Raw genomic sequence first — 57671 nt, 5'->3', positions numbered from 1 at the left:
GTAGGTACCATGCTCACGCAATGACGTCTCCTGGAGTGGTTGTGGTGGAATATGCAGCCGCTCGAAGGTCAGCAGCCAGCGCCCGGTCCGGCGCAAGGCCACCACGGGCTCGGTTGTTGGTGTGAGCACCTCTCCCAATAGATGCTTGAGCAGGGTCCGCTGCTGGCTTTCCTGTAGAGGGATCGCGATATCGACACTGCGACAACTGAGCGATGGATACTCCTGAGCAATGATGCGTGAAGGACCAATGATCGTGGCCTTTTCGGGACAGGTTGTCTCCTGACCCGTCACATCCTGAAGCTCATTCGAGACCGCGATAATCTGACAGGGGTCCTCCAGATTTACTTCACCCAACGCCTGGGCCAGCGCCATAAGACAATAGAAACCTCTCTCCATAACGTGCTCCAGCCGGATTTCCCGGGAGAGCTCTGTCAGCGGCTCAGTAATCGTCCAGCCATGGATAATACGTTGTGGTGGCTGCTCCAGCTTTTTAAGCAGTCGGGTATAGTCTGCTCGCTCAGCCGGGCGTACCGTAAATGACGTGGGTGAATGTTGTGCAAACGCCGCACCTGGAACAACGGTAATCACCTGATGTTGACGTGCCACCAGCAGGGTGGCCAGTTGCTTGACTATGCCGCGTTCATCCAGCAAGAGGAGCCAGCAGATAGGCTGCTCCGGATTCTCCGCGAAAACTTCGGGCAACTGCGGACCGGCATGTTTCCAGCCTGGTAGATAGAACCAATCATCTAGCTTCTCTTTTTTCAGACTGGACAGGATCGCAGCCGGGGCCAGCACCTGTTGCTGATTTTGCCTGTTTGAGGCAATCGCACGGGCTGAAGATGATCCACCATCGATCCAGTAGCGCTGACGCTCAAAGGGATACGTAGGAAGGATGACGCGCTGACGCTTCTCGTTGCGATAATAGTCGGTCCAGTCTGGCACCACCCCGGTTAGCCAGAGTTTGCCGAGCGTTGAGAGCAGAAACGCGTGTGGATCCTGTTTTTGTTTGCCATGTGGCGCTGGTAGGGTCGGCAGGACCAGATCGCGTCGGGTCGGTGTACAGGCTGGATGTTGTTTGGCGAAGAAGCTCAAGGCCTGACCTGGTCCAACTTCTAGCAAGAGGCAATCTGTCTCGGTCAACAAACAGCCCACACCATCTGCGAAGCGCACTGTCTGGCACATATGCTGCGCCCAATAGCCGGGATCGGTGGCCTGCTCATCGGTAATCCAGGTGCCTGTCACATTTGAAATGTAGGGAATCGTGGGTGTGTGCAGCGTGACCGTACCTGCCAACTCCGTGACTTTATCCATCAGTGGACTCAGCATCTGTGAATGGAAGGCGTGAGTTGTCTCAACACGTCGGCAGGCGATATCATTTTTAAGCAAACGCGTGGCTAGCTGTTCAATTGCCGTAACCGGACCCGCCAGGACACAGGCCGTGGGGCTATTGTGAATGGCCAGATTGATCTGTGCGTCCAGATAGGGTTTGATCTCAGCCTCTGATAACATCACGGCCAGCATGGCCCCGGTTTCTATTTCTTCAATTAACTGGGCGCGACCAGCCACCAGGCGCAAGGCATCCTTCAATGAGAGCACCCCGGCAAGACAAGCCACCACATATTCACCCAGGCTATAGCCAAGCATGGCCTGTGGCGAGATGCCCCATTGTAGCAGCAGTTGTGCCAGCGCATACTCGACCACAAAGACGGTCGGCTGCATCTCCGCCGTGCGGGTAGGTTCCGCTGACTTTGTGGCCTGTCCATTGCGGCCCAGCAAGCTTTGCATCGACAGCTTCCCATTTGTAGCCGCTTCTACGCGCGTCTCCGTGGGCATCTGATCTAGCTCCAGAATCCTGTGTAGATCGAGTCCATAGTTTGTGTTTAAGAAACTATGGCAGGTATCGATGGCGCTGCGGAACGTTTCTTCGGCATGATAGAGTGCCTGCGTAACGTCTATGTAGCGCTCACCTACGCCTGGAAGCAGGAAGGCCACCTGGCGATCGGTCCGGGATTCCTGGCCTGTGAATACCTGAGCCTGTGGGCCTGGAGGTGTATCCAGCGCTTTCAAGGCCTCCTCGGTAGTGCGGCAGAGGACCACACGGCGATGATCCATTAGCTTACGGCCAACCTGTAAGGTATAGGCAACATCCGCCAGTGGAACAGTCGAGTCTGCCAGTAAATGCTCCCTGAGTCGCTGCGTACTCTGGGCCAGCGCTCCGGAGGTACGAGCTGAGAGCATAAGCAGTTGCCAGGGGCGTGATGGACCAGAGGCGGGCCGTACAGGGGCCTCCTCCACGATGACATGGGCATTAGTACCGCCCAGGCCCAGCGAGTTAATGCCAGCGCGGCGCGGCTCCCCATTGGTTTCCCAGGACGAAAGGTCTTTATTGACATAGAAAGGACTCTGTTCAAAATCAATCTCAGGATTCGACTCCTGGAAATGCAGATTGGCCGGTATCTCGTGATGTTTGAGGGCCAACACCGTCTTGATCAATCCACTCACGCCAGCCGCCCGATCCAGGTGACCAACATTTGTTTTGACTGAACCAATCGCGCAGTAGCCAGTCTGGTCAGTATATGCCCGGTAGGCCTTTGTCAATGAGGCCACCTCAATCGGATCACCCAGCTCAGTGGCCGTACCATGCGCCTCAATATAGCTGATGCTTTCAGGCGAGACGCCCGCTGCTTCCAGTGCCATCGTCACCACTTCAGACTGACCAACAATGCTTGGAGCTGTATAACTGACTTTGAGCGAGCCATCATTATTGACCGCAGAGCCTTTAATGACAGCATGAATAATATCGCCATCGGCCACCGCTTCACTCAGGCGTTTCAGGACCACCACGCCAACTCCATCTCCGAACATACTGCCTTTGGCTTGCGCATCGAAGGTGCGGCAGTGGCCGTCGGGCGACTCCATACCGCCTTCCTCATAGAGGTGACCTGCCTTCATCGGCACACGAATCGAGACGCCACCGGCCAGTGCCAGATCACACTCCCCATGTAAGAGGCTCTGGCAGGCCAGGTGGGTCGCCACCAGCGACGTGGAGCAGAAGGTTTGAACGGCGAAGCTCGGGCCTTTCAGATTCAACTTATACGAGACACTGGTGGTTAACGAATCTTTATCATTCCCAATCACCATCTGATAGTCATCCCCAAGGGCTGCATCAGGATTATTTAGCATACTCATCATATAGGTACTAATATTTGAGCCGCCGAAGACCCCGATCAGTCCAGTGTAGGTGGATGGATCATAGCCAGCTACTTCCAGGGCTTCCCAGGAGCTTTCAAGGAAGAGCCGATGTTGTGGATCGGTTAATTCGGCCTCACGTGGACTATAGCCAAAGAACAAGGCATCAAAGTTTTCCACTGCTTCCGTTGGGAGCGTTGGCCGCATTTTGACATAGGCCGCATTGCGGACCTGCAAGGGATCGCAGCCTGCCTCGATCAACTCCTCTTCAGTAAAAGAGTTAATCGACTCCACGCCATTGCGCAGGTTTTCCCAGAAGGCATCGACGGTAGGCGCGCCTGGGAAATGGCCGGTCATGCCAATAATCGCAATCTCTTCCTGGACCGTGGATTGGCGGGCCTGATTGCGCCGCTCTTTCAGCAGGTCAGGGGCCTCTTCAACGTCATCTTCATTACCCGCAGGCAAGAGATACTGTGCCAGAGCGCTGACCGTAGGTGCCTCATACAGAGCCACGGCCGGAATGGACCTATTCAAGGTTTTTTTGAGCTTCGAAATGACTTGCAGTCCGATCAGCGAATTACCACCCAGATCAAAGAAGTTGTCATACAGGCCGATCTCCGACAATCCCAGGACCTGTTGCCAGATTTCGACCATGCTCTGTGTATACGCCTTGATTGATAGCGGGACCGCCTTCTCTGTTCCTTTTTTGTGCGCTAGTTGTTCATCGGCATCGTCGGTCGCCAGGAGTGATGCCAGATTGACCCACTCATCGATACGTGCTTGCAGGTCGCCAGTCGAGATCGCCACATGGGGGATACGCCGGGCCAGGACGCGTGTGAGCACGGCACAGGCCTCCTCGGGATCCATGCTATACTCAGCCACAGTGGCGCCAATCGCACCATGCATGTTCTCTTTGACTTTCCAGGTATCCCAGTCGATACTGAGCCAGGGGAAGGTGCTTGTCTGCTGACGTGCTTGCGCAAAGGCATCCAGAAACACATTGCCAGCCACATAGGCTGAAAAGGTAATGCCACCCAGTACGACCGAGATAGAGGAGAAGAGTAGACAAAAATCTACTGGATATTCAGTCAGTGTCTTTTCCAGGGCATAAAGGCCGTCTACTTTGGGACGTACTTGCAGCGCATAATCAGCGGGCGTGATCGTCTGTGTCGACTTAAACGAGAGGGCATTGGTCACGCCTGCGGCATGGAGCACTCCGTGTAACGCACCGAAGCGTGTATGGATCTGCTGCAGTATCTGCCGCAGCTGGTCAACATCACCGACATCACACTGCATCAGGACAAAGCGGCCGCCCCCTGCCTCCATGGCAAGTAGGTGTTTCAGCTTGATACTTAGATCATCATTCTCATCATGCTCGTCGAGCCATTGCTGCCATTGTTCGCGTGGTAGGAGCGAAGCGCGACTCAGTAATATCACCGTGGCTTGATAGGTTTTGCCAAGATGCTCAGCCAGGAGAGGGCCAACGCTACCGAGTCCGCCGGTGATCAGATAGACGCCTCCCTGACGGAACGGGGGCTGCTGCGCCTCCGGTATGGTCATTGGCTCGTATGTCTGAGCCAGGCGTTCCAGATCCCGATAGGCTAGCGGACTATTCCCGGAATCGTCGGCAAAGTATTCCTGCACAAGCTGTGCCAGCACGGGAGTCGTCGGCGAAATGGGCTCCTCTGGCAAGACCACATCGATAGTATGGCAGCGCATGCCCAGGTTTTCCTGTGGAATGACCTTACAGGCACCAATGAGGGTCGATTTTTCTGGAATGAGGGTATCCTGCTGCTGTACCTGATAGAGTCCGTTGGCAACGGCGAGCACACGCACCTGTTTATTGCCGAGGATTGTGTTTAAGGCCTGGATCAGTGCCATCAGGCTATGGAAGCCCGATACCTGCAGGGTTTGAAACGTGTCGAGCCCGCTATCTAGCTTCTGTGTAGACACACTCCAGAGATGGAAGATGGTCTCGGGAATAAGCTGTTCTTTTTGGAGCATCTTACACAGTGTCTTATAATCCTCGGCATTGCCTGGACGCAGCTGGAACAGGTCTGGTTGCACTCTTATGAATGTATCGCCTGCTTGGATGCGCACCACGCGCTGTCCCATGGTGTTCAGACGACCAGCCAACTGCTCACCCAGGCCCGCCAGATCCTCGAAGACCCATAGGCAGCGTTGCGGTGAACTGGCAGTCGTGGCAGGGAGCGCTGCCGGTTTCCAGACAGGCTGATAAAACCAGCGAGCCAGATCGGGCTCTTTTTTGTGTACTTGTGGCGCAGCCAGCGCTTTATCCTCAATCCAAAAGCGCTTATGCTCAAAGGGATAGGTAGGGAGTGAGACGCGTCGACGCTGTTCATCGGTATATCCTTGTGACCATTCGATGGAGACGCCGGACAGCCACAAATAACCCAGTACATTGAGCAGTTGTGCCCGACCAACTGGACCTGTGTTTGATTGCCAGGGAATCACCCGTTCCGCATAGGCAGGCAGATACGTGGGAGCGCTCTTGATCTGAGCGACAAGTTGATCATCGCCCAGGGTGACAAGGACATTTTCTGGTCCGCTTAGTAACTGGCAGAGATGGCCCGGGAGGCGAGATGCGAACTGGTTATCGTGAAGCCAGACCGCTGCCGACGCCTCCTGCTGTTTGCTCAATGTAGTACCAGTGGCTTGTGAGAGATAAGGGATATCGCCCGTCTGCCAGTGGAGTTGTTGGATCAGCGCAGAGAGCGCCTCGGCTGGCAGTGCGCCGGCATCGATCTTTGCGCGGGTGATCGTTAACTGGACTGCATCCTCAAGTGATAGTTGACCAGCCAGGGCTGCCGCTGCATCCAGACCGTATGCTGTACCACTGACCGCTGTGAGCGTCATTCCCCATTTGAGGAGTAATTGCACTTGTGAACAGGCCAGCACAAGGGCCGCCACTGCCATTTCCTGCCGGGTCTGTGGAGAAGAAAAGCTATACTCGGCGCAGTCTGGAAGCTGATGAATGCGTTGATAGTATCCGTCGACCGTGGCGCGAAACAGGACATCCTCCTGATACCAGCTCTGTGCGCTTGTGGCCTCAAAGTGTGCTGTCGCAGGGAACAATAACGTCAGGGCACGATTGCGGACCGTCTGGTGGAGTGAAGGGAGCGTACTGCTCTGCGTTGAGAGCTGTGTCAGGGCATCGGCACGATCACGGCAGAGCAGGAAGCGGCGATGGTTGAACATGGTGCGTCCAACCTGGAGGGTATAGGCTATGTTGGCCAGGTTTGCCTCGGGTTCTGTCTGGATCGCGTGGAGTAATCTTTGTTGCACATTGTCGAGGGCCGTCGCCGTTTTCGCGGAAAGGACCAGGAGTTGCCATGGTTGAGCGGGCATAGAGGCAGGGAGGAGTGGGGCCTCTTCGATCACGACATGAGCATTGGTGCCGCCCAGACCAAACGAACTCACACCCGCACGACGTGGATTGTCTGGTGACGCTTGCCAGTCTGCCAGACTGGTATTCACATAGAAAGGACTATTGGCCAGATCTATATCCGGACTGGTTTTCTCAAAATTCAGGCTGGGTGGTAGCTCTTGATGTTTTAATGCTAGCGCCGTTTTGATCAGGCCAGAGACGCCCGATGCCCGATCCAGGTGTCCGACATTTGGTTTAAGTGAGCCGAGCGCACAAAAATGTTTTTTCTGTGTACGGAGTGCGAACGCCTTTTTTAAGGCCGCAAGCTCAATCTGATCTCCTAGCATGGTCGCGGTTCCATGCGCTTCAATGTATGAAATAGTTTCAATATCGACGCCAGCATTACTGATCGCCTGCGCAATCACCGCGCTCTGACCCTCCAGGCCCGGAGCAGTATAGCTTACCCTACGGCTCCCATCATTATTGATATGGGTGCCTAGAATCACTGAGTAGATCTGATCTCCATCCTCGATAGCTTCTTCTAGCCGTTTTAAGACTACCACCGCCGCTCCGTTGCCCATCACGCTGCCAGCGCCATTGGCGTCAAATGTGCGACACTCACCATCAGGAGAAAGGATTCCGCCTTCTTCATAGAGATAGCCATTGATTTGTGGCATGGCAATCGCTACACCGCCAGCCAATGCTATATCGCAATCATAGTTTAACAGGCTCTGGCAGGCCAGATGGACAGCGACAAGAGAAGTTGAGCAGAACGTCTGTATTCCCAGGCTGGGACCGCGTAGGTTCAATTTATACGAGATCGCGCTGGCTAGAGAATCACGTTCATTGCCGACGGAAATCTGGACGAGATTAGCCTCATCAAAAGGCTGATTCCCGGTGAGGCCGCGCACAAAATACGGACTTAGCGCCGATCCACCAAAGACACTGATCAGCCCCGGATAGGTTTCTATATCATAGGCCGCATCTTGTAATGCCTCATAGGTACATTCTAAGAAGACGCGGTGTTGAGGATCAGTCAACTCGGCCTCACGCGGCGTATAGCCGAAGAAGTCCGCATCAAAATATTCCGCTCCTTCAAGGATGGCGCCTGCTCGGACATAGTTGGGCAACTTGAGCATTTCAGGATCGACGCCTGCCGCCAGAAGTTCCTGTTCAGAAAAATGTTGAATCGACTTGGTGCCAGTGCGCAAATTCTGCCAGAAGCCATGAATCGTATTTGCCCCTGGGAAACGCCCGGCCATGCCAACGATGGCTAGAGCTGTATCATACGAAATACTTTTTTTCACTATGGTCAGTTCTCCTCTCGCTCTCTTTACTTGCTTTTCTCATGCATCCGTTTTTTCAGGAGTGATTGACGTTTAGAACTTCGCTCCTCAAGAGCATTGAGTGTGACGCCTGAGTGGTTCTGGGTTAGATACTGGGTGAAGGCCTCAATGCAAGGGGCTTCATATAAGCTATAAGCCGGGAGTCGTTCCAGATTGAATGTTTTCCGCACCTGTAGCAACAGACTCACCCCGAGCAGTGAGTTTCCACCCAGATCAAAGAAGTTGTCGTAGATACCAATACCATCAATGGCCAGGACGCGTTCCCAGATCTGTGTCATTGCGCGTTCATGCTCATCACGGGGAGCGGTATATGAGTTATTCAAAGGTGGTCGTGTATGAAACATAATGTTTGGCAAGGATTGCTGGTCCTCGCCTAGCTGGTGGCTATGATAAAGCGTCTGACTCCCATGAATCAGGTCCTGGAGGTCCTGGGTCGAAACAATGACCTGTGGGCGAGGGAAAGCCAGGAGCCGTTCTAGTGCGGCCGCTCCCTCTTCAAAAGAGATACCGAAGGTACGTCGATTGTCCTCGAAAAAAGAGCGCATGGCATTGCTATAACCGGCCAGTCCAGCGGACCAGGCATTCCATTGCCACTCGCCCCAATCAACGGCCATCACTGGATAGCTACTTTGATCATGGCTGTGGGCATAGGCATCTAGAAAGGCGTTCGCGGCGCTATAATCTCCCTGGCCATGTCCACCGATAAGGGTGGTGATAGATGAGAAAAGAAGCAAGAAATCCAGCGGAATATCCTGTAGGAGACGATGCAAAATCAGTGTTCCCTGTACCTTGGGTGCCAGAACCGCTGCCGCCGCCTCATGTGTCTTGAGTTGGAGCAGACCTACACCTGGAACTCCAGCCAGGTGGAATACGCCATGCAGTTCTCCAAAGGTGCCAAGGGTCTGCTCAATGACGTGTTGCATCTGAAGCTCTTCCGTGACATCGGCCGCCAGGATGAGCACTTCAGCGCCTAGTTGTTCCAGCGCCTGGATCGTTGTAATCTGCTGCCGGATGGTGCTCGCTTCCTGTTCGGTTTGCAGCAAACCTGACCAGGCGTCTCTTGCTGGCAAACCCTGCCGTGACGTGAGTACCAGTCGGGCGTGATATTTGGCCAGATGTGTTGCGAGCGCCAGGCCGATACCACCCAGACCCCCTAACAGGAGATACACGCCGCGCTGACGTAACATCGCCGGAGAGAGTGGTTCAGGAAGTTGGAGCACTTCAAGGTTGGGAAGCCAGCGATAGCGTCCACGCAGCGCAACCAGTATTGCCGTTGGCTCTCCTGTCAGCTCGTGAATTAACTGCTCCAGTAGCCGCTCCTGTGAGTCAGAGGTGTCTGGATCTGGCAACTCAAGATCTACCAGCTGACAGGAGATGTTGGCATACTCCTGCGGAATAACGCGACAGAGTCCCAGCATAGTGGCCCTGGCAGGAGCGAGGGATTCCTGTCCCAATACGTCTGAGATGCCATGAGCTAGAATCCTCAGAATACAGTGCTCAAGCTCAATCTCACCCAGGGCTTGGACGAGGGCCAGCACACTATAAAAACCCAGATCGAGTTGTTGTTGTACTTCCTCAACTCCAAGCGGATCAGCGGCTATATTGGCGAGCGACCAGCAGTGGAGAATGTGCGTTGGTACTATCTTTTGATGGTGGAGCGTCTGAAACAGGTGTTGATAATCAAGGTAGGCGGTCGGATTGAGTTGATAGTGATGTGTATCGCTGGCGTCAAACGTTGAGCCCGCCGTAACTATCACGATCTGCTGGCCGCACGCCTGAAAATGAGAGGCCAGCCGCTCACCAATGCCCTCCTGGTCTTGGAAGATAATGCAGCAACCCGCTGAAGTTTCCTGAACATGTGTAACTGGTGAGAGCGGGGCCTGTTTCCAGCCGGGAACTGAGAACCAGGTCGCGATCTCGTTTTTGCGTTTCCCCTTTCGTACCTGTTCGGGCTGCACAGGGAGCGTGGCAGGACGGCTGCGCCAATCAACGCCATCGATCCAGTAGCGTTGGCGTTCAAATGGATAGGTTGGCAAAGGGATGCGGCGACGGCGTTCACCCGCATAGAAGTGTGACCAGTCCAGTTCTACTCCCGCCAACCAGAGCCGACCGATGCCGGTCAGGAAAAACGCATAGGTCTCCGCGACACCCGAGGCTGGTTGGGTCGCGATAATCTTCGTCATCCTTTCTCGATCACAAGCGGGATGTTGTCTGACAAATGAGCCCAATGTCTGGCCAATACCAACCTCAACCAGGATATAGGGTGCTTGCTGTAACAAACATTCCACGCCATCCATAAAGCGTACGGTGCCACACATATGCTCAGCCCAGTATTCAGGATTGATTGCCTGCTCATTGGTGATCCAGGTACCTGTGACATTTGAGATATATGGGATCGTTGGTGGATGCAGGACCATGCTTTGCAGCAACAGTATTAACTGTTCCCTGACCGGAGAAAGCAGGTGTGAGTGAAAGGCATGCGTGCTCTCAACACGGAAGCAGGCAAGCTCATCGGCAGCCAGGCACCGCTCCAGGTGCTCAATCATCGCGAGCGAGCCAGTCATAACACTGGCCTGTGGTGCCGCAATAATGGCCAGTTCAACCTCAAGCTCAGGATGCAGCACGAGATAGGCCTGCATTTCTGCTTCCGATAGTGCCACTGAGAGAAGTGCACCTTGTGCTTGTGTGGCGATAAATTGAGCCCGGCGTGCTACAAGCGTCAGGGCATCTTCCAATGAGAGGACCCCGGCCAGCGTTGCCGCGACATACTCGCCCAGGCTATAGCCCAGGAGCCCTTGAGGTTGTATGCCCCAATAAATCAGCAATTGTGCCAGCGCATATTCGATGACAAAGACCGCGGGTTGGGACAGTTCTGTCTGATCTAATGGGGATGCCTGCCTGTATCTACTACTGCCAGGCAGCCGTAGCAGGGAACGAAAATCCTGCTGCGTTGCATAGGCATTCGATGCAGCCGATGCTGGAATGTTTCCTGCCAGCGCCAACGTGGTGTGATCAGGATAGAGGACCGTGCGCAGATCCAACTTGAGTAGAGGCAAAAGTATCTCACAACAACGATCAACTTCCTGGCGAAAGAACGGTTCTTGCTGATAGAGTTCGTGTGCCATGTAGGGAGTCTGTTCACCCACCCCAGGTAAGAGAAAAAACGTCTGGCAATCTGTCCGGCGTTGTCTCTGCTCAAGCATACGAGGGGGCGCTGGTTGAGCAAGCAGGCGTAGCGCCTCCTGGCGATCCTGGCAGAGAAAGATGCGGCGCTGTTCAAATTTTTGACGACCTGCCTGTAGAGTGTAGGCAACATCGGCCAGCGGCACCTGCTCGTTGGTTTGAAGATACTGGCGTAGATTGTGGGTTGCCTGCTCTAAGGCCGTAGCAGTCTGTGCGGAGAGCACCAGTAGTTGCCAGGAGCGCGATGAACTTGTCTCAGGGAGTCCTGGCGCCTCCTCCAGAATAACATGCGCATTCGTTCCGCCTAAGCCTAAGGAATTGACACTGCCACGTCTGGGATGTGTGGCCTCCGGCCAGGATCGCAAGTGGGTCGCAAGAAAGAATGGGCTCTGTGCTAAGTCCAGCCTGGGATTCGTTTCCTGGACATGCAAGGTTGGAGGAATCTCCTGATGTTTGAGTGCCAGCGCAACTTTCATCAGGCCCGCGACTCCGGCGGCCCGATCCAGGTGACCAACATTTGTTTTTACCGACCCTAGACCACAATAATTACGCAGCGGCGTCTGCTGGCGAAACGCATGGGTGAGTGCCGCCACTTCAATCGGATCACCAAGTTCCGTAGCGGACCCATGAGCTTCTACATAACCCAGTGTAGCGGCCTCTATCCCTGCCTGCTCTAAGGCTTTGCTAATCGCGGTTGCCTGTCCAATGACGCTAGGAGCGGTATAACTGACTTTGAGTGAGCCATCATTGTTAATCGCAGAACCCTTAATGACCGCATCAATCGTATCGCCATCGCGTAAAGCATCCTGCAAGCGTTTTAAGACCACCACGCCAGCACCATCTCCAAATGGCGTGCCCGTTGCCTGGCTATCGAAGGCACGACAATGTCCATCCTCTGACTCCATACCCCCGGCCTGATAAAGATAGCCTGTTTGACCGGGGACGCGTACAGAGACCCCACCGGCGAGCGCAAGGTCACACTCTCCATGGAGCAGGCTCTGGCAAGCGAGATGGACCGCGACCAGAGAGGTCGAGCAAAACGTCTGCACTGTAAAGCTTGGTCCCTTGAGATCTAATTTGTACGAGACCGTACTGGCCAGCGAATCCTTGTCATTGCCAATCACGAGCTGATAATCATCAATTGCCTGTAGCTGTCCCGTGACCAGTAATGAGAGCATATAGGTACTCAAACTACAGCCAGCATAGACACTGACCAGGCCAGGATACGATCCGGGGGCATAGCCTGCGCGTTCCAGTGCCTCCCAGGAACACTCTAAGAAGAGCCGGTGTTGCGGATCCGTAAATGTTGCCTCATGTGGACTATAGCCAAAGAAGGCCGCATCGAAGCACTCAACGTTCTCTACAGGTAATACCGGGCGAGCACGGATATAGTCTGGCCGCTGGATCGTCTCTGCATCATTGCCGGAGGCGAGCAATTCTTCTGTGCTAAAGAAGGTGACACTTTCAACGCCGGAACGGAGATTGTGCCAGAACTCATCGACATTTGCCGCACCAGGAAAGCGTCCGGCCATGCCGATAATGGCAATCTCATGCGTTTTCTCCTCCAGGGGTTGTTGCGAGATAGGCGCCGTGAATGGTTTCGGCAATACAGGATCATCCACGAGAGCCAGCGCCAGGCGTGCAACCGTGGGATAGTCATAGAGCAGGGTTGGTGACAGCTTACAATCCAACCACTCCTCGATTTCGCCTGATAGACCCACCGCATCTATTGATGAGAGCCCGTAGCTGGCAAAGCTTTTCGCATGATCAATATCGGATGCCTCGACGAGCACATAACTGGCAATCTTGTCTACAAGCCAGGCAACGATCTCATCGAAGTTTGGCCTGTGTTGATGCATCGTGTGTGTTGTTTGCATGTTGCTATCTTGTATCATGGCGACCTATCTACTCATCCCATTTCTTCAGTTTTTCCGCCAGAAAAAGGGTCCGGCAGGCACGTCGTTGCAGTTTGCCACTGGAGGTTTTGGGAATCTCCCCCACCTGTACCAGTTCTATCTGGTATGCTTTAATCTCATGCTGTTCGGCAATGTTACGGCGGATCGTTTCGGAGAGTTGCGCTATCATTTGTTCACGCTCATCAGAGGTGTACTTAGTTTGAATGGCGCGTACCTCAGCAACCACAACCAGACATTCCTGTTCCCCCACTTCAATGGAAAAGGCATTGCTGCAGCCGGCGCGAATGAGCGGCGAACTCTGCTCGATGGTCTGTTCGATATCATGCGGGTAGTGATTGCGGCCCGCGATAATGATCAGGTCCTTCAGGCGTCCAGTAATAAATAGCTCATCATCGTGTAGAAAACCCAGGTCGCCCGTACGTAAGAAAGGGCCTTCCTCTGTATCCGCCAGGTAGGCATGGAATGTGTGTTCCGTAGCGGCTTGATTATGAAAATAGCCGTGCGCCACACTCGGGCCGGACAGCCATATTTCCCCGATCTCATCGGGTTGGCACTGGACCTGTGTTGTCGGATTGACAATTCGCACTTGCTGATCTCGTGGCCCCTGACCGCAACTGACTGCATAGTTGACCGGGCGGGTCTGGGCATTTGCCGTCTTTACATATCCCTGTTCCAGCCAGGCCTTATCCAGCTGCTTCACGGATATACCGGTGTGTCGCTTGCGGGCACTCACCATCAAGGTCGCTTCGGCAAGACCATAGCCCGGCATGAATGTGTTGGCATGAAAGCCGCAGTCTGCGAATGTGGCACTAAAATTATCTAAGGTTGTGCGTCGAATTGGTTCGGCGCCATTGACGGCCACCTGCCAATGGCTTAGATCGAGTCGGGCCCGTTCGGCGGCACTAATGCGGCGCAGGCAAAGATCATAAGCAAAATTGGGCGCGTAGGTTACCGTGGTCTGGTAATCTGACAGTGTTTGTAGCCAGCGTAATGGGCGTTGCAGAAAAGCAGTAGGACTCATCAGCACGGTAGGATAGCCAGTGTAGAGCGGCTGTAGGACACCCAGGATCAGTCCCATATCATGAAAGATTGGGAGCCAGGATGTGCCTCGATCATGTTCACTCATCCCCATCTGCGTTTGCAGCATAGCGGAATTATGTTGAAGGTTGCTATGACTGACCATGACGCCCTTGGGTGTCGAGGTAGACCCGGACGTATACTGGAGTAAGGCCAGGCTCTGTTCATCCAGCGCGGGCTTGATCCAGTCATCGTACTGAGAAGGATAAATAGTATTAGTGGGGATCCACTGTAACGCTTGCAATTCAGGAATATGTGTGAATTTCTGGGCTATTTTTGTGTATGTCCAGGTAGTCGTGAGTGCGGTAACTGCCTGTGTATCGTGAATAATGGTTTGTAAGCGAGGAATCTGGCGTTCCGAGCTTGGGGGATACATAGGAACCGCGATCGCCCCGGCATACAAACAGGCGAGAAAAGCAGTGATGTATTCCAATCCTGATGGATAGAGTAACAGAATTGGTTTCCCTTCGCACCCGGACTGCTGGAGCCGACCTGCAATTGACCTGACCTGGCGATCTAAATCCCCATAGCTTAGCTCGGAATTTGCTTGTTCTCCAAAGTGGAGAAACGTATAAGCTGTCTGTTCAGGTTGTTGCTGAGCACGTTGCGTAAGGATGTCAACAAAGGTCAGCATCTTTGAGGCCGGATAAGAAATATTAAGCACCATAGAATAGATCTTCCCCCTTTATGTAAATCTGTGTGGAAGGGCCGGGAATTGGACACATGCTAAATGACAAACAAGTATTGATGAACAGTTTATAACAGCATCTGAGTGTGAGAAACAATTGGCTGCTATGGTGAAATTTGCTCAATTTCAGGTATGAGATATGCTCATAGGGGGTGATTGTGTCTCATTTGGCTGGTTGGTGGACCATGGATTTCATAGGAGTCTGGCGCGCTCTTATGGTTTTTCGTTGCTTCTGCTTGGAGTATTGATACGTTTGTAGAGCTTTTCGATGGACTGTCCGGGCTTTATGTGTAATTCTTCGTGGAGATGTTGAACGCACAACTGGTATTGCCGGAGGGCCAGTTCTCTCTTGCCCTGGCGAAGATAGCAGAGCATGATGCCATGATGAGCTTTTTCAAAGCAAGGGTCGTGTGAGAGGAGTACCTGCCAGTGTTCTATGCATTCGTCCCAATATTCCTGGCGCCAGGCGAGCAGGGCCAGTTGTTCATGAGCATCCATATAGGCCTGCCGTAACTGGTTGCGGCGGAAGGCGCACCAATCATTATAAAAGGGCTGTAAGTAGTTTCCTTTGTAAAGTGATACTGCCTGATGCAGTGTTGCGCTGGCCGTGGCATCGTCTTGCATCTCTAATGCCTGCATCGCAGTCGCATAGAGCTTATCAAAGACTGCTACATCATACCAGATTTCCTGAATATTTAAGGCGGCAAGGTTGAGACTATACAGACCGCGCTCATATAGAATACATGCTTTGCCGATGGCTTGCCGTAAGTAATAGATGGTTGTGCGCATCGTCGTATCGATCTGTTTTTGGGTTGCATGGGGCCAGAGCGCATCGATCATTTTTTCTTTGGAGAGTGGATGATTATGCTCCAGAAGTAAATAGAAAAGTTCCAGCGCGCGCTGCATATGCCAGCGTGTAACGGGCACATCATCGATCAGTAATTGTGGCTCACCCAGTGCCATAATACGTAGCGTATGTATCCGTTCAGGTGGGGGAATAGGAGTCTGAGTTGACGATGAGTGCTGTGCTATGGCTGGCATTTGCTGCTGTTCATGAGCGGTCGATTGCGCAAACAGCGGTAACAGTTCTGGATAATGGCTCGCTTCAAGCTTCAGTATAGTGGTCAGATCGCTATTGGCATTGAGTGTGATGGTTTGCTGGATCGTCTGAAGCGCAAGCTCTGGCTGCTGCTGGCGTGTATAACAAACAGCCAGTAAGAGTAAGGCGCGAATAGAGAGAAATTGAATAGTCGTGAATTTGCCCAATGCGACAGCATGTTCCAGCTCTTGCTGAGCCTGTGTATAATCCTCTTGCGCGAGTGCAAGACGGCCTTGAGTCAGGCTATGGAGTAGATCTTCATAGGTATTCTCTTTCTGTGGTGGTATATACACCTGCTGCAGGAAAAAATGGCTGGTCTGTATTTCCCCGATAGATAGATATGCGGTGGCGATACTACAGAGGCCGCAATTGATAAGATAAAGATCCTGGCACTGCTGCGCCAGACGCAGGCCGTCTTCTAAATAATCCAGGGCACGCACATATTGCGTCAAGGCGGAATAAAGTTCACCTAGAGCTATGAGGGCATACGCTTCCCCACTCTTGAACAGATTTACCTTTGCCATTTGCAGAGCTCGTACAAGCGTCCCTTCAGCCTGTTCCATTAAGCCCTGGCGGAGTTGCAATAAACCGATGCCAGTGAGATTGTTGATCAGGCCTCGTGGCTGTTGCAGCTTTTCCCAGATGCGTAAGGCACGTACCTGATGATAATCAGCCAGTTGATAATTGCCTGTCCAGCTATAGGCGCTGGCTAATAAGCGATGCAGCGTTGCAGCTTGCGGATCATTGTTCTGTGAAGTATTTAACTGTAATGCTTTTTGGAATTGAATAATGCCCTCATGAATGAGTCCCATACCAACGATCAAGCAGGCACCCAGGCGATGATAGGTTTTAATTTTGAGCGGTATCTCATCATCAGGCAGGAAATCCAGGTTTTCCAGACAGAGTTCGCGTGCACGCTGGAAATTGCCTTGATAGAAAAGGAGTTTGCTACGTGCCAGCCGCAACTCAGCCTGTAAGCGCAATGTAGGTGGTAAGTCTTTTTTGTTAGTATCAGGTATGAGTAGTGCTTCGGCTTTATCGAGCAATGTCGATACTTCTGTATATTCATTCTGGGCGAGATAGATATTAATTTGTGTCATCAGCAACCAGGGCTCTTTTTTGAAGATGTGTTCTGGCAAGCCTTTAAGCCAGAGATCAACTGTTTCGCTCTGGCCCTGGTTAATGAGTTCAGGCGCAACCTGGACAATAATACTGATAGCCAGCCGATATTCATGTGCCTCTAGTGCGTGCCGAATGGCCTGTGCATAGGCATGGTCCTGTTGCAAGAGATGAATGGTTTTGCGTTGGAGCTCCTGATAGCGTGTGGCAGACTGGTTTCGTAGCCTTTCCTGTAAGAGGGCACGCAGAATAGGATGGCAGATATACACGCCAACCTTCCCCTCATCAATAGATTTTTCATCGCGCATCACAAAGAGACCTTGTTGTTCGGCATAAATGAGCCGTTCTGCAGAATTTGTTGTCTCAAGCAATCTATCGCAGAGGGGCGCAGTGAGTTGCTCAAAGATAGAAACGGCTTCCAGGAACGTAAATGTCTCCATTTCCTGACGAAAAATCTCAGAGATATAGCTAAAAAGCTGTTGATGGTCCGCAATCTGAGCAGAGGTCCCCCAGTTGCCTTTGTGAGAAGGGACAAGCGGATGCATCTGGGTATATCCCAGACTTGATCCTAACAGGATACCAGAGATCCACCCATCAAAGGCGGTAATAAGGTGCTCGGCATCGGGTAAGGAAAAATTGGTAAAACCTTGCAAATGAGCTAAATCCAGCAACTCCTGAGCGGTAAAGCTTAATCTGCTACTACCCAGGCCGAACATCTGCCGTTGCGCAATCAGAGGAGCCAGTTTCAAATCCGGCATTGAGCGGCTCTCAAGTACCAGCACGCCCCGCTGAAAAGGGTGTTCCAGGAGATGATTGAGCAGGCGATGAAGCGCCTCATGCGGTTGTAGTTTATGATAATTACAAAATGCCAGTACAAAGTGCTGTGAGATTTCCCCATTGAGCTTTGTAACCATCAGATCAAGGATGCTTTTCCAGTACAACTCCCCGTCTGGATGTTCGTTTATTTCGACATCTTCTAATGCAAGGACAGCCGCAAAAGATGGCACGAGTTGAGGAAAGTTCTTTTGTACGCTACTCAATACTCCTTTAAGAAAGATCGCCGGAGTATCGGTCTCCTCAAAAAAAAACCAGCTACAGATAATCTGGTGTTGGAGGAGAGTATCAACGAGGAGCGTCGTTTTCCCATAGCCTGCGGGAGCACAAAGAAGAATAAACTTGGTAGAGGTGGCCTTTTTGGTGTCTGGGCCCTTGATATGCTCCGCTAATAAATGAATTAAAGACTCACGATGTAGGATAGGTATAGGAAGGATTGGAGCTTGAATATTGTACTGCCATAGATTGGTATTCATTGTCCATCCTCGCGCAATAAGTACAATAAAAAATACTCTAAGAAGAGGAGCATCATTATGACTTTTCCTCCTTATTAATTAAACGATATTTTTGGGAATATTACTAGTCTTTTCACGTGTAAAGAGCATCTCTACCAGGAAAGTGGGAGCCATGTTTTCTCGTTATACTGTAGTAATGACTCCTCGCTTGACACCTTTCACCGGATTTCTGACAGATTTTTGACAGAAGAGCAGTATGCTTTGAAGAGAGACAAGTGGTGCCTTTGGTAGAAAGATAAGATTGACAGAATACTAGATCAGGGTAAAGGGGAAAACTTATGCTATCCAGATTCATGCAACTTCTCTCTTCTTACGCAAATCTCCTCCCAATGTTGTTCGCTGGCAGTATTGATAGTATGTGGATAGACGATGACTACGATCCCTGGGATTAAATTGCAAAAGGTGTGATATGTCATGGAAGGTCATCAACAAACTCTTAATTCGAGCCATCATCGATGCACGCTTTGCCAGGAAACTGCTGGCAGATCCGCTCGCGGCAGTCCATGAAGTCGAGCTTGAAATAACACCGGAAGAACAAAATGTTCTCCGTAACGCCAGAGTAGAGGACCTCTCTGACTTGAGCCAGTTATTAATTAATCAGTTAGAGTATGACGAAGAGTGAAATGAGCCGAGGGTGCTATCCGTTGTGTATGGACTCTCAAATAAGGAGGGATGGATGCTGCGTTCCAGTAATCCAGTTCAGCGTAACCTTACTCATATCTGGTTTGGCTTGCTTGCGCTAATGAGTTGTGGAATCGTTCTTTTTCTCTTTCTTTTGTATGATACGAGACTGTTTGCCCATATATTTTTCATCATGCAACCACTTGGGTGGATCCTGGTGTGTGTCTGGAGCAGCATCATTATGCTTTCACTGGCACAGCAAATGGGATATACACGTATAATGCGTAACAGCCTATCGTTGTGGATACGTGCAGATCCTCTGCCAGTGATTGAGATGGCATCAGCTGAACAGAGCAAAAATATAGACCACCAGTTAGCGACCCAGGTGATAGTGGCCCTTGAACTGCCATTTCAACATATGGGGGTACGTACTGAAAACCACCAGGAGGCAATCGAACGGGCCATGCATGCTCTATGTTGTCACTCTGACCTGAAGAAGCAAGCCTTTTCTGACTATGTGCTGCAGCTACTGCTGGTCGCGCAGCAAAACTGGCTAGACCTGACCACCTTCTCGCCCCGCGAACGAGAAATCCTGGAGCTTCTCCTGCAAGACATCTCCTATCGAGAGATGAGTAATCGTCTGCATGTCAGTATGAACACGATCAAGACCCATATCTACCATATTTTTCAGAAGCTAAACAGTTCTAATCGTCAAGAGGCCATTCAATTGATTCGTGAACGTGGCTGGTTCTCATCTATTGCTTCAAAGGGAGAGACAATATCGTACAGGTTCGCAGAGAGGTGGCCTGGAGTAGCGGAAAGGATGGGTGCCAATGAGTTAGGACGGTAGAGGGCAAGAAACCGCTTAGATAACCATCAAAAAATCAGCACAGAAGGGGGAGCCTGAGATGAACGAAAAAATATTTCAATCAACTTTTGAACCTTCCTTTTTAATCGAATGTATCAGAAAATGGTATCACGTTCAGGCTCTATCTCCTCATCGCCTTCCAAGCGATTCAGGAAAATATGTCTATCAGGCTTTTTCACCGTTGAGCAGACAACCATGGTCAACGTTTCCAACTGGCATTCACGAGCAGGTGGACACCGCTGCAGAATCTTCTCCAGTTCCTGTTTGAGCCAGGGATGCAGGATCGCATTTGTGCTCTGATCAACCGCTTTGGCCCTCAGTTCTCCGGTCGCTGGCCAAAACAAGGTCAGAAATTTGGCTGTCTTGCCACGAATGTACTGGTGATCGTGATGGACGGGGGCTCCTTCTGGTCTCCAAGCCTGACCTGCTACTGGAATCGTTTAATAGGGTCCTGCCTCGTCTTCGCACTACACCTGCAAGCCCAACTGCTCTCCCAACGTGTATGCCCGCTCGATCACCGTTTTTTTCCTGCGTATAGGGGTCATCGCTTTGATCCACCTTCCCATCCTTCCCTTTCTTCAACGTTCTGCCGGTATGGCACCAGGAACGGCTCTTCTGCCAGCGATAGCCTGCCTCGTGCAGGGTAGCAAGATCGTGAAGGTACTGACTTGGGGAAGTCCATCTGGAGCCTTCCGCAAGGCCTGCTGAGGCAAGGAGAGTGACCAGTTTGCGGTCGCATCTTCTGCTCGGTCTGGGGTTCGGCATGCCTCTTGAAGAATCCGCGCTTTCTTGGCGGCTCCATACCTCACGGCACGTCCGCGACGGGGGGGATCATTCAACGTGCCCAGCCCTTGTTCGGTGAAGCGCCCGACGAGTTTTCTCACGGGAGCCAATGTCGACCACCCCGCTTGCTGCGCAGCCTTAATGTGACTTGCTCCCTCTGCCATGGCAAGCAGAGCAACCGTTCGTTGATGGCGCAGGTGTGGTTCACTGCTGGCGTGCTTCACACATTGGAGTTCACTCCGTTTTTCTTGTGTGAGTGGGCGGAGCACTTCGGAGACTGGATGTGCCATGGGCAGATTTCTTTCCCTTCATTTTGGTCCAGCGTGTCACAACAGCGACGAAGTTGGCAAGTGACCCACTAGGGCGCTATTACTTTTGAAAGTAAGATTGAGCTACCCAAAAAATAGGAAAAGAACCAGATCACCACCCCGATGAGGAGGAGAAATGTTACCAGCAAGCTTAGTACCATGACAATGGTATAAGAAAACGTGAGTTTCCAACGGAAGTGGAAAATGTTGGGTGCAATCTGATGGTGAATGGCATTGTTTTTGATCACAGCGCAACCACATATGTGATCGCATCAATCGGGAAGTATATTAATAAAGAAATTAGATCTTTAGTTGTATCTCCATTACATCTGTAGATGTACCCCACTATGCTCTTCGACAAGTATGATTGATACCAGCCAATCATATTACAACTTATTCCATTTATCGAATAAAGCGCTCCTTTGTATATGTATTAAAGGACAAAAAACATGATTGATGTACAACATATCACCCGTTGATTTGGCGCATTCACTGCGATTTCAGACATATGGTGTTCAGGTACCCGACGGGCTTGAATACCATATAGATGACCTTAGACGCACGGCATCAAATAACGGCGACGTAGAAGTGGTTAGCCACAATACATCAGATTATAAGAACGCCTAAGAGGTAGCGAATTGATAGTGTGGATCGGCCCTTGTTAGATGACATCGGGTTGACCAGGAATGCCGCGCATATCCTTGAACTAACTCAGTATCATCATGAGTACGATCTGGGCCTCCAGAGGGCACCGATACAGCACGGCCAAAGGTGAGATGACGATTGGGGCTTACGTAGAATATCGAAGCGTTCTAGATCGGGGAAGTGTCGCTCATCGTGGTTAGTTGAGGCACACCATGTCTGAACGGTTGCACCGTCTAAGTACAATCAAGTAACAAACCTGGGCAAAAACCTGCTCAACAAGTGTGTACAATGCCTAAAAAGCTATGTGATTGTGCTTAGTCACGATGTAACACAATAACATTGAGTATCAAACACTTTCTAAGGAGGGGAAATTGCAAGCAACTATACTATTGGGAGTAATTGGTGTCATTTTTCTTGGCTTTGGCCTTTACAAGCGCTTTGTCACGCAACCTTTTCTACAGAATGCAAACAACGTTGCAGGTACGGTGGTTTATAAACAGAATGAGAGGGTATATAATGGGGTAGCGGTTGTCCCTAAAACGGTGTTGGTTATCCATTTCATAGATAATCATGGTATACTGCAGGAATTGCGTGTTCGAGAATATTCATCTTTCATGCCACATGCGAAGATAGGTGATAACGTACCTATCCTCTATGATCCCGCGCATCCACAGCATGCAATAATTCAGCCAAACTCAAAGATGATTTCTCCACTGTTCTGGCTACTTGTGGGCATCGCCTTTTTTGTAGCGGGTATTATAATCTCTTTCTTGCACATATAGAGATGCTGGTGTTTTCACCTTTTTTACGACTTGCACATGAGCGTTTCCCTACATAGTCAATGAGCTAGGTTGTGGGAAGCCCGTTAGGTCGCTCAAAGAGCGTGAAAAAGGAAATCCTGGAACTTCAGGGGTAGGTGTCAAGATGCGGGTGCTCTCTATCCAGGTCTGTCTTCACCGAGGCTTCTCATCATTGAAGTGCGGAGAGTACTTCAGCAAGCCGTTGGCGGGTCTCCTTTGTGGCAGGCGTGTGCTCTCCCATGTCTCGTTCACCATGGACTATTCTTCCTCTCCTTCCGGAAAGAATGCATTTGGTCGATTTTGGGAAAGAGGTTCTTCTAGGAATAACCGCCCTTAAGGCTGTAGGACATCCGCCAGGGCACATGTCCCTTGAGATTGCTTCGGGCAAAGAGCGACTGCTCCATATGGTGGATGCAGTCACTCATCACATCCTTCACTTCCGACACATCGATTGGTTCGGTCCGGTTGACAACTGGCTTGCTCATACGATACCAACACGACGCCACTTGCTCAATCGTGCTGCAGATGAACATCTGCTCGTTCTTGCATACCATTTCGAGTTTCTTGGATTAATCGTGGCAACCGAATCTGGATAACCGAAGGCCTGTTTGCCGCGCCGCGCCAGCAGCGCGTGACGATGCGCCTGATAGAGTTGAAGGTAGTCCTTTATCGTGCATCTTGTTTCTTTAATGTACGTACCTGCCTGATCAATGGCCAGGGGAAATTGGGCAAGCGCAATGACAATATTGATCGCGTCATCCATTTCCTCGGGTGAGGAGGCAGAAAACCGGCGGGCACGCTGCAGTAAGAGATGGGTTCCCTCCAGAATGCCCATAGGATCAACTTCAATTTGTTTGGAGGAAGTTTTTCCCTGGCTGTACACGCTCCAGGAAACAGGTCGCGCTTCGATTAATCAAGCGCAGAACGCATCCTCTCTCCTGCCAGATGGCTTTACTGAAGGTTTCGTCATGACAAATGGCATTCACATGCATTATGTCAGCGGCGGAAATGGACAGGTATTGATGCTACTCCACGGGTTTCCAGAAACTTGGTATGCATGGCATAAAGTGCTTCCTGATCTCGCCAAACATTACCTGGTGATTGTTCCTGACATGCGCGGGGCTGGACAGATAGACGCGCTGCCAACAGGGTATGACAAAGTAACAATGGCCAGAGATATCCATGGGCTTGTCTCGCAACTGAGTCCTGGACCCATTAACCTGGTTGGTCATGATATCGTACTGATGGTTGCTTATGCATATGAAGCGCTCTATCCTAGCACTGTACAACATCTGGCCTTACTGGAAGCACCGATCCCGGATGCAAGTATCTACACGCTTCCAGCACTCACGGCCAAAGGGCCAGGTGTCTGGTGGTTTGGATTTTTCAGTACGCCGCAGATGCCTGAAAAACTCATCCAGGGACGCGAATTAACCTTTCTCACCCTGTTTTTTCAGAACAGTGTTCCTGTCCAGGTCCAGAGAAGTATCACACAGGCGGAGATCGCACTCTATGCCCACTACTGGCAAGATCCTACACATCGGCATGCGTACATCAGCTATTTCAGTTCCTTTGAGAGCCTCCTGTTTCCAGGGTGAATATGGCCTTGACACTGTTATGAAGCGGTTTAACGTGGACAACACTTCCTTCACCATGTACAGATATTTCATTATCCACTGTAGAGGTCGGAGCTGGCCTCGCACCCCAACGTACCTCATTTCGCTTCTAACGTAGGCTGTCTTTCAAGCCTGAGTCTGGTCATGTTCGGCGTGCAAACAGCCTTTCGTCCGTTTGCACGCCCCCGCTTTTAAGCGGGTGGTTCATGACCAGTTAGCCCCTGATAAACCCGCGCTTGTGCACCTCCAAACTAACCGTCCGCGCCAGCGTTTGTTTGCTCGAAAGTCTAAGGGAAGCCTCGCCGCTTTCGTGTGGGGAACTTTAGATTCCGGCACCCTGCAAAGCTGGTCGGGCGGTAGCACGCATGCGTTTGAGTAATCTATTTTCTACTTTTGCCGCATGGGGATGGATGCCTCCGTTTTCTTTGACTGCTTGCTGCCATTGATGAAAGCGTTGTGTGTGCGTATCGCTATCGTGTAATTCAGCACAGTCAATGCTGTCGGTGTTCAGATCAACTGTAATGGTATCGCCGTTCTCTACCAGCGCGATTGGCCCTCCAAGATAGGCTTCTGGCGTCACGTGTCCAATGACAAGACCCACGGAGCCGCCAGAGAAGCGGGCATCTGTCATCAAAGCGATCGTGATGTTTTTCTGTCGGCACAGGGTGGTAATACGGGATGTCGGGTCGAGCATTTCAGGCATGCCCGGTGCGCCCTGCGGGCCAGCATAGCGGATGACAACCATGTCTTTATCCTGAAATATCTCTGGAGTATGGGTGAGCGCTTCAAGCACCGCTGCCTCGCTATTAAATACCTGCGCTTTGCCGGTAAAGATGCCGTCTTTCATGCCACCCTCTACGCCTGCGACTTTAATTACTGCGCCACCTTCGGGAGCCAGGTTTCCGCTGAGCATGCGTAAACCACCCGTTGGTTTAAAGGGTATTGTCATAGAATGGATCACGTCACCATCAGGTGCTGCTGGATTCAGACGGTTGATCTGTTCCTGCAGTGTCTCTCCTGTGCAGGTGATGCATGATCCGTCTAAAAGTCCTGCTTGCAACAGCTCTTTCACGATGACTGGCAAGCCACCTTTTGCTTCGATATCCACCATAGAATATCTTCCAAACGGCCGGGCATTAATCAGAACAGGAGTCGTTCGGGACAGTTCATTAAATTCTTGTTGCGTGATAACCTCATTCCAGAAATCCAATCCCGCTGCCCTGGCAATTTCCGGCGCATGGAGCACGACATTGGTTGATCCACCCATGGCAATAGCAACGGTTATCGCGTTTCTTAAGGATACTCTGGTAATAATATCTTTCGGGCGGATATTCTTCCTGGTCATCACCAACAGATATTCAACGAGTTCGTCAGGAAACTGTTGCATTCTTCGCGGGTCTTGTGAGGCTGGAGCGACCATATGCAGTGGTTCCATGCCAAGCGCGCCGAAAAACGACTGCATGGTGTTATACGTAAACATTCCACCGCAACTGCCAGTGCCAGGACACGCATTCATGGCATAGCGTGCTTTCTTTTCTCCGTCCGCATCTCCAGCAACTTGAAAGCAACTGACAAGGTCGATCCGTTCTTCTGTCTGGGGATCTATGCCCGGCTTGATAGAGCCGTCTGACATCATAATGGCAGGTTCATTATGTTCCAGCAGTGCCGCGAGCGTGCCAACAGGTGGCTTATCACAGGCAACCACTGCGACAATCCCTTTTGCTTCACTACCACTGAGATGGAGGCACGCCGCATCATGGGTGACCTCCCTGCCGATCAGTGAAAAGCGCATCTGGCTTGTGCCATTCAACTGTCCATCTGACACCCCCCCGGCAAAATTCGGCGCGATCAAGCGGATATCGAGATTCTCTTGCACAATTCTCTTGCTCATAGCTTCCTGAACAGCAGCGACTTTATCGGTAACACCTATATAACATTGACTGTCTCCCTGATTGCCAATCACTGTCCAGACTGGCGCATGGACTTTCAGTGGATCCTGCCCCAAAAACTTTGCCGTCCCCACCTTCTGGCAATCACGACCAGGATTTTCGGAAATAAATGGTGTGTTTTGATTCAAATCGTTCATACCAACAAACCTCCCACGATGGCACTACGCCAAATGTTGAGGGCATTTCGTCGTTCCAAAATGCTCTTCATAAAACGAGAAAGCTAGCTCAGGCAAGATCAACAGAAATGAGAAAAAAGCCATTTTACGGATAAGCCCAAAAAGGAGACCCTCTGCCTGTTCTCACATGGAAATGCTCTGCGCATCTGCGTTCCGAAACGCCCTCACAATTGTTAGATTTTCCTCTATTCTATCACGAGCATAGGATATGCTGTGCGACCAGACCTGTTCTTCCTGGAATTGTGTAGTATCCACATCCTGACCTGAGAGGCGATCTGTGATAGCAGTTCAAAGTCGAGCGGTGGAGGATTGGGGGTGAAGCCGTGGACGTTGCCGATCGCGACCGCCAACATGGAGGCACTGGTTGCCTCAACGAAAGCGCGCGCCATCGGTTGCCCCATCACCCCACCCCGATAAAGCCAATACGCGGCCGCTCGTTCTCTCTCATCAAAGGCCTCCTTACTCTATGCGCTGGTATCCATCCCAATGCCCAGATAAACGGTGCTACCATCATACACCACAGCATCCCATCAATGTCGCGTCAGAGAGAAAACGATTTCTAAGAAGGTAACCTGTGCGGGAGTAGACCATGCCCAATACATTGCAATTCGCCTATCGAAGACCGGCTTAAAATTCGATTTGTTGGAGCAGGAATACGATAAAGGAAACAATGAAAGGAAAGACAAGTGGTAAGATCACTGGTATGACGATGGTGGCGATGACACTACTGAGTGTACAAGTTTTCAAGGGCCAGACCGGAAATGAATCATAGGTCAGGTCATAACATTTTTTGAGCGTTTCCAGATGTTGCACTTCAGCCTCGATAGCCTGCGCGATCCTCCGTTTGCTTCCATACAATTACCCCGAAAAGATGTATGAGCTTAGTGAGCTTATGCTATTATAGCAATCGAAAATCCCTTCATCTATCCCTTACATTTTAACCAGAACCCATGGTACACGGGCTGCTCATACAGAATGCGCTGCCCGTATTCCTCTTAAATGTTTGCCAAAGAGAAACGCACCAAGAAAAAAACGATCATGCAACGGCAGCCGGGCGTCGCAAGAAGAGATGAAGCAACAACAGATAGGCCACCGAGACCATGGCAAAGAAAACAGAGCCTGCTAACCCAAAGAACACCGCTCCACCACCCGCATTAGGATCAAGGATCGCGACAATACCTGAAAAGATACACAGCAAGCAGAGCGCATAAAAAGGCCCACCGCTCAAAAAGATCATCAGGCTCCGCATACGCCTCTCCAGAGGTTCCAGCAAGCCACGTATATGGCGAGCAAACAGACGTATAAAGACCACACCCAATATCACGTACACGATGAATAGCACCAGCCAGGCCACACCGATTAAGGAAAAATTTTTGTAGTGGTCAATAAGAAACAATATCTGCTGAAAAATCAACAAAAGGCCTGTACACATAGCGATAAAAACGCTCGCAGGCCACCAGAGACGAAACAACAGGCGCACCCCCGCCAGAATCTTTTCAGTATTCATTTTCTTAGAACAAAATCCTTCCTGCACACATTTATTCTCTCCCTCCTGGAAAAAGTTGAAGGGTTAACCACCAGAACTAGAGGTCCATTCAGGAAGCACAATACCAGCATATCGGATGCGCAACAAGGCCACGGGTGTCATCAAACACGCACCCATGACCTCGGTCATTGGAGTTCGTTACTCTACATAGCACTCCAGCTTCTCCAGCGAGAGCCGTGTGCCTAGCTCATTATCCTCGGCTCGAATGCCCGGCGGGATTTCCTTGAAGACAATAATTACCTCTGTACCTTCACCTTCAGGTTCCAGCGTAACCTCCATAATCATCTCACCTATCAGGGCAGGATCTCCCGTATCAAAGGTGATCGTCTCCACGATCCTGCTCGGAGGTCTCAGTTCCAGGAAGCACGCCGTATAGCGATCTTCACGTCCCGCCGTCTTGCCACGGACGCTCTCCTCGGATTCTGGATAGTACAGCGACATCTGATAGCCTCCACCGACCCGACCATCGAAGCGGTGCACTTCAGCGGTCATATCTCCTGGCGCCTGCCACGTCGCCAGGGCCATCGGATCGGTAAAGGCTTGATACAGCACATCCTGTGAGGCTTTGATATATTTCGTGTTGTGCGTGCTGGCACGCTGTAGATGCTGTGCATCTGTCATCGGAGTATCCTTTCACAATGCTGGGCATTATAATCGTATCCTTCTCATACTGAGGATGGATATCTCTAGCAGAGCTTATTCAATGGCAATCATAGCATAACGCGTTTATACGCAAAAAACTTCTCCCATCTTGCTCTTCATTGCTCGCAGAGAAAAAAAGAAAAAGAACGCGAAATCGCTCCTGACGACTGCACAGCCCCAGAGAGGCAAAAGAGACATGCCGACGGGTATTCCCGCTGCTGCTTGTTGTCGTCACCATCGCGCTGCCTCTCTTTTTGTGAGTACGGCAGATTGGTATCTATTGTGCCGTTCGTTGTCTTGTGTTGATAGGAATGGTGCTGTCTGTGTGCCTGCTTCATGCGTGTGCATGGCGTGTTTTTGCTGCTGCTGATCGTTTAATAGAAGAGAAGTAGTTACAATGAGAAAGGAAACCAGTAGATGTCTGAACGTGTCAGACTTGCGCCATATTGGGGACGGTGATGATGATGGTGATGGCTGTTTCTGCAGCAGTATCGGCAGCGGACGAGGTGATGGCATCTGGAAGAGGGGGGCAGGCTGCATTTTTCCGTGCGCATGCTGCGTCCTAGGCGAGGATGCTTTAGTGAGACCAACGAACATTGCCACCACCCATGCGGCAAGCTCTTGTCGATTTAAAAGCTGAGTATCCACCTTTCACACTCCATGAGCTAGCAACTATCTGCTACGCGCAATTTGGTCGCAGGCCATAAGCTCGCACGATCCAAACTGTATTGGCTTCTGGCCCAAAACCAACAAGAAAAGAGCGGCGATACACACACTATTCCGCTTTTGATGATCCTACCCAAGGACGCATTGCCATCATTCGTCTGCATATGGAGGGATGGTCTGTCAAAAGCCTTGCAGGATATTTTGGCACGAGCCGTCAACATATCTACAGGGCACTCAAGCGATGGGTTGAAGAACAATTTACAGGGCTTCAAGACAAACCATCCACGCCTCATCAACCGGCAACTAAAACAACCCTTGCTGTCATGAATGCCGTCAAGTAGCTGCAAGCCAATCCGGAATTGAGTGAATATCGTATCAGTGCTGCTCTTGAACAGCTTGGGATCAAACTCTCTCCCAGAACGTGTGGGCGTATACTGGCATTGAATCGGGACCTGTATCATCTTCAAATACCTTCCCATACTGGTGTCCCGCAGAGTGGACAGCAAGGGTATTTCCGTGTGGAAAAAGCGGTAATGGTGAGAGCATCATCGATTCTCTCGATCTCTGTGATTTCCAAATCTTCCGGCAAGGGAGCATAGCAGACACTTCCATCTTCTTCACACGATCCTTCTAAAACAGTCTTTTTATTGATATAGAACGATCTACCGATGCAAAAATAGCGAACGAGCTTCATCGAGAGTGTGTAAGATCCGGCAGCAACTCGCATCTTTCGCAGAAGTTGGGTATACTTGCTTGAGAGGACGAGGCAGTTCGCAACGTGATCTGCTTCATTGAGAGCGTCAAGGAGCAATGATACGATTCGCGCGTTGATGGCTGCTTCTCTGCTGGCCGCTCAAGGACAGAATGTTTGGGATATTTGGATCACTCTTGCATCCTTTCCTCCCCTCAAACAGCGGAACCATCCTTTGATTGATCTTGGGATGAGGAGTTGTGCTTTGTAGTGGTGCATCAGATCAGTAACCGTTCATTCCAAACGCTGGTCGGCGTCAATTGTGGTCTGTTGAAGATATTCCAGGGAAAGACGTATCCAGAGATGAGCAACTTCTCGTGTATCGTCGCATTCGTACGTCCCTTTTCCGGTCAATCCGACTCAACCTGTTCGTGCCGAAACGATTGCCACTGATCCCACAGCGAAAGTAATGCATGGGAGAAACCAATCTATGTCATCGTCCCAAAACGATCAACCAACGCTTATTTCAATTGCTCCTCGTTTTCTTGTTGGAGATATGGAGCTAGCGCTGGCCTTTTATGCTCAACTTGGCTTTACAACCAACTATCGTGACGGGGAGTTTGCCATTGTCGAACGAGATGTGATGAGTCTGCACTTCAATGGTGCAGACGGTTACTCGGTCTGTTGGATTGGCGTAACCAATATTGAGGCGTTGTACCAGCAGTATTTGCCAACTAGTGCTACTCAGCCTCCCCTCACGTCTCAACCCTGGGGCATGAAAGAATTTGTCCTCTGCGATCCTTTTCGGGACCTTCTCCTCTTTGGGGAAAGCATACCCAAAGAGGAGAGGAGTACCGAACCTGGGGCGTGAGGACACAAGCGATGGAAACTGATCCGACATTTGACAAACCACAGGCCGAGATTCCCCTGCTGGGTGGGCAACTGACGCCTGGTATCGTGCGCGTAGGAAACACCGTGCGCAGACCACCAAAGGGCAATGCCGTATTTGTTCATGATCTTTTGGTCTTCTTGCAGGACCAGGGCTTCCCGTTCGCTCCGCGCTTTTTGGGGATGGATGAGCAAGGCCGTGACATCCTCAGCTATCTTGAAGGCGAGACGTGGCCAGGCAGTGGCTCTGGACTCTCTGATGATCTGCTGGAGGAGGCGGCCAGGGCCATTCGATGCTATCATGATGCCACAGTGGGATCAAGGCTTTCACAAGGCCAGGAGATTGTTGCCCATCATGACCTGGGACCACATAACACCATTTTCCAGGCTGGGCACCTGGTAGGCTTCATCGACTGGGATGATGCAGCGCCTTCCACGCGGTTGCGTGATCTGGCGAATGCCGTCTACAATTATGTCGATGTGAGCCATTGGTCCAATCAGGCCGCCCCTGAGCAAGCACGACGTATTCACCTGATGTGTGTGGCCTATGGCTGGAACGATCCTCTTGCCATCGTCAATGATTTCGAGGCTGATGTACAACAAGCGTTACGCAATCATGAGCAGGCTGGCCGGACAGGGGCTATCAAGATTTTTGCTGAAGAGGTGAGCTGGATGCGTCTGCGAGCACAGGAATTGCGATTGGTGTTACGAGCATCTCTCGTTCCACGACGGCCAGAGGAGTGAGCTTGACCCACTTTCATGGACAGTACAAATGGATGGCTAGGTCATCGATGCTTCATAGTGAAAAGGACTCAGATATTCTAAAGAAGAATGACGGCGTTGACGATTGTAGAACGTTTCCACATACTCAAAGATGGCTGCTCGTGCGAGAGCATAGGTCGGAAAACGAGTCCGAGAGAGGCATTCCCACTTGATCGTGCTCCAGAAGATTCCATCGCCGCGTTATCGTAGCAATTGCCCGTACGACTCATGCTGACGATCATGCCTTCCCGTTCCAAGAGATCACGATAGTTCTTACTGGTGTATTGGGAGCCTCGGTCCCAATGATGCAAGAGACCATCGGATGGATGCCGACGCAGCAACGCCATCCTCAACGCCTTCTCCACAAGCAACGTGTCTTGTTCAGAGGCCAACGCCCAGCCTACCAGCGATCGTGAAAAGAGATCAAGCACCCCAGCCAGAAACAATGGCCCCTCCTGCGTCTGGAACATCGTCACATCCACCACCCACTTTTGATTGGGAGCGGTCGCGTGAACGTCCTGATCCAGCACATTTTCCGTCTTCGGATGCGTCGGATCTTGCCGGGTCGTCTGGACGCGATGGCGTTTTTTGCGGGCACAGAGGTTCTGTTCTCTCATGAGCCGAGCCACACGCTTGCGCGAGCAACGAGACCCTTGCGCTCGGAGCTCTGCATAGACCCGAGGACTTCCATAACGCTGTTGACTTGCTTTGTAGACATCCTCAATCGCTTGTCTCAACTCGCCATCTTCTCGTGTATGGTGACTCTGGGGGCGTCGCCTCCATGCATAGTACCCACTGACTGAAACCTCAAGGATGTCACAGAGCCGCGTTACAGGGTACTCAGACTGAGCCACTGCAATGAACTGGTAGGTCATCGTTCGGTTCGAGAGAAGATGGCAAGTGCTTTTTTTAAGATATCACGTTCCTGTCGTAAGATCTCGTTTTCTCGTTTGAGCCGACGCATCTCTTCTGCTGGTGGCGTTTGATGACCACTACCGGGAAAGGCATCAGTCCCGTGTGCACTCATCTGCCGCTTCCAGCCGTGAAGCGTGTTGTCTGAGATGCCCAGCTCCCGGGCAACCTGAGCCAGTGATTTTCCACTGCGTTCAACCAGGTCCAAAGCGTCTCGTTTAAATTCGGCGGGAAAGACTCTTTTTCCAGTTTCCATGGTGATCCTCTTTCCTGTCTAGTAGACACGCGTTTCGATCCTCCATGAAAGTGGGTCAAGGTCAGATCGGCAGAGCGATGGAAGCCGCGAGGAGGAGAGCAAAAGACGCAGGCATTCATGTCGATGCCTTGGTGTTCTCTGCTCCAGTGGCGACACATATCGGAGCCACAGCGGGGCAGGGCGTGTGCATACGGGAAAGATGATGGGAGTCGAGGATCTCTTGAAGGTGTTCTGAGAGCGTCATGGTGTGCCTTTCGTGTTGAGATAGTGCCATTGCCAGTAGACCAAAGACGGCAAGAGGAGAGAGGGCGCATGCTGTATTTTCCAATAAAACGGGCCTTGATCCATTGTATTGTGTTTCCCCAACAAGAGGTCAGCTTAACAGTACAGTCTTCACGCTGATGGATCGTGTTGGCGTGCGCAATGTTGCTCGGCAGATGCGCTATTTCGATGCATCGTATGACCAGGCTCTTGATCTCTTGCTCACTGGTCACTGTTCCGTTTTTTAGAATTGGAAAGCCCTGATGTAGAGAAAAATATGCTTGTCAATGTGGATTTATCTGCGTATAATTGAAGAAGTAAGTGATTGCTATGAATAGAAAGAAGAAGCGTAACTATTCAGGACAACTCATCAGGGGCTGTTGTCAAAGGCTCGGATCATCCGTCCTCTTTATTCCCGAATCACCTGAAAATATTGCTAATAACTCTGCTGCTTTAATGTCTTGACAATCCCCATTTTCTCTGCCACACACAATCCATCGCCTATCAGGGTTGTGATCGCTCCAACAGGCTGGTACCGGGCGACTTGTTCAATGAGCGTCACATCATATCCATAGTAGTCAAGCCAGTACGCTAGCGTGAGTCCACTGATTCCGCTTCCGACGACTAAAATCTTCATACTATCATTCTTCTTTCTTTTCGTATTCTTTGGAGAGCGACGACTTTCTGTATCTCAAAGAAGGGATCATTCACGAGTGAAATTCCTTTCCTCTATGAAACAGGTGTATTTGATGGGGAGGCATGCTTCCCTCGTAACGGTGGAAGCGCGAGTACAACACTTCCCGAGGTAGGCCCAGGATACGTGTAAAATTCGTAACTGTTCAGAAAGGCTAGGCAGTTGCAGGGATCGGTATCGATCTGCTACAGTAGCCCCATGAACAGAGATGAAGAGCTATACCACCTTCGAGAAAAGAATCAGGCGCTCCAAACAGCGAATCAGACCTTGCGAGAGGCTATCCATGCCATTGAGTCTCTTCAGCAGAGGGTCAAGGATCTGGAAGGGGTCGTTGCTTTTTAACAAGAGCGTCTTAAGGTGCTTGAGGGACAACAAGCCAAAGACAGCCATAACAGTAGTTGCCTCCTTCCTCTGATCTCTTTGTGCGGGTGCCCAAATCGTTGCGCAAGCAGAGCGGTAAGTCACGTGGAGGCCAGCCAGGACACGAGGGCTATGCATTGCGCCAGGTCGAAACACCAGATACGATTTTGATTCACCGGGTTGAGCACTGTTCGAACTGCCACTCCGATCTCTCTGGTGCTTTCGCCAGACTCGTCGAGAAACGTCAGGTCATTGACTTGTCTGCCAAGCGGCTCTGGACCACTGAACATCAGGCCGAAGAGAAGCAGTGTCCCAAATGCTTGCATCTGACCGTGCCTGCTTCCCTACAGACGTCAGAGCACCAGCGCACTATGGGGCGGGCATTTAAATGAAGATTGGTTCTCTTTATCGCCATTCTAATTGTCTGGTTTTAATTCATCGCTCATAACTTTATCACGCCAAAGATACCGCAAACGTGAAATTCCTTGTGATAGATTTTTACAGTGATGCTAGTTCAACCTCAAGGGCTTACCAGTCAGTGAGGGCGGGCCGACGTGTGAACCAGCCCCACTCGTCGTCTTCGACGAAGCGGTTCAACGCCTCGTCATAGCTCATATTCCAGTCATGGAAAGCATCTAGGCTGGTACCAAAGGCATGCGCGTTCTCGATACTGGGATTGCGCAAAAGCGCTTCCGCCAGCTCGATGAAATTTTCTGGCTTCTGGTTCAGTCGGGCCACGGTATCCAGCAGCCATTTGTGGCAAGGGAAAAGAACCCGATTATACGCGAGCAGTAAACGACCGGCAAAGAGAACCAGATTGTTGGCTGTATGGTGCAGCAGATAGAGGTTGTTATGGTCGGTGGCAGTATGAATAAAGTAGCTTCTATATAGCTGGACCTGGGCATAGTATGCGGCCATTTTGCGCTCGCGTTCATGCTCTGGATAGCTCGCTATGCTCTGTATCAACGCTGGCAGGCCGGGGAGGTGTGAATAGGTGGGATAGGCGCCATGCAGTGCATAGCGGATAGGCTCGCTGCCATGGTCCGCCGCATCTATGAGGAAGCGGTGGTTAATGATCTTGACGTCGTAGTAGCCACCCGGCCAGTCACAGCCCTCAGTCCAGATCTGTACCAGCTGGTGCGCCGCGGCCAAGCGTTGATATTCCTCATCACTGGCAACCAGCAGAATATCGATATCCGAGGCTGGACTGGCACTGCCATGCGCGACTGAGCCAGAAATGATCAGTGCGGGATAGCGGGGATCGTCCTGAAAGCGCTCTATAAGACGTTGAATAGCCTCTTCATGGTGCTTTTCCATGTATCTATGTATGCTCCTTGCATTGTAGTGTTTCCTGGTAGTATAAACCAGCTATACCCATCTTGCCAGGTGTGCCACTCGTCATCACAAGGCTGTTACAAAGTCGAAATCGCTTTAAGAGGTAGGACCAGGATATGTGTAAAACGCTATCACAGCGCACTTTTGTTCTAAAAAGTACTGAGAAATTGCGCCTAAACTTGCTTTAGGAAAGGAAAAGGCAACCCTAGCATGCCGCTAGAGAATTGTCCAATTTTACCGCCATCAAGTAATCACATTTACATACTGGTGTAAATACGAACTTTAAACGGCTCATGCGCGCTTTGTGTGGAAGCTCTAGCATGTTGAAAAAGAGGAGCGGAGAGGATGCTCACTGGAAGCTCATCCTCCTCCCCTTGTAGCACCACGGCTCCACATGAAGTGCGCATGAACTGTTTAATGTCCTGATTTACAGGCTTGACTTCCTCACGCCATTCTATTAATCTATAAATACATAATTATAGATTAATAGAAAATGAGTGGAGAGCTATGGGTGACAGCATGAATGAGCGGTTGGCAGAGCTTGAAGTACGACTGGCAGTTGTCGAGGAACGACTTCGAACGCTGGAGAAGCCAGTGGGCATGGTTGAGTTCAGCGCGGAGACGAGCACGGTCAACCAGGTGAGTTGGAGCGACCGCCTGTCAGCACGCCTGCTCCCCGCATCTCCGGGGAATGAGCCGATGGGGCTGATCGCGTACGCGGGAGCCGTTCGCGGCGAAGAGGGGGAGATCGCGTGGGACTTTGAACGCAAGGTTGAGGACCTACTGGCGCTGGATGTTGAACCAATTGCACAGGTCTTGGCGGCCTGTGGGAGTATTCCTCGCCTGGAATTAGTTCGCCTGTTGCTACATGGTCCGCAGAACAGTCAGCAGTTGCAGGAAGCGCTGGGCCTCTCTTCAGGGCCACTTTATTACCACCTCAAAGAACTGATGGCGGTCGGCATCGTCTCACAGCCAACCCGCAACAGCTACCAGGTCGCGCCACAGCGCGTCGTTCCCTTCCTGGCCCTTCTCGTGGCCGCGCTAGACGTGCGAGGCTTATGAGTAAAATCTGTGGGCGGCCGTTTGCTTGCGCCGAATGTCTCATCAATAAAAGCGGGAGATACGCATATCATGGCATACCTACAATCTGTTTTTAGAATTGCTAACATTTTCTGCGCCTTTTTCATCTTTCTTCTGCTGCTACTGAGCGTTAACATGGTCCCACTCGCCAGCGCGCATGCACTACATGAGCCGCTGAGCACGCAGATCGATACCTACTTGCAGCGTGTGGTACGAGAGCAAGGCTTCGCTGGCTCTGTCCTGGTGCATAAGGACGGCAAGACCATCCTGCGCAAAGGCTACGGCCTCGCTGATGATGCCCGCCACATGTCAATCACCCCGGAGACTGTCTTCGACGTAGGATCGATTAGCAAACAATTCACGGCTGCCGCAATTCTGCAACTGGAGCAGCAGGGCAAGCTACGCGTTATGAATTGCATCAGCACCTACCTTGAGCACGTTCCCGCTGACAAAGCCGCGATCACACTGCACCAGTTACTCACCCATAGCTCCGGCCTCCCCGACGACTATGCCGGGGGCGACCTTGAACCTCTGAGCCGGGAAGAGGCGCTACAGGCCATCTTCTCCCTACCGCTTCAATCACGCCCCGGCGAGAAGTACGTCTACTCCAACGCAGGTTATACCTTGCTCGCAGCCGTCATCGAACGCGTCAGCGGAACAAGCTATCCAAAGTATATGAAAGACCATCTCTTTCGACCTGCGGGCCTGCTGCACACTGGCTTCTACAACGATCCCCAGTGGCAACGGCTCTCAGTGGCGCATGGATATTGGAACGGCACGGATGAGGGGTCGCCCGCCACGTGGCCAGGACCATACTGGACGGTCATGGGCAACGGCGGCGTGATGTCGACCGTAGATGACCTCGCAACCTGGTGGCAGGTCCTCCAGGCGCATACCCTCCTCTCGCCGTCCCAGACAGAGAAACTCTTTCACAAATACATCAAGCAGGACAGCGAGGGCGAATACTACGGCTATGGCTGGACCATTCAGCAAACGGAGCAAGGCGAGCTTATTACTCATAATGGCGGAGGCATCGGTGGCAACTCGGACATCGCCTTCTATCAGCAAGAGCATGTATCCATCTTTATCTGCAGCAACCGCATCACCTATCGTATCCTCTTTAGCCTCCCCTACGATATTCACCTCCTTGCCACCGATACCAGCAAACAACTAGCAGATAATATCTTCCACCATAACTTCTCGCGTCTGCCCCAGCCAACCTTCACGCTTATACCTGCCTCGCTCATCGCGGGTGGCATCCTCCTCGTCTTCCTCCTTGTCATGTTCAGGCTACGGCGCAAAAGGAAGTTAGCCGGGCAACATACCATCTCAAAATTTTCATTACGGTCGCCTTCTAAAAAACCACCAGCCTAAATTCAGAGCAGAACAATTTGAGGTAGGAAGTTACCGAGCGTGAAATTCTCCTAGAACCTGTCTTAACATTCTTGCGTGGCTAAATGGGGATGTGCGTCTACTCGGACGCACATCCCTCGCTCGTTCCTACTTTGGTGTACATACAAGCTTTTGCATGTCATATCGCTCACGCCCACTAATCTGCCCCTGGTGACAGCTTACGTTTGCGCCGTGTCGCGCTTGATGATATCCCTGGTACAGCTAAGAAGTACTCAGAAGGAGGTCCTTGGATCGCCCAACCCACCCGGAGCCGAAAGGCAAAGGGGAAAATAGCATGTTGCGGAAAGCAGAGATCAGTTGAAGATATGTAGGCTGATGCACTGCAAGATCCGTGCACTACGGCGAGAGCTAGACTGCCCGAAGCCCAATTCTCAGAGGAGTATCTGTCCTCCCATCGACACCATATCTGAAGTCGATGCCATCCTGAACATGGATTACTATGTAAGATCCCCGTTCCTTCTGCTAGATGGACGATGACCAGCCAGGTCATTGAAGGGAATGAGTGGGCCGCCTACGGTGCGCTCGATACGTACAGTCATGACAAAACACGGGATCGCCTACCCACTGAGAGGTGAACGGCGATGGAGCCTCCATAGTAATCAGCGAGTGGGAAAACCGCTTACATGGTAAAGGGAGGTAGGTCATTCGATCCTAAGAGAAAAAAGGTACGCGAGATGCGAAGCGCCGAGCAGATCTTAGGCATCATCCGAGAACGTGGCAAACAAGGATCGCCGCTGGAAGACATCTATCGACAGCTCTACAATCTGACCCTCTATCTCATGGCATACGCCCACCTGTATTCCAATGAGGGAGCCATGATTAGAGGAACCACCAGCGAAACCGTAGATGGAATGGCGCTGAAGAAAATTGAGCAACTCATCGACGATCTTCGTCATGAGCGGTATCGATGGACTCCAGCACGACGAACCTATACAGGCACAGCTGGCCTGCACGCTTTCGGCGTTTGTCAGCTTGCATCTGACTGTTTTCCCACTGCGGGGTAAATTTGAGCAGAAAATCATCGACATTGCAGAACAGTTCGAGTAGACTCATTGTCAGATCCCTCCGTTGGTGAATAGATGCTGTTTTCTTTCTTCTATTCTAACTCATTGGAGGGAGTCTGCTTATCCAGAACTCACGTTATATTAGATAATGCCCAAGTCAAGAACTTTTTATTCTTCTGAAAAAAAGATAATAAATAACGTAAATCACAAAAGTAGAAAACATGATTATGATTGGGGTCTTTGTCCTTGCGGGTGAAATGAGACAAAGAGAGGGAAGAAAAAAAAGCTCATCATTCGTTGAACTTGATAAGAAAAAAACAGCCAAGTGAAACGAAAGATAAGCGATGCAAGATCAGCATATCATAGAAACAGAGCCGACCCAAAGAGAGGGGATCTTTGTCCCACTGGATCTGCCCGGATTTCAGATCTGTCAGCAGTTCTGGCAGGAGGATGGAACGATTTGTGTCACAATCATGGCTCAAACAGCCCAGGTGTGTTGTCCTCGATGTTTGCGCCTCTGTACCAAAATTCATGATCGACGCCTGCGAAAGAAACGAGATCTGCCCTGCCAAGCACATCAGGTTCACCTCATGCTTCTCAAGCGGAGATTTCGTTGTGAAGCCTGCCAGGCGGTGTTTACTGAACCAGATACCGTGTGTGGCCGGCGCCGAAGAACAACCAGATGATTGCGGCGATACATTGGAACCCAGGCGCTCAACCAACCGCTTTCTGACGTCGGAAACGCCTTGCATGTTGGCTCACGTTTTGTGCAAACCTGTTTTCAAACCATGCTGGAAGAAGAACTGAACGCTCAAGGAACGTTGGAAGATGAAACGTCCGATCTGCCTTCGCCACGTTTTCTGGGCATCGATGAATTCGCTCGGCGTAAAGGGCATGTCTACGACACCATTCTCTGTGACTTGGAGCATTCAAAGATGCTTGAGGTCAGCGATGGTCGGACCCTGGAAGCGGTGTGCCGCCTGCTTGGGCGCCTCAAGGATCCTCATGCGGTAGAAGCGGTCAGTATGGATATGAGCACCTCCTTTCGTCCGGCAGTTCAACAGTGTTTGCCCCACGCTTAGATCGTGGTGGATCATTTCCATGTGATTCACCATGTGATGAAAGCCTTTCAAAAAACGGTATTAAGCTGGGCCCACAAAAAGGAGGGAATGATCTTGCTGCATCGCAAACAGCGTCTCATTCTCAAGGCGAAAGAAGATTTGACTGTTGAAGAAAGCCAGGAACGCGTGCGGTTGCCTGAGTTGGACCAGGCCTGACAACTGAAAGAAGGCTTACGTGATTGGTATGCAACGGCGACCAAAGAGCGGGCAGCAGAACAGTTGGATACCTGGATAGCGTTGGTGAAAGCCAGCACCTGTGATCTGTTGAAAAAAGCCATTTCCATCTTTCGACGGTGGAGGGAAGAGATTCTGGCCTTTTTTGATTACCGTATTTCCGACGGCTTTGTTGAAGGAAAAAACAATCGGACCAAGATGATGATGCGCCGAAGTTACGGCTTCGAAAATCGTCAGCATCTTCGGCTCCGTATTCTTGCAGGCAACCTTCGATGAATCACGTTTTCACCCGCAAGGATAGAGAGCCTATACTTCTCTTTAAGGGCTAGCCTCATCCTTAATAAATGCCGTCCTGCGTTATCACTACTAGTCTGAATGAATAGTATCATATCTGTCCTGATGTATTAAAGAAAGCACCTCTATGAAGAATTATATAATAGGAGGCACTATAATGCAACGGCATTTTAAGTTCTTCATCTGTACCAGAGATCGTCCTCATATGCTTGAACGTTGTGTTAAAAATCTGGCTTATGCATTTAATACACTGTCTTCTGAAGCCCATGCAGTGTGTTACATATTTGATGACTCGACAGATGTAGATGTATCTCGTTCTATATATAGAAAATGGAATGGCCAGCAAGTTCTGAATTTCTCTATTATTGTCATCGAGGCCAGATTACAGGATAATATTTTTCGGCGGCTTTCAAATCTTGCACCTCATCATGAGGAGGCCTTGCACGCATTCTGTAAAACGCTGGGTCAGGGAGAATGGGATCTGGCTGGTGTACGTAACTTTGCATTCCTTTACGCTTATGCCTGCTCTGATGAAGATGATCTTCTTGTTTTTGTCGATGATGATATTCTTTTCCAGAGCAGCATGTACCATACGCATGCTATCTCTATTAATGGCAGTGAGGTGCTTCGAACCCTGGAGGCCAGTACCCCTCCTAAAGCGGTCAAAGCCAGCGGAGTATACTACCTGGGTCGCGCGGATATTGCTGTTTGTGAACACATACAACTCACAATGGAAGATATGCGCATAGCGATAGAACAAAAGGACGCGGATCAAAAACAGCTGGCTGCTTTACATGTCTTACTTGAAGATATAATGCTGTTTCCGCAGACACTCCCAACTCGCTTGAATCTTCCTGGTATGCAGTTGATAGAACGTGGACCTGGGATCAGCGGAGCCGCGCTCGCAACGACACCAGCATCGCTTCGATCACATGGCTTGATGCGCACTTATAACGAAGATTGGGCCAGGGCTACTGCATGCCGCCCCTCCTCAATCCCCGCTTACCAGAGACTTTTGTAACTATCAGCACCATGGCGATATCATCTATTTTGCCCTCGAAGATATTTTTCTTACTATACCGCCAGGCTATGATTGCCTGCGATGGTGTGAAGAACACCTCGACGTCAGATACTTTGCTCGTTCGTGTCAGAAGCAAATGAATAAAATTACAGCGACGCTTCAAAATGTAGAGCATATTACCCTCCTACTGCATCAAGTGAATCTGGCAAGTCATTTTCATCTCCAGGATATTCGTGCTATTCAGCGCAGTGTTGAGCGTATGAAAGAGCACTTACTCGTCACCCGGGCCTATCTCACATCACAAGGGCCGGACATTTTTTATGATGATTTTGTGGCATACTTGAAGATGAAACCCGCCTGGTCCGCTTTGCTCGATGAGGCGAAGCAGAAGCTTTATCCCTCCCCCTCTCTCATTCGAACATATGAATAAAACCATGAGCACTATTAGCGAACAATCACCCCATGTCATATCCCTCCTTATTTGAAAATATTGAATGAAGCAATTAACACTTATCGATTAAAAATGTGTTATATGGCGAAACATAGCGATATTAATTATAGGAGGAAGAGTATTTATTACTCTTTCCATAAATGGCTATTCAGCAGCTTTGAGGAAAATACAGTGAATGGCGAGCATTCTTGCTCAGCCAAAAGTATGTCGTATAAGAAAGGAAAGTCCATGACCCCATTCTTCGTAAAAATTGATCTCTTCACGAATAAACTCAGTCCAGTCAATGCGCTTATCGCTACACTTTTGGAGCGGTTATTCCCAACCGATAATGTTGAGGTCCTGACGCATCGTCTCTCCCACACACTCCAGCCGACGGAGTGTGCTCATCGTGACATCTGGGGGATGGGACTCAGGCAATAGGATGAATGTGGGGCAAACGGAAAAATCTCCTGTGTGTGACAGGCGTGGGTGAGCAGCGGCACGGAAAACCACTGCTTTTTTGTGTGCGTGGGGACATTGGGAAGAATGATGTATCCGTCCCCAACACGTCCTTGACACGCCCCAGGGTCGGTGTGATCGGAGGGATCGTCGCCAGAGAGGCGCTCTCTGATCTCCAGATGAACCCTCAGATGACCTCCAGATGATCCCCAAATAACCGCTACATGACTGCCAGATGACTTCCAAATAACTGCCACATGATGGTCCATGAGCGGGCGTGGAGCCGAGGGTGAGATGCTTTTCCTGTGTTGTGTGTGAGGCTGCCTTGGTCTGGGTGGAGAGCGGTGAGAATGTGGTGGGGTGAATTTTTTCCGTGTCTCCAAAGACGGAGGTTTTTCTGCATAAATGCCTCGGGAAATGGCATAGATACGCAGAAGATGGAAATCTGATGGGAACCAGGGTTGAGTGAGCAGATTGCTGCTTTGCGCCAAAAGACGTGTGTTTTTTTGCATAGTAGACCTCAGTGAGGGGATTGTATCTGATATGAAAGGGAAACCTGGTGAATGGTACCAGACGGTTCCTTCTTATATTCATAGGAAAGGGAAAAGCAATGACGAAACGCAAACAACCTGTGATGACCTGGTCAGGTGTCATTGTTGTGGCCCTTTCTCGTAACGGTTTAGTGTTATGTATATATAAGCTTATAGCTATACGATCCAGCGGTGAAAGAGTTGATAGTGATGTAGACCTAGCTGATAAAACAGTACGACGGTGTGACGGTGGAGCGGTGAATTGTGTCATGATGAAATGGGATGGAGCGAAATGGGTTGTATGGGTCTGGTGGGGATGGGAGGGAGAGGGAAGATCGGGCAAAAAGGCATTGATGCTCTGCCGTAGAATATGCATGGACGCAGATTCTACGGTGGGCAGGAGAGGAGGAGGCGGAAGAGAGAGGCGTACAAGTTCCAGACACGTGGTGAAGCCTGGCAGCGATGCCGGGTTTTTTGTTGCGGTGAAATCAAACTGTTTCACCGCTTTATCGTGAAAAAGTTCAACGGTCGAACAGTGGAACGGTATTGGATCATGATGGAATGGATGGGATACCACGAAGGCGAATGCTGGTAGGTGGGATATGCAGGAATGGCGCGTGCTGACGCTGAGAAGCTGCTAGGTGGTTGTGACGGCGATGGTGGATATATTATATTTTGTGTCTGCCAGGGAACTGGCTTCCTCTGGTCCTGTCTGTGGCATGGCAGAGAGAGTGATCGTGAAATCGTGGAACGGTAAAGAGGTGTGACTGTTTCGTGGCTGGCGCGGTCATAGATGAAGTCAATTTGAATATGTACAATATGCACAATGTAAAAAGTGTCTGGTTAGATTGTACAATGTGCACAATATCCACATAACGACCCCTAGACTCGATAGCTCGAACGCATACCAGTCCTTCACCAGACCTCTTCAATCACAGAACAAGAACAGTCTGCTTTGCTTTGTATTCTTCCAGGCGGAGGCGAGAGGGAGCATCAGCGGGAGGAACATTACAAGCCAGACACTGTGACCAGGCGCGTCGATAATGAGCGTGTTGCTAGCGATTTCGCAGCGTTTCACTTGGTTCCAGAGGAGTTGCCGGAGGAGCCTCCCAGAAGATGTGGGGCTATTTCAAGGGGCTAGCCTTCGGAGACGTTTTCAACAACGAAGGGGTCTTTTATACTTGCCCTAGTGGGAGAAGAGGTGTTGAGCAGGACGCATGTGCTTGCAAGCGGTGCTGCAGATACATCTTTCATATCCCCACAAAAATTCGTTAGTAAGGAGGAACATTGGTATGAATGAAGACAAGAAGGTGCCATTTACGCAGCCGTTAGAAGATGCCAAAAAAAACTTCTTGGAAGATGAGCTCAATGATCTGGAATTTGAGATCGAAGAGTTGGAGACTCGCTTAGCATTTATGGTACCAACTGATGGGTATGGAGGCGGACATACATCTGGCTGTATATGCTAACCCTCGCTTGAAGGCCCATATGACGGTGTTCACGGAGGATGAAATACACTCCTGAGCACCGGTCACCCACTCCACACAAACAAGAAACGAAAGAATGAGACAGTTTTATAAGCGGATTATCTCAGAACATCTCTTCGCATCAGCAGGAAGACAATGTGTTTCACTGCCTCCTTATTTGAGATGAGTTATTGTGTCATGATGAAACAGGGGAGTAGAGGGCGAAGCAGAGCAGCGTGTGCGGCCAGGCGGAGGCCGACTGAAAAGTCGGCCTTTTTTTATGTGTCTGAGCAAGTGGGTGCGTCATGTAGGAGTAACGGTGAGACCGTTAAACGGTAGCCCAGTAGAATGGTGGAGGTGTGAATTATGTCATGATGAAATGGGATGGAGCGAAATGGGTTGTATGGGTCTGGTGGACACCTCGCCGTATGATGCTTGAAAGGGGTGTGCACTCAAATTATGCAAAAAACGCTTGGGCACTTGAAAATGGGAGAGAATCTAGGTACGATTGATGCATCAGCCTATCTCATCGTGCCAAGGGGGATCACACGGTGCCCAAACGCAAGCGCGTCCAGCGGGAGCACACCGAAGACTGGCAGACTATTCAAAATATGACAAGGTGAAGCAGTATCTTCTTCGGTTATACAAGGAGGCTGTCTTTGGACGGCAGCCCCTTTCGCTTAACAAACGGATTCTCCATCAAGCTGCTATCGTTCAACTTGTGGGTACACCATGGCGATTCCATGCAGGTAGGTAAGTGCAATCCCCTCGGAACCGTGACCTTCACCGGCATAGATTTCGCTGCTCACCGTCAAACCAGGATAGTTGCCCTGCTCTAAGAAGGTAACAAATCGCTGAAAGTTCGGAATGTCATCCTCCTCTAACTCGCCTACGGAAAGGTAAAGCTGAATCGGATTGCTGCCATTGTGCGCAGCCAACTGCGTATCGTGATGAATCCAATAATCATAAGTGGATTTCAGAATCGCGCTGCCGGAGATATAGCGCTGAAAGGCATCCGGTTGACGGAACAACGCATAGAGCACAAAGAAGCCACCCGACGAATAGCCTTGCAGGCAGCGATCCGAGGGAATGGTGCGATAGTTTGCATTAATAAAAGGGATCATCTCCTGCGTAAGGGCATCTAAAAAGAGGTGTGACACACTCTCGCTAGAGGCGCCGGGCACTCCGGGAATATCGAAATCAAGGTCTCGTAACGCAGCGAATTCATCAGAGGTTTCCATGTCATAGCCAATGCCGACAATGATAAGCTCAGGTACTTTCCTGAACCAATTGCTAAAGCGCGTCAACCCAGCCGCCACACCAAAGTTATAATCACCGTCTAACACATAAATCACGGGATACGCCTGTGTAGATGTCTTGTAGCTGTCCGGAAGAGCGACGGACAAGTGATATTCCCGACCACGGATAGTAGAGAAGAGCGTTCGCTCCTCTGTGCCAAACAAGGCTGCCCGTGGATACTGTTCACTCATATATGCCTCCTTAGGTTTATCATGCCGCCGAGATTCTGTTGGTCCTGGCTCCTTTGATATGCCCGCAGGAGCTACGCCAGAGTTCTCAGCAAAAACTGTTGGCGAAAGATAGCCTCAGTTGCTCTGAGGTCACGCGAGACGACCCATTTCGGCTGGCTCCGCCACGCCGTGTTTCTCTGCATCCCATTCAGGATGATCGTCATCCCAGGAACGCATGAGTTCATACACTTGGCGACCATAGATACTGCCTGCCCGCAACTGAGCCTCTTCGATGAAGTGGCGGAAGGGCGTGGGGCTTGTTGGCCCAAACCGCATATGGTCGACGTAGCCATCTATGCACTGGTTCATTCCGAACACGAGTTTAGCCATATCACTCCTTCCTTCACGCGGCACATCTGCGCGGTCATTCATATGCCCATCCAGCGACATTGGCGTTCCGATACTACCGTTTCCCATACCACCTCCAGAGCATAAATGGATGTTTCCTTCTTCCAATCTTACCCGTTCCCTTCGAAAAAAACTTCTCTGATCTTGCTCTTCTCCTCTTATAGTCAGCACATCCCGGAATTCCTCACGGAGAATGGCCTCCAACAACGCATATTTGTCTGCAAAATGCGCATAAAAGGTTCCTCGATGGACATTGGCTCGCTCGGTAATCTCCTGAATACTCATGGCGGTAAAACCTTTCTCTTGCATAATATCAAGAAAAGCCTGCCATAAGAGCTGACGGGTGCGTTGGGCGCGTAGATCGACGTTTTTCGGGGGCGTCGCCATTAGAAAGTGCTCCTGTTCTTGCTTGCTTTGACCATGAAGCCGGCTTGGGTGTGGTGTTCTGTTTCTCGACATCCGACTCTTTTGTTCCCTAACCGACAAAAAGGCGTGATTGCACATGGTTTGCTGTGTCTTTTCCTCGTATCATTGTAGACAACGCTTGCCTGATCTGGTAACAGGCAAGGCTGGTTGAGCATACGGCGAAAGGAGAAAGAAATGAATATCGATCTTCCCAAAACCATGAAGGCCATCCGCTTTCATACCTACGGAGGCCCCGAAGTGTTACAGTTGGAGGACGTGCCTGTGCCCAGTGCCCAGGCAGGAGAGGTGCTCGTTCATGTTCATGCTGCTGGGGTCAATCCCGGTGACTGGCAGATCCGTTCAGGGCTTGCCCACAGGAAATTCGGGATCGATGTCCCGCTCCCCTCTATTCCAGGCTATGATGTCTCTGGGATGGTGGCAGTTGTGGGACGTGGTGTCACGAGCTTTCAAAGGGGGGACGCAGTCTATGGCATGACTACTCAGAGTGCGGCGTACGCACAATATACCACTGCTGATCCTACACATCTGGCTCTCAAGCCACTTTCCCTTGATCACATTCAGGCAGCAGGAGTGCCGATGTCTGCCTTTACCGCGTGGCATACACTCTTTGTGCGAACGCGTGTCGTAGCTGGACAAACGGTTCTCGTCAATGGAGCAGCAGGAGGCGTTGGGCACTTTGTCGTGCAACTGGCAAAAGGGCAAGGGGCACAGGTTGCTGTGAACTCCACAGAGCAGGCCATCGAACCTGTAGGTTCACCTCGGCATCTTACGTGGTTACTCTTGCGCAAGCCTCACCGAAGCTGAATGGTCCATGCTCACCTTTATTCGGGAGGTCAAAGACCTTGATACAACATACGCACTGGCGCAACAGTTTTTCAAGATGATTCGAGAGCGACAAGCCGATCAGCTTGACTCGTGGCTTCAAGCATGTGAGAAAAGTGGCATTCCCGATCTCCAAACCTTTGCTGAAGGTTTGAAAAGAGAGTATACGGCTATGAAAGGGGCCCTTCAATTTCTTACAGCAATGGTCCAGTAGAAGGGCAAACCAACAAGCTTAAGTATATCAAGCGTAGTATGTATGGACGGGGGAGTTTTGGGTTATTACGTCAGCGGTTTTTACAAGCTGCTTGATGGGAGCACAGAAGTTGCGGAAGATTCGATTTGATAGAGTCTCGAAGGCTGAGATATACTCTATGAAATGAAGAAAAGGGTCAACAATGGGAAAAATCCAAAAAGTCTACATGCGAGAGGTTAAAGAAGAAGTGGTGCGACTCGCCTAAACGAGTGGTAAGCCAATCACGCAAGTGGCACGCGAGCTAGGAATTCGCTCGACATGGCCAAGAAAAGGTTCTAGGCAGTAAACGCCAGACGCCACTGTAGGAAGGAAGCAACATGGACTGTTGACCAAAGGTTTTTTCCCTCCTGTTGAGCAACAGGAATTGTGCGATTTGACCCGATTGCGGACAACATTTTTGCAAGAACGTGCTCGCTCTTTCTCTAGACGTAGTTCAGTGCACCACAATGATGCCATGGGAAGCGCATGTCACCTGTTATCCTGTGACAGCCTGCCTCCCAACTACCTCTACAACGAACGGATCTCACTCTACATCCGCGGTGTTTTCACCTCATGATAGCACATGCGCAAATTTTCTGGTTGGCAAGGATTCTCAAAGGCCATGGGAAGCGCATTATCACTCGTTGCCCAGTGATGGCCACCTTCCGCCTTCAGCATAGTGTAATCAGTTTGAGACACAGACTTAGCCTGCTGTATCACCATCGTTGGTACGACAAGTATGTACCAAGAATGATTGAGAAATAGCGCCTCCAATCTTTATTCATGGCCTTTTCGCTTCGTCGTTGTCGCTATTTATCTCTAGTAGTTTCAATCGATCCAAGCTATGAAGGAGTTACTTCACATGTCCCATCATCTGGATACGCCGCTCGCGCATCAGAACGGCCAGTTCTTTATCGATGACCTGCATGCCTTTCGCTGCAACTCTTCCCCGATATCTTGTCCTATGTCGCAGGAACGCCCGCGACATTCAGGTTCGCTGGTCGTAACGGTCGGACCTGGGTTGAAAACGCACCCGAAGTGATGCTCTCCCTCGTGGTGAATACGGCTGTATCCTCAGGGCTAACGTTGGCCACATTCTGGTGGCGGTAGAACAAGGAATGTCCGTATGTTGTGCCAGCATAAACCACCGAGAAGCCTAAACTATATCATTTCAAGGATAAATGAACCCTATGAGTACAGCCATCATCACCACACAAGATGGAACGACCATCTTCTACTGATATCACAAAAACGATGCGGCATAGATACGGATCGTATTGCAATGCAGGGATACTCATCATATACGCATTCAACGGTTTACGTAGCTAGACCACTTTATACCCAATCAGAGTCTGAACCAACCATCCTTCATAAGAAAGATGGTTGGAAAATGGAAGAGGAGAGAAATATATATGATTAATGACATCCCAGAAATCCAGACATCGAGCATGACTGGCCTTGACCTCACCCAGCTTCTCGAAACCATCCCTAGCGCCATTGTCTTCCTCAATCAAAACGGAACCGTCATCTATGCCAATTTGCGAGCGACAGAGATTATGAAAGCCCCTGTACTCACTGGTACCATCTTCTGGGAGTCGTTTCCCTATCTGGTCGTCCCCCCACTCTATACGGCGGTAGACACAGCGATGCACACGCAGCAGTCTTTGAGCATCAGTTACTCCTGTCCACTGACATTCATGACATTCCAGGTACATCTTTCTCCACGTAGTAACGGGGTATTGCTCTTTTTCCAGGCAACAATGGATTCGGCCTCCTGGCAAGAAGCGTTTCATAACCAGGAACGGAAGTACCACCTCCTACTGGAAAACATCGCGGATGGTGTGTTGGACTTGACACCTCAGGGGTTGATTCAGAATATCAGCCAGCGTCTCTTACACCATACAAAGATGAACCGAGAGGATGTTCGAACGATCAGTGAGTGAAACTCTCATTGACAGAGACCTCCCCACATATGAGGAGGTCTTGTTTCAAAGCGTATACTATGTGTTAGCTGAGGCAAGTTTTCTTGCAAAGGGTACTGACAATATGTGTCAAGCATCCTGTAGGTTAGTTTGCTATTAAGGGACGTTTTCGCCCTGCATGTTTCCAGCAGGACTGTATCGGCACACCAGATAGTCATTGGTGCCATCACTGGCGAGCCCGCATCCAACGCTGGTGGTCGTTCTCCAAATCACCTGGGTATAGTGGCCGGCATCTGCCCAGTTCCCTGTTTTGGAAATATCAGGGAATGTTCCCCGTTTGAAATTCCCTTGTTCAGAACTGCCATCAATCTCAGTCTTCCCCCAGGTATCGACCAGTTGCGCTGGAGTATAGCCTCCTTTTGATTCCATCGCAATATTTTCTCCAAGACCTGGCCTTGCGCTAGAATCACTATGCTGGAGATCATGGATGTTGGTTGCCAGATTATCTGCCCATTTCTGAGCGCCAGCCGCCAAATCGCTGGACCATTGCAAGGCGGGAGCATTGATGCCCACTTCTGATCGATACGCGTTATGAGTCGCGAGAATAGTTGACTGATCTTGTGGAGCTAACGTCATGTGTTTCCTGCTTTCTCGTAGGCATTCAGATGCGTAAAGCGTCCTAAGATGAATGCTTGTGCAGCTACAACGGAGAGTCTGTATACAAAAAACAACTACGATGAACGCACGAGAGGAGACTAAAATGTATATCGTGAAAGAAAGTTAAAAAGCCGTTCATTGGTGACTATAAAGCGTGATTAATCTAAAATAGAAATAAATGTTTAAGATAATATGATATTTTCTAGGATTATACGTGCTATTAGTATATTTTTCAAGCTTTTTTCGAACCGTGAGGAGAGATTTAGTTGTTTCTTCTCAATTTTCTCTGGGAGGTAGTCACTTTTCTTGAAGACGAGGGGAGACAAGTAGTTCTCATCAAACGAACGGTTTTGAAACTCGTCAATCGGCTCATAAAACCGGTCGGTTTGAGATAAGGACGAGCAGAGACTTTTCTTGTGACGAACGTGTGAGTAGGAAGGGTGAGTATGTAACTACTTTGTGAAATACCTGGACTATGCTGTTCCTGGATCTCTCGCCGTAAATTGAGCTTACATGTCGTTTGACTGATAACCTCGCCGAAACGGGGATTTATGCGTCAGTAGGAAAAATTGGCGAGGTTATCAGTCAATAATGAAATGGTGTTTAGAGACGTTTACTCGATTGATTTCTTCTTGTGGGTTTGGTGCCAGTCATGCACCTGTAAGGCGCTGAGTGCAGCTCCCGGCAAAGCTATGAGCAATGTAAGCCAGAATTGCATGAGAAATTTACCTCCTTTCTGTCAATGTGTTGACAGAAGGAAGGCAACTGACCGGACCCAGTTCACATGGCCCAGTTTTAGAATAAGTTGGCTGTTTCCGCCGCTGGTATACCATCTGAACCATATCATGGTTGTTACGCAACTTTGCTGATCAGAAATGTGGTAATGTGAAAGGTACAGGAGGAACCTATGCAGATTGACTCTTTAGATCATGTTGTCCTCACCGTAAAGGATATTGAGACCACTTGTCAATTCTATTCGCACGTCCTGGGCATGCAAGTGGTCACGTTCGCAGGAGGACGAAAGGCGCTTCAATTCGGAAAGCAGAAAATCAATCTCCATCAAAGAGGGAATGAATTTGAGCCCAAGCCTCAACATCCAACCCCCGGTTCTGCCGACCTCTGTTTCCTGATATCTCTCCCATTGGAGCACGTGATCGCGCATTTGCAATCATGCCAGGTTGTCCCCCTTCTGGGACCGATCGAGCGAACTGGAGCCACAACGCCTCTCATGTCTCTCTACGTTCGTGATCCTGATGGCAACCTGCTCGAAATTTCCACTGCTCGTTGACTGGTTCCTTGAATCAGCAAACCTGCGTAACAACCATATCAGCGCCTAAATTTGTCAAGGTGCAGCAATTTTAAGCAGAAGTACCTCCTTCTTCAGCGAGAGTAGAAAGAGGCAGGGTTATGTGTCAATCTGTATCCCAGGCAAATTTATGCGCCGGGAAAATCACTATTGACTCACCTATTCAAGCCTAATGAGGTGGCGAATTTACAGTCAATAGTGGCGAGCTTACGGTAATTCCTACAGTACATAAAGGAGCAAAGAATGAGACCAGTCGAAATCTTGGTAATTGTGGCCGATTTCCTCACTTTTCTGGTGATAGCAGTGCCACGCCTGCGTACCATGCGCTGGATGGGAGGTATCGCGCTCATAGCGTTCTCACTCGCAGTGGTCCAGATGCTTGTAGAAGGTCCACGGTGGCAAATGATCCCGGCTTATGTGCTGGCAGTCATCTTCTTGTTCGTCTGGCTCGCGCTGGTTTTTGTGAAGCTGACAAGAATTACCAATCACATTCGTATTCGCCGATTCGTCGTGCGCAGTGCAATCAGCCTGGCTATCATTGGCCTGGCGCTCTCGGCAGTTCTTCCCAACGTGCTACCTGTCTTTCAATTGCCTCGCCCCAGCGGACCATACGCCATTGGGACCCTCACCTACGATTGGACAGATGTTGGTCGTCGTGAGGTATTTAGTCCTGACAGAAATAGGCGTCGGGAGCTGATGGTGCAGATCTGGTATCCCGCTATACAGGGTTCCACCACTGCCACTGCGCCCTATCTCTCTGATGCTGACGCTGTAACCACGGCGCTCACGCAACTGCATCATTTTCCCTCTGCTCTATTAGATTACCTGACGTATGTGAAGTCCCATGCTGGAGAAGCGGCTCCTGTCGTAAGGAATGCCCCCAATTATCCTGTGCTTATCTATCTTGAAGGACTCACAGGCTACAGGCAGATGAGCACTTTCCAGGTTGAGGCGTTAGTCTCGTATGGCTATATTGTGGTAGGCATCGATCAGCCAGGAGTTGCCTCCTCAGTGGTTTTCTCAGATGGACATCACATACCGCTCACCTCTGAACTCTTCTCTCAGGTCGAAACGCTGTATCACCAGAGTCTCAGTCCAACCGAGCCAGCGCCGCAATTCTACGATCAGACCTTTCCGAACGGGATTATTCCGTATTTTGCCCAGGATGTCAGTTTCACGCTTGACCAACTGACGACGCTCAACACCAAAGATCCAAATGGAATCCTGACTGGGAAACTCGATCTCGCGCATATTGGCATGCTTGGGATATCGATGGGCGGGATGGTTGGTGCCGAGGCTTGCCTGAAGGATACACGAATCAAAGCCTGTTTGATGATGGATGTCGCGATGACCGCCGATGTTGTGCATGCAGGCTTACAGCAATCCACGATGTGGATTACTCGCCCTGCTGACTCAATGCGTCTGGAAAGAGAAAAAGATGGAGGCTGGTCAGAGCAGGCTATCGCGCAAACGCTGAGTACTCAGCATGCAGTCTATGCCAGCTTGCCAGGAGATGGCTACTTCGTGCAAGTCCCTGGGATGTTCCATATTGATTTCACTGATCTTGACCTGCTCGCACCGCTGCTTCCTATCCCAGGCATTGTCAGTGGGCCAATTGGGAGCCAGCGAGCACACGAAATCGTCAACGTGTACTCGCTCGCATTCTTCGATAAATACCTCAAGAGTAAACCAGAAGTGCTGCTGGCTGGTGCGTCGGCCACGTATCCTGAAGTCATTTTCGCAAAGCGCCGGCTATAGTTCGCTCTCAGCGTTTGATGGAGGTATCGAACTCTGCGATTTGTCCCAGAAAAACCAACGATTTTGAGATACTTCGATCTGCGAGAACACTGTTCAACCTGCTCCAATGATCAGATTTTGCTGTGCGGTTTCAACTACGTCTTTGGTCACGATCTGTGTCTGATTGGCCACAAGAACGTGCTCCACCTGCATCATCAATCGTTCGATCAAGCGAATATTTCCTCGCGTAATACGTAAGATGGTGGCAATGGCCTCAGATGGTGGCAATGGCCTCAGATGGTGGCAATGGCCTCCTTCTCCGTGAAATCCTCAGAAGAGGGCTTCACTCGATGATTCCAACGCTTTTCTAGGAAATCGCGCGTTTTATCGTCTGACAGCGGCTCCATTTCATGAGCGAAACCAACCCGTGAGTACAGTTGTGGGGCCCGCATCAAGCGTTTTTCCAGGCCAGGCATCCCAAGCAGCACCAAGCCGAATTCGCCACGATCCGCGAAATCGCGCACCAACTCTACCCCCGCATCTTTGAGCCTGTTGGCTTCATCAACAATCAAGAGTTCTATCAGGTGAGAAAAACGGCGCGCGACCAGGAACTCTTCTTTGCTTTGATGACCTTGGGTAGCAGCTTCAACGAGATAGGAGAAAGCGGCAAATAAAGAGAGGATCTCTTTCTCAAGTCGTGCAACTGAAGCCGAAACTGGAGGGGTATACAAGACGGTTCGGCACTCCCGGATGGAAGCCTCCAAAGGAGCAGAAGCAAAAGGAAATGGTCTATAGGGATACATCCCATCCATCGCACTGCGTCCAGTAAAGGTGATCAAGGATTCTGGCAAGAACGGCTTAAACAGGCTCCATTGCGCGTACTGCTTCGCGGACCCAGTTTTGCCTGTGCCTGGGGGACCATATCCCAGGCCAACTACACGGGCCCGCCGACACGCATCGCACATCTCCCCAAAACGACGATAACTTTTCGTCACGACAAAGTGGCGAGGATTCCCTCGGTCTTGGTCAGTCATTGATATACCTCTTGAGTTTTGGCCGCGCTTCGACGGGCACTGGTTCCATCACCACGGACACCGACCGATATGATTGTTTACACATATTGAAAGTATCCATTGCGATAAAATAAAGAAGATTTCCTGGCGAACCTGGAGGACTGAGGTGAGTCGAGATCCTTACCGAGCAAAGGCAGGTTTCCTCACCAATCCGTGTTGCCAGGATCACCATCGTCCGTGGCGTCGTGAGCACCTCCATCGCATTTAAGCGCGCGTCATTGAGCCAGAACTCGCGTACAGGGTCTGGACGACCTTGCCACTCCTGCGGCCAGTATGCTTCGGGGGTAAGGTCGTCCATCACCACCATTCCACCAGTGCGCAGTGCAGACAGGACCATTTCCACCGCCACTTCTCCTTGCGGGCTGTTCAATGGTGCTTTGGCTGGCCCGGCGTTGATAAAGAGCAGATCGAAGGGACCAGAGGCAAGGATCTCATGCCAGTTGCCGTGAATGATCTGTGCGTTCGGCTGATCTCGGAAGAGGTTTTGAACGGCGGTTGCTCGCTTTGCGTCCGCCTCGACGGTCACGAAGTGGGTTGTTGGAGCCAGATGCGAGAGCATCCACGCTGAGCCCACGCCTGCGCCTGTGCCGATCTCTCCCACAATGCCGTGCTGGACGTGACTTGCAAGGATGCCCAGGAGCCGACCAACCTCGGGGATACATGAGTGTTCAAATGCTCGTCGCTGAGCCAGATCAAGAGCACGCTGAACCAATGGCGGAACAAAGGTACGCGTTCGATATGTGGACATGAATATTTTACCTCTATGGGAAGCTAGAAGAATAGATTGCCCTCACGCTCCATCAGAAAAGAGAGGGGGGTGAATTGCCAGGATACGGCTACACCGCCGCCTCCGGCGTGATCTGGGGAAATCGCGGAGAATCACAAACCACTCCACCTCGCCCAGTTGCCACAACTCCAGTTGTGCGGACTGATACCTGTGGTGATAGATGCGTGGGGAGCCAACTCTGGCAATGTGACGGTCGTCTGGCTGCCATTCCACAGAGTACCGCGAGAGCCGTTCCTGGTGATAATCCAGGGTGAGGACATCTTGAAAGATATCGACCTGGACCGTTTCCCCGGCCAAGTTCCGCTCACCATAGAGCAAAAAGTTCCTGAAGCGTGCATAACCCGCCTTGTTCAATCGTCATGTCTCACACATGGCCGAAAACGGCCTGGTGCCGCTTAAATGTAGCTATGATGAACGAACTCGCACCTACAAAGGCAAACTCAAAGTCATTGGGAGGATCGCCGGACAGATGATTTCACTCATCTATGCCCTTCTCAAAAAAGATTGGGAAGTGCTAGCGGCAACACCTCCAGGCAAAGAGCCTCCTGAGCCAACCATCTATGATCCAGTTCTCCATCATTCACACCGAGAAGGAGGATATCGTTCACAGAAGCCACGCGAGCACCGAGCAAGGATTATTCAACTTCCTCAACCGTAAAGGTAAGATTCCATGAGAATCAGCTTCCGTAGCGCTACCCCCCTCTCATGTTTCGCCAGATGAGGCAATCGTTCGCACCTGGTCAGCTCGGCCAACAGTGACGATTGCTCAATCGCCTCACGCATTTGGAAGCAGCGTGACCACCTGGCGCGTCGAGAGTTCCACACCAGAATGCAGCCGGATCGCATGCGTATGCGCGTGGATCCCCCCAATCGGATCATCGGTGCGCGGGAGAGCAAACGGCACCCAGCACCCCTCCACTTCTGCGAGATAGGTCACCTCCCAGAGTACCGTAAAATGTGCGGCCCATGCTCCATCTTCTTGCTTGATCAATCGCATCGCGCTCTTGCTGCCTCTGCTTACCTCACCATGGTGTTGTCGCAGATAGAGCTCCTTCGTTTGAGGAGCCAGGCGCCCACCAGGAGCAATAACACACCGTCTCGCTATATCGTACCCGTTTTGCTCTCCGTTGTGCAACACGCATGGTGTTCCTTCGAGCAATCGCCACTTCTAGGCCGCAGCTGCAGCTGGTAAATTGGGTCAAATCTGCACGAGTTTTGAGGTGAAACGTAGGAAATCGGTGTCAATCATAGGAATTGGCGTTGGTCATCCAGGCGAAGTCGCTCCCGATGGGGTTGCGGCCATCACCATCTTGTAAATTGGCTCTGGCTATGCATGGCCTAAGAGATTGAATTTCTGTCGAAAGCGCATGTGAGCGTGCTCAAAAGTTATCAGCGCACCTAATTGACTACTCAGAAGGGTATAGATCGCATGAAGTTTGTAGTATGTTTCAGCTCTCCGTAAAAAGTTCTTATCTTTCGGCCCTCTATATTGCTCATACGCCATCTCGGCATACTCCAGTCCATAGTCGTAAAACACTTCAAAGTCACGGGCCGGGTCTCCTATGAGTAAATCGCTGAAGTCTATCACTCCTATTTGAGAGGTGTCTCTGTCCCAGATGACATTGAAAGCATACAGATCACCGTGAGTCGCACAACTATTCGGAATATCGTGGAAGTGCTCATGAGTTTCTTTGTAAAAGTCTTTGATACGTTTGACCTCATTACTGGGGAGTTTTGGAAAAAGCTTCTCCACGAGTTCTTTTTCAACTCTCTGCTCTATGGCTATAAAATCTTTTCTTTCTCGTGGTTGGTACTGCGCGAAGTCATGCAGATCCATGTGATGAAACGTATTAATAAATTCTATCAGTTGGATAACCGCCGCCTCTTTGTCCTTCTGGTTTAACTTCCTGAAGATCCAAGGAGCGAGAAGAGTGCCTGGTATGAGCTTGTACCCTGCAAAATCACCGCTTTTTGGGAGAAAGGAATAGTCCGGGATAACAACGTTCACATTGCCTTTCAGATCATTGAGAAAGGCAATTTCATACGCAAGATGCTCTGTGTCTCGCTTCGTTCGTGGAAACCGAAACACCATGTCCTCATTCACGATAAATACGTCATGATCGAAGGCGTCTTTCAGGTAAGCATATCTTTCAATCAAAATGGAAAACTCTTTTTCGATGCGTTCTAAAAAGAGGTTGGCGTCTGAGAAGGGCGGCTTTTCATAGAAGGGAGGCAGGAGCGTAAAAACAGCCATATTACTTCCTCCCTTCAAGTGTTTTTGGTGAGTCAAGCAGCAGTCCTCTTGGTCGTGCAGCTTGTTTTCGTATTGTTGGAGTGACCATCAGCGTCTTAGTTTGCGACAACAATTAAGTCTTCGAGAAAGGAATCTCACTTACAATGCGCTATCCAAGTATACCAGATGGGGAGCGGTTTCTCCACGCGCTGAATAGTCAATTCCTTTGTTTCGCGCCGATTTCCTACATTTTACCTCAAAACTCGTTGAACATTCATGCTATTTACCAGCAACGCATCACGATTGGGGTTCCAACATTTTGTCCCCCGTTTTCCCCGCTAGGTGTAAACAGCATGTAATACAAAAAGCATCTTCTTATCATTTGAATTAATTTTTGATGTTTTTTTAGATAAAATGCTATGATTTTACTTACTCCATAGCAACCAACCGCTGCCACATAACCTGGCGAGGCTT

At 50.5% G+C, this 57671-nt stretch carries 41 protein-coding genes and 5 pseudogenes (1 of these 46 only partly in view); 22 read left to right on the top strand and 24 right to left on the bottom strand.

What is annotated here, in order from left to right:
* The 4 genes from EL633_RS22700 to EL633_RS22685 all read right to left on the bottom strand — a co-directional run.
* Positions 1-7884 carry the 5' portion of a type I polyketide synthase gene (locus EL633_RS22700; RefSeq protein WP_126629589.1) on the bottom strand. 1191 nt of this gene lie to the left of the window's left edge, so 7884 of the gene's 9075 nt are visible here — the first part of the coding sequence; the start codon lies at positions 7882-7884; its stop codon lies off the left edge, out of view.
* Positions 7885-7910: 26 nt separating this feature from the next.
* The gene (locus tag EL633_RS22695) at positions 7911-12983 is read right to left on the bottom strand and encodes a type I polyketide synthase (RefSeq protein WP_161982355.1); all 5073 of its coding nucleotides are present in this window, start codon (positions 12981-12983) and stop codon (positions 7911-7913) included.
* A gap of 28 nt (positions 12984-13011) precedes the next feature.
* The gene (locus tag EL633_RS22690; RefSeq protein WP_126629587.1) at positions 13012-14766 is read right to left on the bottom strand and encodes a fatty acyl-AMP ligase; all 1755 of its coding nucleotides are present in this window, start codon (positions 14764-14766) and stop codon (positions 13012-13014) included.
* Between the two features lie 234 nt (positions 14767-15000).
* The gene (locus tag EL633_RS22685) at positions 15001-18315 is read right to left on the bottom strand and encodes an AfsR/SARP family transcriptional regulator (protein WP_126629586.1); all 3315 of its coding nucleotides are present in this window, start codon (positions 18313-18315) and stop codon (positions 15001-15003) included.
* 448 nt (positions 18316-18763) lie between these two features.
* Between EL633_RS22685 and EL633_RS22680 the strand changes: the two genes are divergently transcribed.
* From EL633_RS22680 to EL633_RS22670, 3 genes are read left to right on the top strand one after another with little or no spacing between them, the layout of a single operon-like run.
* Positions 18764-18976, top strand: a complete 213-nt coding sequence (locus EL633_RS22680; RefSeq protein WP_126629585.1) for an Os1348 family NHLP clan protein — start codon at positions 18764-18766, stop codon at positions 18974-18976.
* A 54-nt stretch (positions 18977-19030) separates the two neighbouring features.
* The gene (locus tag EL633_RS22675; RefSeq protein WP_126629584.1) at positions 19031-19825 is read left to right on the top strand and encodes a helix-turn-helix transcriptional regulator; all 795 of its coding nucleotides are present in this window, start codon (positions 19031-19033) and stop codon (positions 19823-19825) included.
* A 58-nt stretch (positions 19826-19883) separates the two neighbouring features.
* Positions 19884-20111 carry a hypothetical protein gene (locus EL633_RS22670; RefSeq protein WP_126629583.1) on the top strand — a complete coding sequence of 76 codons (228 nt, stop codon included), beginning with the start codon at positions 19884-19886 and terminating at the stop codon, positions 20109-20111.
* A 310-nt stretch (positions 20112-20421) separates the two neighbouring features.
* Here the strand turns inward: EL633_RS22670 and EL633_RS22665 are convergent, their stop codons facing one another.
* Complete coding sequence (locus EL633_RS22665) at positions 20422-20916, bottom strand: helix-turn-helix domain-containing protein (RefSeq protein ID WP_126629582.1); 495 nt, start codon at positions 20914-20916, stop codon at positions 20422-20424.
* 1034 nt (positions 20917-21950) lie between these two features.
* Between EL633_RS22665 and EL633_RS22660 the strand changes: the two genes are divergently transcribed.
* Positions 21951-22361: a DUF3592 domain-containing protein gene (locus EL633_RS22660; protein WP_161982354.1), complete on the top strand. Its 411-nt coding sequence runs from the start codon at positions 21951-21953 to the stop codon at positions 22359-22361.
* 499 nt (positions 22362-22860) lie between these two features.
* Here the strand turns inward: EL633_RS22660 and EL633_RS36695 are convergent, their stop codons facing one another.
* Positions 22861-23214 carry a hypothetical protein gene (locus EL633_RS36695; protein WP_161982353.1) on the bottom strand — a complete coding sequence of 118 codons (354 nt, stop codon included), beginning with the start codon at positions 23212-23214 and terminating at the stop codon, positions 22861-22863.
* A 19-nt stretch (positions 23215-23233) separates the two neighbouring features.
* On the opposite strand from EL633_RS36695, the gene EL633_RS22650 reads away from it, so the two are divergent.
* Positions 23234-23977 (top strand): alpha/beta fold hydrolase, encoded by a 744-nt coding sequence (locus EL633_RS22650; RefSeq protein WP_161982352.1) that lies wholly within the window; start codon positions 23234-23236, stop codon positions 23975-23977.
* Between the two features lie 340 nt (positions 23978-24317).
* Here the strand turns inward: EL633_RS22650 and EL633_RS22645 are convergent, their stop codons facing one another.
* The 4 genes from EL633_RS22645 to EL633_RS22630 all read right to left on the bottom strand — a co-directional run bounded on the left by EL633_RS22645 (position 24318) and on the right by EL633_RS22630 (position 28287).
* A complete protein-coding gene (locus tag EL633_RS22645; protein WP_126629578.1) occupies positions 24318-26081 on the bottom strand; it encodes a dihydroxy-acid dehydratase domain-containing protein in 1764 nt (587 codons plus the stop codon).
* A gap of 224 nt (positions 26082-26305) precedes the next feature.
* Positions 26306-26509, bottom strand: coding sequence for a class II fructose-bisphosphate aldolase (locus EL633_RS22640; RefSeq protein WP_218027558.1), 204 nt, complete (start codon positions 26507-26509; stop codon positions 26306-26308).
* Positions 26510-27156: 647 nt separating this feature from the next.
* Positions 27157-27627, bottom strand: a complete 471-nt coding sequence (locus EL633_RS22635) for a hypothetical protein (RefSeq protein WP_126629576.1) — start codon at positions 27625-27627, stop codon at positions 27157-27159.
* 177 nt (positions 27628-27804) lie between these two features.
* Positions 27805-28287: an SRPBCC domain-containing protein gene (locus EL633_RS22630; protein WP_126629575.1), complete on the bottom strand. Its 483-nt coding sequence runs from the start codon at positions 28285-28287 to the stop codon at positions 27805-27807.
* 749 nt (positions 28288-29036) lie between these two features.
* Between EL633_RS22630 and EL633_RS38245 the strand changes: the two genes are divergently transcribed.
* The 3 genes from EL633_RS38245 to EL633_RS22615 all read left to right on the top strand — a co-directional run bounded on the left by EL633_RS38245 (position 29037) and on the right by EL633_RS22615 (position 31297).
* Positions 29037-29315, top strand: coding sequence for a helix-turn-helix domain-containing protein (locus EL633_RS38245; protein WP_126629574.1), 279 nt, complete (start codon positions 29037-29039; stop codon positions 29313-29315).
* An 840-nt stretch (positions 29316-30155) separates the two neighbouring features.
* On the top strand, positions 30156-30536 hold the full coding sequence (locus EL633_RS22620; protein ID WP_126629573.1) for a VOC family protein: 381 nt from the start codon (positions 30156-30158) through the stop codon (positions 30534-30536).
* A gap of 11 nt (positions 30537-30547) precedes the next feature.
* On the top strand, positions 30548-31297 hold the full coding sequence (locus EL633_RS22615; RefSeq protein ID WP_126629572.1) for an aminoglycoside phosphotransferase family protein: 750 nt from the start codon (positions 30548-30550) through the stop codon (positions 31295-31297).
* Between the two features lie 36 nt (positions 31298-31333).
* On the opposite strand, the pseudogene EL633_RS38375 reads toward EL633_RS22615, so the two are convergent.
* The 5 genes and pseudogenes from EL633_RS38375 to EL633_RS22590 form a co-directional block, all read right to left on the bottom strand.
* A pseudogene (locus tag EL633_RS38375) lies at positions 31334-32483 on the bottom strand (IS3 family transposase).
* Between the two features lie 697 nt (positions 32484-33180).
* Positions 33181-33381 (bottom strand): FAD-dependent oxidoreductase, encoded by a 201-nt coding sequence (locus EL633_RS22600; protein WP_126629569.1) that lies wholly within the window; start codon positions 33379-33381, stop codon positions 33181-33183.
* A gap of 273 nt (positions 33382-33654) precedes the next feature.
* Positions 33655-33828: a hypothetical protein gene (locus EL633_RS36690; RefSeq protein ID WP_161982351.1), complete on the bottom strand. Its 174-nt coding sequence runs from the start codon at positions 33826-33828 to the stop codon at positions 33655-33657.
* 71 nt (positions 33829-33899) lie between these two features.
* Positions 33900-34124, bottom strand: a complete 225-nt coding sequence (locus tag EL633_RS36685) for a hypothetical protein (protein ID WP_126629568.1) — start codon at positions 34122-34124, stop codon at positions 33900-33902.
* Positions 34125-34326: 202 nt separating this feature from the next.
* Positions 34327-35115, bottom strand: coding sequence for a nucleotidyltransferase domain-containing protein (locus EL633_RS22590; RefSeq protein WP_126629567.1), 789 nt, complete (start codon positions 35113-35115; stop codon positions 34327-34329).
* Between the two features lie 525 nt (positions 35116-35640).
* Here EL633_RS22590 and EL633_RS22585 point away from each other — a divergent pair.
* The 9 genes and pseudogenes from EL633_RS22585 (at position 35641) to EL633_RS36680 (ending at position 44128) form a co-directional block, all read left to right on the top strand.
* Positions 35641-36195: a winged helix-turn-helix domain-containing protein gene (locus EL633_RS22585; RefSeq protein ID WP_126629566.1), complete on the top strand. Its 555-nt coding sequence runs from the start codon at positions 35641-35643 to the stop codon at positions 36193-36195.
* A 69-nt stretch (positions 36196-36264) separates the two neighbouring features.
* Entirely contained in the window at positions 36265-37587 is a 1323-nt protein-coding gene (locus EL633_RS22580) for a serine hydrolase domain-containing protein (RefSeq protein ID WP_126629565.1), read from the top strand.
* Between the two features lie 713 nt (positions 37588-38300).
* Positions 38301-38558 (top strand): annotated as a pseudogene (locus EL633_RS22575) (maturase); the annotation flags it as partial.
* Positions 38559-38974: 416 nt separating this feature from the next.
* Positions 38975-39316, top strand: a complete 342-nt coding sequence (locus tag EL633_RS38235) for a transposase family protein (protein WP_126629564.1) — start codon at positions 38975-38977, stop codon at positions 39314-39316.
* Positions 39317-39418: 102 nt separating this feature from the next.
* Positions 39419-40201, top strand: a pseudogene (locus EL633_RS37605) (ISL3 family transposase).
* A 175-nt stretch (positions 40202-40376) separates the two neighbouring features.
* Positions 40377-41240 (top strand): hypothetical protein, encoded by an 864-nt coding sequence (locus tag EL633_RS22550; protein ID WP_126629561.1) that lies wholly within the window; start codon positions 40377-40379, stop codon positions 41238-41240.
* A 136-nt stretch (positions 41241-41376) separates the two neighbouring features.
* Complete coding sequence (locus tag EL633_RS22545; RefSeq protein ID WP_126629560.1) at positions 41377-41670, top strand: hypothetical protein; 294 nt, start codon at positions 41377-41379, stop codon at positions 41668-41670.
* A gap of 249 nt (positions 41671-41919) precedes the next feature.
* Positions 41920-42111: a hypothetical protein gene (locus tag EL633_RS22540; RefSeq protein ID WP_126629559.1), complete on the top strand. Its 192-nt coding sequence runs from the start codon at positions 41920-41922 to the stop codon at positions 42109-42111.
* A 1840-nt stretch (positions 42112-43951) separates the two neighbouring features.
* On the top strand, positions 43952-44128 hold the full coding sequence (locus EL633_RS36680; RefSeq protein ID WP_161982350.1) for a hypothetical protein: 177 nt from the start codon (positions 43952-43954) through the stop codon (positions 44126-44128).
* Positions 44129-44832: 704 nt separating this feature from the next.
* On the opposite strand, the gene EL633_RS22535 is transcribed toward EL633_RS36680, so the two are convergent.
* The 3 genes and pseudogenes from EL633_RS22535 to EL633_RS38225 form a co-directional block, all read right to left on the bottom strand.
* Positions 44833-45615 carry an alpha/beta hydrolase gene (locus EL633_RS22535; RefSeq protein WP_126629558.1) on the bottom strand — a complete coding sequence of 261 codons (783 nt, stop codon included), beginning with the start codon at positions 45613-45615 and terminating at the stop codon, positions 44833-44835.
* A gap of 119 nt (positions 45616-45734) precedes the next feature.
* Positions 45735-45984, bottom strand: a pseudogene (locus EL633_RS38230) (dihydrofolate reductase family protein); the annotation flags it as partial.
* Positions 45985-46206: 222 nt separating this feature from the next.
* A pseudogene (locus tag EL633_RS38225) lies at positions 46207-46311 on the bottom strand (TetR/AcrR family transcriptional regulator); the annotation flags it as partial.
* A 291-nt stretch (positions 46312-46602) separates the two neighbouring features.
* Here EL633_RS38225 and EL633_RS22520 point away from each other — a divergent pair.
* Entirely contained in the window at positions 46603-47232 is a 630-nt protein-coding gene (locus EL633_RS22520) for an NADP-dependent oxidoreductase (protein WP_126629557.1), read from the top strand.
* A gap of 1662 nt (positions 47233-48894) precedes the next feature.
* The gene (locus tag EL633_RS22510) at positions 48895-49425 is read left to right on the top strand and encodes a PAS domain-containing protein (RefSeq protein WP_126629555.1); all 531 of its coding nucleotides are present in this window, start codon (positions 48895-48897) and stop codon (positions 49423-49425) included.
* A 135-nt stretch (positions 49426-49560) separates the two neighbouring features.
* Here the strand turns inward: EL633_RS22510 and EL633_RS22505 are convergent, their stop codons facing one another.
* Positions 49561-50040 carry a CAP family protein gene (locus EL633_RS22505; RefSeq protein ID WP_126629554.1) on the bottom strand — a complete coding sequence of 160 codons (480 nt, stop codon included), beginning with the start codon at positions 50038-50040 and terminating at the stop codon, positions 49561-49563.
* A gap of 928 nt (positions 50041-50968) precedes the next feature.
* Here EL633_RS22505 and EL633_RS22500 point away from each other — a divergent pair.
* Together EL633_RS22500 and EL633_RS22495 are read left to right on the top strand one after the other, a co-directional pair.
* Positions 50969-51349 carry a VOC family protein gene (locus EL633_RS22500; protein WP_126629553.1) on the top strand — a complete coding sequence of 127 codons (381 nt, stop codon included), beginning with the start codon at positions 50969-50971 and terminating at the stop codon, positions 51347-51349.
* 261 nt (positions 51350-51610) lie between these two features.
* A complete protein-coding gene (locus tag EL633_RS22495; protein WP_126629552.1) occupies positions 51611-53125 on the top strand; it encodes an alpha/beta hydrolase in 1515 nt (504 codons plus the stop codon).
* 272 nt (positions 53126-53397) lie between these two features.
* Here the strand turns inward: EL633_RS22495 and EL633_RS22490 are convergent, their stop codons facing one another.
* From EL633_RS22490 to EL633_RS22480, 3 genes are read right to left on the bottom strand one after another with little or no spacing between them, the layout of a single operon-like run.
* The gene (locus EL633_RS22490) at positions 53398-54138 is read right to left on the bottom strand and encodes an AAA family ATPase (RefSeq protein WP_126629551.1); all 741 of its coding nucleotides are present in this window, start codon (positions 54136-54138) and stop codon (positions 53398-53400) included.
* A complete protein-coding gene (locus EL633_RS22485; RefSeq protein WP_126629550.1) occupies positions 54131-54925 on the bottom strand; it encodes an O-methyltransferase in 795 nt (264 codons plus the stop codon). The genes EL633_RS22490 and EL633_RS22485 overlap by 8 nt, the downstream gene beginning before the upstream one ends.
* A gap of 42 nt (positions 54926-54967) precedes the next feature.
* Positions 54968-55261 carry a hypothetical protein gene (locus EL633_RS22480; protein WP_126629549.1) on the bottom strand — a complete coding sequence of 98 codons (294 nt, stop codon included), beginning with the start codon at positions 55259-55261 and terminating at the stop codon, positions 54968-54970.
* A 49-nt stretch (positions 55262-55310) separates the two neighbouring features.
* On the opposite strand from EL633_RS22480, the gene EL633_RS22475 reads away from it, so the two are divergent.
* Complete coding sequence (locus EL633_RS22475) at positions 55311-55622, top strand: hypothetical protein (protein ID WP_126629548.1); 312 nt, start codon at positions 55311-55313, stop codon at positions 55620-55622.
* 117 nt (positions 55623-55739) lie between these two features.
* Here the strand turns inward: EL633_RS22475 and EL633_RS22470 are convergent, their stop codons facing one another.
* Positions 55740-56102 (bottom strand): hypothetical protein, encoded by a 363-nt coding sequence (locus EL633_RS22470; RefSeq protein ID WP_126629547.1) that lies wholly within the window; start codon positions 56100-56102, stop codon positions 55740-55742.
* Positions 56103-56291: 189 nt separating this feature from the next.
* Complete coding sequence (locus EL633_RS22465) at positions 56292-57218, bottom strand: phosphotransferase (RefSeq protein WP_126629546.1); 927 nt, start codon at positions 57216-57218, stop codon at positions 56292-56294.
* Positions 57219-57671: the final 453 nt, after the last annotated feature.

The organism is Dictyobacter alpinus (genome assembly GCF_003967575.1).
Classification (GTDB): Bacteria; Chloroflexota; Ktedonobacteria; order Ktedonobacterales; family Ktedonobacteraceae; genus Dictyobacter; species Dictyobacter alpinus.
Note: the sequence above shows the minus strand (reverse complement) of the source record. Positions and strands in the feature narration are given on the sequence as shown.

Coding starts and splice junctions, on each gene's coding strand:
- EL633_RS22695 (WP_161982355.1), bottom strand. CDS start 12,983: ATGCAAACAACACACACGATGCATCAACACAGGCCAAACTTCGATGAG.
- EL633_RS22690 (WP_126629587.1), bottom strand. CDS start 14,766: ATGGTGCTTAATATTTCTTATCCGGCCTCAAAGATGCTGACCTTTGTT.
- EL633_RS22685 (WP_126629586.1), bottom strand. CDS start 18,315: ATGAATACCAATCTATGGCAGTACAATATTCAAGCTCCAATCCTTCCT.
- EL633_RS22680 (WP_126629585.1), top strand. CDS start 18,764: ATGTCATGGAAGGTCATCAACAAACTCTTAATTCGAGCCATCATCGAT.
- EL633_RS22675 (WP_126629584.1), top strand. CDS start 19,031: ATGCTGCGTTCCAGTAATCCAGTTCAGCGTAACCTTACTCATATCTGG.
- EL633_RS22670 (WP_126629583.1), top strand. CDS start 19,884: ATGAACGAAAAAATATTTCAATCAACTTTTGAACCTTCCTTTTTAATC.
- EL633_RS22665 (WP_126629582.1), bottom strand. CDS start 20,916: ATGGCACATCCAGTCTCCGAAGTGCTCCGCCCACTCACACAAGAAAAA.
- EL633_RS36695 (WP_161982353.1), bottom strand. CDS start 23,214: ATGGGCATTCTGGAGGGAACCCATCTCTTACTGCAGCGTGCCCGCCGG.
- EL633_RS22645 (WP_126629578.1), bottom strand. CDS start 26,081: ATGAACGATTTGAATCAAAACACACCATTTATTTCCGAAAATCCTGGT.
- EL633_RS22640 (WP_218027558.1), bottom strand. CDS start 26,509: ATGGCGCGCGCTTTCGTTGAGGCAACCAGTGCCTCCATGTTGGCGGTC.
- EL633_RS22635 (WP_126629576.1), bottom strand. CDS start 27,627: ATGAATACTGAAAAGATTCTGGCGGGGGTGCGCCTGTTGTTTCGTCTC.
- EL633_RS22630 (WP_126629575.1), bottom strand. CDS start 28,287: ATGACAGATGCACAGCATCTACAGCGTGCCAGCACGCACAACACGAAA.
- EL633_RS22620 (WP_126629573.1), top strand. CDS start 30,156: ATGTCATCGTCCCAAAACGATCAACCAACGCTTATTTCAATTGCTCCT.
- EL633_RS22615 (WP_126629572.1), top strand. CDS start 30,548: ATGGAAACTGATCCGACATTTGACAAACCACAGGCCGAGATTCCCCTG.
- EL633_RS22600 (WP_126629569.1), bottom strand. CDS start 33,381: ATGAAGATTTTAGTCGTCGGAAGCGGAATCAGTGGACTCACGCTAGCG.
- EL633_RS36690 (WP_161982351.1), bottom strand. CDS start 33,828: ATGGCTGTCTTTGGCTTGTTGTCCCTCAAGCACCTTAAGACGCTCTTG.
- EL633_RS36685 (WP_126629568.1), bottom strand. CDS start 34,124: ATGCAAGCATTTGGGACACTGCTTCTCTTCGGCCTGATGTTCAGTGGT.
- EL633_RS22590 (WP_126629567.1), bottom strand. CDS start 35,115: ATGGAAAAGCACCATGAAGAGGCTATTCAACGTCTTATAGAGCGCTTT.
- EL633_RS22585 (WP_126629566.1), top strand. CDS start 35,641: ATGGGTGACAGCATGAATGAGCGGTTGGCAGAGCTTGAAGTACGACTG.
- EL633_RS22580 (WP_126629565.1), top strand. CDS start 36,265: ATGGCATACCTACAATCTGTTTTTAGAATTGCTAACATTTTCTGCGCC.
- EL633_RS38235 (WP_126629564.1), top strand. CDS start 38,975: ATGCAAGATCAGCATATCATAGAAACAGAGCCGACCCAAAGAGAGGGG.
- EL633_RS22550 (WP_126629561.1), top strand. CDS start 40,377: ATGCAACGGCATTTTAAGTTCTTCATCTGTACCAGAGATCGTCCTCAT.
- EL633_RS22545 (WP_126629560.1), top strand. CDS start 41,377: ATGAATAAAATTACAGCGACGCTTCAAAATGTAGAGCATATTACCCTC.
- EL633_RS22540 (WP_126629559.1), top strand. CDS start 41,920: ATGACCCCATTCTTCGTAAAAATTGATCTCTTCACGAATAAACTCAGT.
- EL633_RS36680 (WP_161982350.1), top strand. CDS start 43,952: ATGAATGAAGACAAGAAGGTGCCATTTACGCAGCCGTTAGAAGATGCC.
- EL633_RS22535 (WP_126629558.1), bottom strand. CDS start 45,615: ATGAGTGAACAGTATCCACGGGCAGCCTTGTTTGGCACAGAGGAGCGA.
- EL633_RS22520 (WP_126629557.1), top strand. CDS start 46,603: ATGAATATCGATCTTCCCAAAACCATGAAGGCCATCCGCTTTCATACC.
- EL633_RS22510 (WP_126629555.1), top strand. CDS start 48,895: ATGATTAATGACATCCCAGAAATCCAGACATCGAGCATGACTGGCCTT.
- EL633_RS22505 (WP_126629554.1), bottom strand. CDS start 50,040: ATGACGTTAGCTCCACAAGATCAGTCAACTATTCTCGCGACTCATAAC.
- EL633_RS22500 (WP_126629553.1), top strand. CDS start 50,969: ATGCAGATTGACTCTTTAGATCATGTTGTCCTCACCGTAAAGGATATT.
- EL633_RS22495 (WP_126629552.1), top strand. CDS start 51,611: ATGAGACCAGTCGAAATCTTGGTAATTGTGGCCGATTTCCTCACTTTT.
- EL633_RS22490 (WP_126629551.1), bottom strand. CDS start 54,138: ATGACTGACCAAGACCGAGGGAATCCTCGCCACTTTGTCGTGACGAAA.
- EL633_RS22485 (WP_126629550.1), bottom strand. CDS start 54,925: ATGTCCACATATCGAACGCGTACCTTTGTTCCGCCATTGGTTCAGCGT.
- EL633_RS22465 (WP_126629546.1), bottom strand. CDS start 57,218: ATGGCTGTTTTTACGCTCCTGCCTCCCTTCTATGAAAAGCCGCCCTTC.